This window comes from Maribacter zhoushanensis (genome assembly GCF_029350975.1).
Taxonomy (GTDB): Bacteria; Bacteroidota; Bacteroidia; order Flavobacteriales; family Flavobacteriaceae; genus Maribacter; species Maribacter zhoushanensis.
On the sequence record NZ_JARKMR010000003.1, the window covers coordinates 274,593 to 332,263 of the forward strand.

At 36.2% G+C, this 57,671-nt stretch carries 45 protein-coding genes (2 of these 45 cut by a window edge); 30 read left to right on the plus strand and 15 right to left on the minus strand.

Going from position 1 to position 57,671, the window contains the following annotated elements:
* A protein-coding gene (locus PXD56_RS11675) for a DUF4296 domain-containing protein (RefSeq protein WP_276493524.1) crosses the window boundary here: on the plus strand, positions 1-253 show its 3' portion. Its footprint begins 182 nt before the window's first position; 253 of the gene's 435 nt are visible here — the last part of the coding sequence; the start codon falls outside the window, past its left edge; the stop codon is at positions 251-253.
* Here the strand turns inward: PXD56_RS11675 and PXD56_RS11680 are convergent.
* A complete protein-coding gene (locus PXD56_RS11680) occupies positions 234-1,241 on the minus strand; it encodes an NAD-dependent epimerase/dehydratase family protein (protein WP_276493525.1) in 1,008 nt (335 codons plus the stop codon). The genes PXD56_RS11675 and PXD56_RS11680 overlap by 20 nt on opposite strands.
* A gap of 104 nt (positions 1,242-1,345) precedes the next feature.
* On the opposite strand from PXD56_RS11680, the gene tyrS reads away from it, so the two are divergent.
* The 4 genes from tyrS to PXD56_RS11700 all read left to right on the plus strand — a co-directional run bounded on the left by tyrS (position 1,346) and on the right by PXD56_RS11700 (position 4,171).
* On the plus strand, positions 1,346-2,638 hold the full coding sequence (gene tyrS, locus PXD56_RS11685) for a tyrosine--tRNA ligase (protein WP_276493526.1): 1,293 nt from the start codon (positions 1,346-1,348) through the stop codon (positions 2,636-2,638).
* Positions 2,639-2,667: 29 nt separating this feature from the next.
* Positions 2,668-3,051, plus strand: coding sequence for a hypothetical protein (locus tag PXD56_RS11690; protein ID WP_276493527.1), 384 nt, complete (start codon positions 2,668-2,670; stop codon positions 3,049-3,051).
* Between the two features lie 67 nt (positions 3,052-3,118).
* Positions 3,119-3,652, plus strand: a complete 534-nt coding sequence (locus PXD56_RS11695) for a hypothetical protein (protein ID WP_276493528.1) — start codon at positions 3,119-3,121, stop codon at positions 3,650-3,652.
* A 69-nt stretch (positions 3,653-3,721) separates the two neighbouring features.
* Positions 3,722-4,171, plus strand: a complete 450-nt coding sequence (locus PXD56_RS11700) for a hypothetical protein (protein ID WP_276493529.1) — start codon at positions 3,722-3,724, stop codon at positions 4,169-4,171.
* Here the strand turns inward: PXD56_RS11700 and PXD56_RS11705 are convergent.
* The 5 genes from PXD56_RS11705 to PXD56_RS11725 all read right to left on the minus strand — a co-directional run bounded on the left by PXD56_RS11705 (position 4,168) and on the right by PXD56_RS11725 (position 11,215).
* Positions 4,168-5,145, minus strand: a complete 978-nt coding sequence (locus tag PXD56_RS11705; RefSeq protein ID WP_276493530.1) for a LuxE/PaaK family acyltransferase — start codon at positions 5,143-5,145, stop codon at positions 4,168-4,170. The genes PXD56_RS11700 and PXD56_RS11705 overlap by 4 nt on opposite strands.
* Positions 5,146-5,219: 74 nt before the next feature.
* Entirely contained in the window at positions 5,220-5,543 is a 324-nt protein-coding gene (locus PXD56_RS11710) for a T9SS type A sorting domain-containing protein (protein ID WP_276493531.1), read from the minus strand.
* A 181-nt stretch (positions 5,544-5,724) separates the two neighbouring features.
* The gene (locus tag PXD56_RS11715) at positions 5,725-6,033 is read right to left on the minus strand and encodes a T9SS type A sorting domain-containing protein (protein WP_276493532.1); all 309 of its coding nucleotides are present in this window, start codon (positions 6,031-6,033) and stop codon (positions 5,725-5,727) included.
* Between the two features lie 244 nt (positions 6,034-6,277).
* Positions 6,278-8,332, minus strand: a complete 2,055-nt coding sequence (locus PXD56_RS11720) for a hypothetical protein (RefSeq protein WP_276493533.1) — start codon at positions 8,330-8,332, stop codon at positions 6,278-6,280.
* 54 nt (positions 8,333-8,386) lie between these two features.
* Positions 8,387-11,215 carry a TonB-dependent receptor gene (locus PXD56_RS11725; protein WP_276493534.1) on the minus strand — a complete coding sequence of 943 codons (2,829 nt, stop codon included), beginning with the start codon at positions 11,213-11,215 and terminating at the stop codon, positions 8,387-8,389.
* A 184-nt stretch (positions 11,216-11,399) separates the two neighbouring features.
* Between PXD56_RS11725 and PXD56_RS11730 the strand changes: the two genes are divergently transcribed.
* Genes PXD56_RS11730 through PXD56_RS11750 form a run of 5 tightly spaced genes read left to right on the plus strand, consistent with a single transcriptional unit; the run spans position 11,400 to position 14,867 of the window.
* A complete protein-coding gene (locus tag PXD56_RS11730) occupies positions 11,400-12,086 on the plus strand; it encodes a response regulator transcription factor (RefSeq protein ID WP_276493535.1) in 687 nt (228 codons plus the stop codon).
* A complete protein-coding gene (locus PXD56_RS11735; RefSeq protein ID WP_276493536.1) occupies positions 12,087-13,157 on the plus strand; it encodes a sensor histidine kinase in 1,071 nt (356 codons plus the stop codon).
* Between the two features lie 52 nt (positions 13,158-13,209).
* On the plus strand, positions 13,210-13,878 hold the full coding sequence (trmB, locus tag PXD56_RS11740; RefSeq protein WP_276493537.1) for a tRNA (guanosine(46)-N7)-methyltransferase TrmB: 669 nt from the start codon (positions 13,210-13,212) through the stop codon (positions 13,876-13,878).
* Positions 13,879-13,882: 4 nt separating this feature from the next.
* Complete coding sequence (locus PXD56_RS11745) at positions 13,883-14,509, plus strand: LysE family transporter (RefSeq protein ID WP_276493538.1); 627 nt, start codon at positions 13,883-13,885, stop codon at positions 14,507-14,509.
* Between the two features lie 13 nt (positions 14,510-14,522).
* Positions 14,523-14,867, plus strand: coding sequence for an MGMT family protein (locus PXD56_RS11750; RefSeq protein ID WP_276493539.1), 345 nt, complete (start codon positions 14,523-14,525; stop codon positions 14,865-14,867).
* 2 nt (positions 14,868-14,869) lie between these two features.
* Here PXD56_RS11750 and PXD56_RS11755 read toward each other — a convergent pair whose 3' ends face one another.
* Both PXD56_RS11755 and PXD56_RS11760 read right to left on the minus strand, forming a co-directional pair.
* Complete coding sequence (locus PXD56_RS11755; protein WP_276493540.1) at positions 14,870-16,216, minus strand: sensor histidine kinase; 1,347 nt, start codon at positions 16,214-16,216, stop codon at positions 14,870-14,872.
* Positions 16,216-17,580, minus strand: a complete 1,365-nt coding sequence (locus tag PXD56_RS11760; RefSeq protein ID WP_276493541.1) for a sigma-54-dependent transcriptional regulator — start codon at positions 17,578-17,580, stop codon at positions 16,216-16,218. The genes PXD56_RS11755 and PXD56_RS11760 overlap by 1 nt, the downstream gene beginning before the upstream one ends.
* 201 nt (positions 17,581-17,781) lie before the next feature.
* Between PXD56_RS11760 and PXD56_RS11765 the strand changes: the two genes are divergently transcribed.
* The 12 genes from PXD56_RS11765 to PXD56_RS11820 all read left to right on the plus strand — a co-directional run bounded on the left by PXD56_RS11765 (position 17,782) and on the right by PXD56_RS11820 (position 42,050).
* Complete coding sequence (locus PXD56_RS11765; protein WP_276493542.1) at positions 17,782-19,128, plus strand: TolC family protein; 1,347 nt, start codon at positions 17,782-17,784, stop codon at positions 19,126-19,128.
* Between the two features lie 50 nt (positions 19,129-19,178).
* Positions 19,179-20,429, plus strand: a complete 1,251-nt coding sequence (locus PXD56_RS11770; protein WP_276493543.1) for an efflux RND transporter periplasmic adaptor subunit — start codon at positions 19,179-19,181, stop codon at positions 20,427-20,429.
* Positions 20,430-20,578: 149 nt separating this feature from the next.
* Positions 20,579-21,274: an ABC transporter ATP-binding protein gene (locus PXD56_RS11775; RefSeq protein WP_276493544.1), complete on the plus strand. Its 696-nt coding sequence runs from the start codon at positions 20,579-20,581 to the stop codon at positions 21,272-21,274.
* A gap of 202 nt (positions 21,275-21,476) precedes the next feature.
* Positions 21,477-23,894 (plus strand): ABC transporter permease, encoded by a 2,418-nt coding sequence (locus PXD56_RS11780; RefSeq protein WP_276493545.1) that lies wholly within the window; start codon positions 21,477-21,479, stop codon positions 23,892-23,894.
* A gap of 61 nt (positions 23,895-23,955) precedes the next feature.
* Positions 23,956-26,304, plus strand: coding sequence for an ABC transporter permease (locus PXD56_RS11785; protein WP_276493546.1), 2,349 nt, complete (start codon positions 23,956-23,958; stop codon positions 26,302-26,304).
* A gap of 152 nt (positions 26,305-26,456) precedes the next feature.
* Positions 26,457-28,889: an ABC transporter permease gene (locus PXD56_RS11790; protein WP_276493547.1), complete on the plus strand. Its 2,433-nt coding sequence runs from the start codon at positions 26,457-26,459 to the stop codon at positions 28,887-28,889.
* Positions 28,890-28,925: 36 nt separating this feature from the next.
* Positions 28,926-31,355: an ABC transporter permease gene (locus PXD56_RS11795; protein ID WP_276493548.1), complete on the plus strand. Its 2,430-nt coding sequence runs from the start codon at positions 28,926-28,928 to the stop codon at positions 31,353-31,355.
* 250 nt (positions 31,356-31,605) lie between these two features.
* Positions 31,606-34,005: an ABC transporter permease gene (locus tag PXD56_RS11800; RefSeq protein WP_276493549.1), complete on the plus strand. Its 2,400-nt coding sequence runs from the start codon at positions 31,606-31,608 to the stop codon at positions 34,003-34,005.
* A 9-nt stretch (positions 34,006-34,014) separates the two neighbouring features.
* Positions 34,015-36,399 (plus strand): ABC transporter permease, encoded by a 2,385-nt coding sequence (locus PXD56_RS11805; RefSeq protein ID WP_276493550.1) that lies wholly within the window; start codon positions 34,015-34,017, stop codon positions 36,397-36,399.
* Positions 36,400-36,431: 32 nt separating this feature from the next.
* On the plus strand, positions 36,432-38,849 hold the full coding sequence (locus PXD56_RS11810; RefSeq protein ID WP_276493551.1) for an FtsX-like permease family protein: 2,418 nt from the start codon (positions 36,432-36,434) through the stop codon (positions 38,847-38,849).
* A gap of 15 nt (positions 38,850-38,864) precedes the next feature.
* Positions 38,865-41,318, plus strand: a complete 2,454-nt coding sequence (locus PXD56_RS11815) for an ABC transporter permease (RefSeq protein WP_276493552.1) — start codon at positions 38,865-38,867, stop codon at positions 41,316-41,318.
* A gap of 66 nt (positions 41,319-41,384) precedes the next feature.
* Entirely contained in the window at positions 41,385-42,050 is a 666-nt protein-coding gene (locus PXD56_RS11820) for an ABC transporter ATP-binding protein (RefSeq protein WP_276493553.1), read from the plus strand.
* 162 nt (positions 42,051-42,212) lie between these two features.
* Here PXD56_RS11820 and PXD56_RS11825 read toward each other — a convergent pair whose 3' ends face one another.
* Positions 42,213-43,889 carry an amidase gene (locus PXD56_RS11825; RefSeq protein WP_276493554.1) on the minus strand — a complete coding sequence of 559 codons (1,677 nt, stop codon included), beginning with the start codon at positions 43,887-43,889 and terminating at the stop codon, positions 42,213-42,215.
* A gap of 193 nt (positions 43,890-44,082) precedes the next feature.
* On the opposite strand from PXD56_RS11825, the gene PXD56_RS11830 reads away from it, so the two are divergent.
* The 5 genes from PXD56_RS11830 to PXD56_RS11850 all read left to right on the plus strand — a co-directional run bounded on the left by PXD56_RS11830 (position 44,083) and on the right by PXD56_RS11850 (position 47,421).
* On the plus strand, positions 44,083-45,225 hold the full coding sequence (locus PXD56_RS11830) for an Mrp/NBP35 family ATP-binding protein (RefSeq protein WP_276493555.1): 1,143 nt from the start codon (positions 44,083-44,085) through the stop codon (positions 45,223-45,225).
* 2 nt (positions 45,226-45,227) lie between these two features.
* Complete coding sequence (locus tag PXD56_RS11835) at positions 45,228-45,470, plus strand: NifU family protein (RefSeq protein ID WP_276493556.1); 243 nt, start codon at positions 45,228-45,230, stop codon at positions 45,468-45,470.
* A gap of 72 nt (positions 45,471-45,542) precedes the next feature.
* Positions 45,543-46,601: an NAD(P)/FAD-dependent oxidoreductase gene (locus PXD56_RS11840; protein WP_276493557.1), complete on the plus strand. Its 1,059-nt coding sequence runs from the start codon at positions 45,543-45,545 to the stop codon at positions 46,599-46,601.
* Positions 46,602-46,684: 83 nt separating this feature from the next.
* Positions 46,685-47,032: a four helix bundle protein gene (locus PXD56_RS11845; RefSeq protein ID WP_058104968.1), complete on the plus strand. Its 348-nt coding sequence runs from the start codon at positions 46,685-46,687 to the stop codon at positions 47,030-47,032.
* A gap of 56 nt (positions 47,033-47,088) precedes the next feature.
* Positions 47,089-47,421 (plus strand): 2Fe-2S iron-sulfur cluster-binding family protein, encoded by a 333-nt coding sequence (locus tag PXD56_RS11850; protein ID WP_073240695.1) that lies wholly within the window; start codon positions 47,089-47,091, stop codon positions 47,419-47,421.
* Positions 47,422-47,613: 192 nt separating this feature from the next.
* Here PXD56_RS11850 and PXD56_RS11855 read toward each other — a convergent pair whose 3' ends face one another.
* Entirely contained in the window at positions 47,614-49,353 is a 1,740-nt protein-coding gene (locus PXD56_RS11855; protein WP_276493558.1) for an ABC transporter ATP-binding protein, read from the minus strand.
* 185 nt (positions 49,354-49,538) lie between these two features.
* On the opposite strand from PXD56_RS11855, the gene PXD56_RS11860 reads away from it, so the two are divergent.
* The 3 genes from PXD56_RS11860 to PXD56_RS11870 are packed head-to-tail and all read left to right on the plus strand — an operon-like array spanning position 49,539 to position 53,206.
* Positions 49,539-50,582: a TPM domain-containing protein gene (locus tag PXD56_RS11860; protein WP_276493559.1), complete on the plus strand. Its 1,044-nt coding sequence runs from the start codon at positions 49,539-49,541 to the stop codon at positions 50,580-50,582.
* Positions 50,583-50,630: 48 nt separating this feature from the next.
* Positions 50,631-52,808: an acylase gene (locus PXD56_RS11865; protein ID WP_276493560.1), complete on the plus strand. Its 2,178-nt coding sequence runs from the start codon at positions 50,631-50,633 to the stop codon at positions 52,806-52,808.
* Positions 52,809-52,828: 20 nt separating this feature from the next.
* Positions 52,829-53,206, plus strand: coding sequence for a PH domain-containing protein (locus PXD56_RS11870; RefSeq protein WP_276493561.1), 378 nt, complete (start codon positions 52,829-52,831; stop codon positions 53,204-53,206).
* Between the two features lie 5 nt (positions 53,207-53,211).
* On the opposite strand, the gene PXD56_RS11875 is transcribed toward PXD56_RS11870, so the two are convergent.
* From PXD56_RS11875 to PXD56_RS11895, 5 genes are all read right to left on the minus strand, one after another.
* Complete coding sequence (locus PXD56_RS11875; RefSeq protein WP_276493562.1) at positions 53,212-53,865, minus strand: hypothetical protein; 654 nt, start codon at positions 53,863-53,865, stop codon at positions 53,212-53,214.
* Positions 53,866-53,972: 107 nt separating this feature from the next.
* Positions 53,973-55,037: a dipeptidase gene (locus PXD56_RS11880; RefSeq protein WP_276493563.1), complete on the minus strand. Its 1,065-nt coding sequence runs from the start codon at positions 55,035-55,037 to the stop codon at positions 53,973-53,975.
* A 2-nt stretch (positions 55,038-55,039) separates the two neighbouring features.
* Entirely contained in the window at positions 55,040-56,152 is a 1,113-nt protein-coding gene (locus PXD56_RS11885) for a D-TA family PLP-dependent enzyme (protein WP_276493564.1), read from the minus strand.
* A 5-nt stretch (positions 56,153-56,157) separates the two neighbouring features.
* Positions 56,158-56,625 (minus strand): RidA family protein, encoded by a 468-nt coding sequence (locus PXD56_RS11890; RefSeq protein WP_276493565.1) that lies wholly within the window; start codon positions 56,623-56,625, stop codon positions 56,158-56,160.
* A 12-nt stretch (positions 56,626-56,637) separates the two neighbouring features.
* Positions 56,638-57,671 carry the 3' portion of a gluconate:H+ symporter gene (locus PXD56_RS11895; RefSeq protein WP_276493566.1) on the minus strand. The gene runs 283 nt beyond the window's last position, so only the last 1,034 of its 1,317 coding nucleotides appear in the window; the start codon falls outside the window, past its right edge; its stop codon occupies positions 56,638-56,640.

Below are 57,671 nucleotides of genomic sequence, written 5' to 3' on the forward strand. Positions count from 1 at the left end.
GCCAACAAATTTTATATTCAATAAATTTAAAATAGATAGTGCCCAGTTTGTGGATAGCGACAGGTACTATGCCTCTAAACCTTTACGATATGAGAATATGTACAAAAAAGTTGAGGCTGAGTTAGAGGAGCAACGTTTGGCATTAGAGGCAGAGAAAAAAGTTAGAGATAGCTTAAGTGTAGCTGAGAAATCTAAAAAGGACATTGATATTAAAAAGAAAGATTCTGTAGCCACTAAAAACGTTCAGAAATAAAGAGTTTGGAAGAAAATTTTATTTGATCTTCTAAACTCTCAAACGCCATACCTAAAGCATTTTTGATTTTATCATTGCTAAATGTGGTTGGATGTTTTAGTCCGTAAATGGTATTTTTTGTGATTGTTCTTGGACTACCGGTTATAAGATTTCTTAGTCTGTCTGCAATCTTTCCAATATATAATTGCCAGAATTTCAAAGATTTCGTCGGTGGTTTTTTGTTCATCGACAAAGCTATTTTTTCCAATATTTGTTGGTAGGTTAAATTTTCGGCTACCAGAATAAATCGTTCGTTATAAATATCAGAATTCATAAGGGCGATCATAATGTTGGTAACGTCATTAATGGTAACAAAACCTGATCCGCCTGGTGGGTAGTATTGATATCCTTTTGCCGCGGTTTTGAAAAAAGAGCCACTACCACTATTCCAAAATCCTGGACCAAGAATAACACCAGGGTTTACGATGACCACGTTTAATTCTTCTTGAGTACCACGCCAAACTTCCATTTCGGCAAGTTGTTTTGTAATAGCATAAGGGTTGGCATTTTGGCGTGTCCATTCGGTTTCTTCATCAGCTAATGCACCATTTGTCGTTCTTCCTATAGCACCAATGGTACTTACATGGCACAATTTATCGACTTTATTTGCAATGCAGATATTTACAATATTGGCAGTGCCTTCACGGTTTATGCGTTCAAGCTTTTTAAAATCTGACGGATTAAAAGAAATATAGGCGGCACAATGATAAACATTGGTAATACCTTGGATTGCATTTTCTAAAGAAGGTATATCTAAAATATCACCCTGTACCCAGTCAATCAGGTTAAATAGAGTTTCAGAGTTATCAGAGTAATAAGAAAATATTTTTTTTACCTGAACAAGCTTGTCTTCAGTTCTATACAAAGCCCTGACCTTTGTATTGTTCATTGTTAATTTCAGTAGCAAATGCGACCCCACCAACCCTGTGCCTCCTGTAACTAATACCATAATTCAAATTTAGGGAATACAGGTGGATAAATTCATGCTTTAATCTACTGTGTACTGGCAAGAATTCCATTTATATTTGCAATTCAATTAAAATTCAGGAAGAGATGACAAATTTTGTCAAGGAGTTACAATGGCGAGGAATGTTGCACGATGCAATGCCAGGTACAGAAGAACATTTATTAGAAGGTATGCAGTCTGCTTATGTAGGTATTGATCCAACTGCAGATTCTTTACATATAGGTCATTTGGTAGGGGTAATGATGCTTCGTCATTTTCAATTGGCAGGGCACAAACCATATGCTTTAATAGGTGGTGCTACAGGTATGATCGGTGATCCATCTGGTAAATCTGCAGAGCGTAACTTACTTGATGAAAAAACGCTTCGTCATAATCAAAATGCCCTAAAAGAGCAGTTATCTCGATTTTTAGATTTTTCTGGAAATGAAGAGAATGCGGCGGTTTTGGTCAATAATTATGACTGGATGAAGAATTTCTCTTTCTTGGAATTTATTAGAGATGTAGGTAAGCATATTACAGTGAACTACATGATGTCGAAAGACTCGGTAAAAAAACGTCTTTCATCTGAAGCTAAAGAAGGTATGTCATTTACCGAATTCACCTATCAATTGGTACAAGGTTATGATTTTCTTCACTTATACCGTGAGAACAACTGTAGCCTTCAAATGGGCGGTAGTGATCAGTGGGGTAATATTACTACAGGAACTGAATTGATCAGAAGAATTGCCGGTGGTAAAGGGTATGCATTAACGTGTCCGTTAATTACAAAAGCAGATGGTACTAAATTTGGTAAGACCGAAGGTGGTAATGTTTGGTTAGATGCAGAAAGAACATCACCTTATAAGTTCTACCAATATTGGTTGAATACGTCAGATGAAGATGCAGATAAATACATAAAGATATTTACATTTTTAGGTCAACAAGAAATTGAAGATTTAATAAAAGAGCATAAAGAAGCTCCACATTTAAGGTTGCTACAGAAGAGATTGGCAGACGAGATTACGGTAATGGTGCATTCACAAGAAGATTTGGACAATGCGGTAAAAGCCAGTCAAATTTTATTCGGAAAATCTACGGCTTCAGATTTAAAAGGGTTGAATGAAAAAACCTTTTTAGAAATTTTTGATGGCGTACCACAAGCAGAACTTTCAAAATCTGAATTAACAGATGGTCTTGATATGATTGGTGCATTAGCTGCTAAAACTAACTTTTTAGGCTCTAACGGAGAGGCAAGAAGAGAGTTAAAGCAGAACTCCATTTCAGTAAATAAAGGGAAAGTTAAAGAGGACTTTTTAATTACTGCAGATGATTTGATCAATGATAAATTTGTCTTATTACAAAGAGGTAAGAAAAACTATTTTGTATTGGTATTTAACTAGTTAGATTGTATTTAAAACAGGTTTATTTTATGAAGTTTCAATTTGTAGCAATACTATTTTTGTTATTTATTTCTTGTAGTGATGACGACCGCGTAATAGAGGATCTTGCTTTAGAAGGCGACTGGACACTCTCTAACGTTGCTTGTTATTGTAGTTTTGAGGAAGATGTAGATTTTTCTTTGACTACAATTAATTTTGATTCAAGCAAGAGTATGGTCACAGTTTCCAATAAAAGCGAATATGTTTTTTTTAGAGAAAATGGAGAACATTTTTATGGTGGTCAAGTCAATAGGATTAATTTTTCTGATGGTGCTGTATTTTTTTTCGAGACAAGAGGTGATCAATTGACACTTACGTATGAAGACAACCCTGATATTGCTGATGATGAGGTTACTTTCGTATTTAATAGATAGAATAAATTTCGATTAATTTTAAAAATATTTCTTGCAGAAAGGCGTTTGCTAATTTAAAACCCTAATTATGTTTAAAAAGTATATCGCCATTGCTTGTTTTTTTGCATTGTTTACAGCTTGTGATAAGCTTGATGAGTTGACAAAATTTGATATGGAATATAGCCAACGCGCTACCATACCTTCTTCTGCAGGGATTGATTTGCCTTTTGATGTTTTTACTCCTGAAGTAGAGACAAATTCAGAGTCTACTTTTGAAGTCAACGATACCAGAAAAGATCTTATTGAAGAGATTAAATTGACTGAATTGGAAATGGTCATTATCTCACCAGATGGTGCTGATTTTAGTTTTTTGAATTCGATAGAAGTATATATTTCTGCCGATGATTTAGAAGAAATTAAAATTGCATACTTAGAAGAAGTCCCTGAAGATGCAGGTAATGTAATTACTTTAGATACCTCTGATACTGATTTAAAAGAGTACATTAAAAAAGATGAATTTAGCTTAAGATTGAATACTGTTACCGATGAGTTAATGAGTACGGATCATGAGTTGGAAGTAAATTCTACCTTTTTTGTAGATGCTAAAATCTTAGGATTATAATTTAATATTGACTTAACGCAACTATTTTAGTGGTTGGGTATCTTGTAACTAGTTAAAAGACTTGGTTCTATGAAAAGATATTCTGCGTTGTTCCTATTTTTGGTGTTTCTTGCTTCTTGTGCAAATGATGATGATTACGGATTAGAGTCTACTCAATTCGTGTTCTCCGAACAAAAATGGGAACTAACTCAAATGTCTGGCAATTTTCAGAATTCAGAAACTACGGGTTTAGATATGGAGTGGCAAGAATATTATATCTTCTCTCCAGAAGGTACTTTTGTAAAATCTAGAACTGTTGACGAAGAAGTTACTGAGGCTACCGGTACTTTTGAGGTCGTAGAATATGATAATGACCTCAATCACTATTTAGAACTTACTTTTGAAACCGAAAATGAATTAGCGGGCAACTGTACAGGTGATAGTAAAGAGCTTTTAATCTACAGAAGTTCTACAGTGATGTCAAGTCTATGGATAGCTTGCGATGGTCCTGGATTGGATTATCAACTTACCAAGAATTAAAGCACCATTAAATTACACCCTCTAATATCAGAATTATCGAATCTGCCTATAATTTCAAAAGTGCCATCTTGGTTAATTTTTCCTAAATCTTGAGTGGCGATGAAAGAACAGGAATTTATGTTTGCCAAATCTATAACATTGATTCCGCCAGATTTACCATTGTTTAAATAGCTTAAAGGATCTTCTGTGTCGCGTACTAGAATCTTCATCCAAGTAGGGCAGTCAAAAACTCCGTTGCCTTTAGAATAAGCTTGAGAAAGTAGCTCTGTCATTCCGTATTCTGAATGTATTTTTTGTACACCAAACCCTTTTGATAATAGCTCATGTAATTCTTGACGTACAATTTCTTTTCTTCTTCCTTTCATACCGCCAGTTTCCATAACAATAGCGTTAGGTAAAGACATGTTGTATTTTTCGGTAAACTCTAATAAGGCAAAAGAAACGCCAATGATTAATATTTTGGTATTTGTTCTTTGAAGTTTAAGAAGTAGTTGGTGCAATTGTTCATATTCATTTAAAAAGAAACCACTTTCTGGGTGATTAGATTTTTTAATTAAATCATCTGCCATATAAATCAAAGAAGACCCTGTGCGTTCTAAATAAGAAGGTAAAAGTGCTAATACACAATAATCCTTAATATCACCGTAAAAGTGTTTAAAAGCAGTCAAATAACTCTGTTCATAAAGGCTTAGATCGGTAACAAAATGTTTGCTGGTTTCACTACCTGTGGTTCCACTACTGGTAAATGTTATCTGGGGTGTAGCTATAGTACTAAGAACATCTTTAGATTTAAAGAATTCAATAGGTAAAAAAGGAATTTGTTCTAAGGTATGAACGGTATTTGGGTCAGTATTAAAATAAGAGCAGAAAGATTGGTATACCTGGTTATTATCGTATTGAAATTTAAATATACGCAATGCTTGGGTTAGAAAATCCTCTTCTGTTTGTATATTAAAAATAGCATTTTGCTCCATGTACTTAACCAATTATGGCAAAGGTACTGAACCAAATTATTTTAATGGTTTTGAGAGGAGAATATGTAGGTATTTTATTTAACCACTAACTTACGGGTAATAGATTTTTCATTTTCGGTTACTTGAACCACGTATACTCCGGGAGATAGTCTTGAGATATTCATTGCCTTTGAAGACAGTTTCTCGGTCAAAACCAGTTCTCCAAAAACATCATACACCCTAACTTCTTTGTTATGATTCTTTTGTGTGGTTACATAAACAACATCTGCACTTGCAGGATTTGGATATAATTTAAATCCGCTAATTTCATCGTTACGTAGGTTGTTGATATCTATGGTGTCTTGGGCGTATAGACCGGCGGACACTACCATAAATAGCATTAAGTAGATTTTCTTCATTTGGTTATTGATTTGGGATCAACACCATAAAGGTAGATATAAGTGTAAGCTGAACACTGAAAATGTTGTGAAACTTAAAATTATGTAGGTCAATGAAATACGCGAAGTATTTCGTCGTAAAAACATGTAGTTAACCGATCAAGGTTATTTGAATAATTAGAAGTAAATAAGGATTGTGTGTCTACTTTACAATCAATTTACGTGTACACATCTTGTTTTTTTCAAGAACACGTAAAACGTAAACGCCAGCATCTAAATCAGAAAGATTTAATTCTTTGCCTAAGATTGTAGTCTTTAATAGCAATGTTCCAAAAACATCATATATAAAGATTTCCTTTGGGGCGTTAAGGTTGGTAGAAATATAAACTTTACCTGAAGTAACCGGATTTGGATACATACTAAAACCATCAATGTCTCCATTACTTTGAGCACTTTGCCCATAGCTTAAGGAAATTACAAAAAAGAAGAGGATTAGGTAAAGGTGCTTCATATATAGCTGGTTACAAATGCTATGCCACAAATATAGGAATTTAACACTCCCTTATGTTTTTGTAAGACGAGATATTGTGAAAAGATCGATGAAATGCATAAAGATCGATGAAATGCACTATTTCTAGCCTGAACTACCAGTTTTGTTGCGCTTTATGTAGAAGTGTAGTCCTAAATTATGAAATGATTTTAATCAAAAAAGCCCGCAATTTGCGGGCTTTTTATCTAAAATATGAAACTGTTTATTAGTTGCCAGTTGCCCAAGCAAAAATTGCAACATCAACAGCAGTTCCGTTGAAAACATCATCTTCGGTTGTTGTAAGAGCTGTTTCATCAACAATTACATTTTCTAAAGGACCATTGTCTTTCATGTCTACATTTGTTGCATAACCAACTAAGCTTACATTTGTTAACGTAGCACCAGAAGTGGCTTTAAATTGTAAAGCAGTACCACCAACAGTAGATACAGCGGTAAAGTCAATTAATTTAGGGTTACCGTTTGCTTTGTCAGCTTCAACTGCAGTTGAAAAACCTTCAACACTATGTAGTACGTAAGCAGTAGTTACTGTTCCGTTCCAACCTTCTGTCCAGTCGATAGAGTCATCTTGATTGTTTTCGAAATAAAGGTTAGACGCAGATACAGTTCCGCCAAAGAATTCAACACCATCATCTTCACCATCAATCATAGCAACATTATCAATAGATGTTCCAGAACCTACAGCATAAAGCGTAAGGCCATTGTATTGAGATTCCGCATTGATTTGAGCACCTGCATTTTTAATGATCAAGAAGCTAATAGATCCAGAGTTATCGGTATCATTTGTTCCTCCATATTTGAAATCGCCTACTTCAGCAGTAGCGTCTAGACCTTCGGTAGTAGTAGCATCTCCTAAAACAACTAAACCACCCCAATCTCCAGGGTTGTTATTAGTAGAAGTCATTACCACAGGGTTAGCTTCAGTACCTTCTACAACAATTTTACCTCCTCGCTGAACAACGATATAAGTTTCAGTTTCATCACCAGATTCAACTTGAGCGCTAATGGTAGTTCCTGCAGGAATGGTAAGGGTGGCACCGTCTTCAACACTATAGTTTTTTGAAAGCAAATAGTTGATACTTGCATCTAATGTAAGATCGCTAGTTAAATTACCGGTTAATATGCTGCTACCTACAGCTGCATCAGTATTTACCCAATCAAAAATTGCAACATCTACAGATGCATTTGCATTGTAGCTATTATCTGGATTACCAGCTTCACCTTCAATAATAACGTTAGCCAATGGGCCATCGTCTTTCATGTCAATTGAAGTTTCGTAACCACTTAAGGAAAGACCTGTAATAGTAGCTCCAGAAGTAGCTTTGAACTGTAAAGCCGTACCACCTACTGTTGAAACAGCAGTAAAGTTTATTAAACTAGGGTTTCCGTTTGCCTTATCAGCTTCAACCGCAGTTGAAAAACCTTCTTTTGTGTGAAGAACATATGCATTGGTAACGGTACCGTTCCAACCTTCTGTCCAATCGATAGAATCATCTTGGTTATTTTCGAAATATAAGTTGGTAGCAGATACTGTTCCGCCAAAAAACTCAACGCCGTCATCATCACCATCAATCATAGCAACGTTATCAATACTGGTTTCTGAACCTACTGCGTATAGTGTAAGTCCGTTGTACTGAGATTCAGCATTGATTTGTGCACCGGCATGCTTTATTATCAAGTAGCTAATAGAACCAGAATTGTCAGCATCATTAGAACCGCCATACTTGAAGTTACCAACTTCTGCAGTAGCATCAACGCCTTCTGTAGTAGTGGCGTCACCTAATAAGACCAAACCACCCCATTGACCAGCTTGGCCACCTGTAGATTGCATGATTACTGGTGCGGCAGCTGTACCTTGAATGTCTATTTCACCACCTCTTTGAACAACGATATAAGTTTCGGTTTCATCTCCAGATTCTACTGTAGCATTAATAACAGTACCAGCTGGGATAATCAATTTTGCACCGGCCTCAATACTAAAATTCTTTTCTAATGTATATGTTTGGGAAGCATCAAGTGTTCTTTCTTCAGTTAATGCTCCAGTTAAAGTTGTACTTTCTTCAGGGTTTGTTGCATCGCATGCAGTACAAGAACCGCCGCAATCAACACCTGTTTCATCACCATTTTTTATACCATCGGTACAGGTTGGTGCTACCGCATCAGGTCCATCATCTGGATCATTATCATCACTACTACAGCTGGCAAAGGTAATAGCCGCTGCTAAGGCAAAAACTTTTACAAAATTTCTTGTTTTCAATTTCATAATAAACATTTTAAAAGATTAAAATTAAAGATTAGTGATTATTGAGTGTTCCTATTAAAATTTGTAATTAAGCCCTAAGCTTATTCCCATACCTGTAGAATATGAGCTTACGGTTTGTTCAGTTTCTATTTCTGTTACGGGGTTTCTAATTAACTGAGTTTGTTTTATTTCTGGATTTAATAAATTCTTTCCTGTAAGACTTACTTTAATATGCTCGCCAAATTCTTTACTTATTTGGGCATTTAAAACAACGAAGCCGTTTTCAATGATAGCATCGTCATAAAATATATCTCTATTGGTCTGGTCTGTTGGTACACCTAAAGAGTAGATTTTGTCAGATGCGTAATTAGCATTTAAAGATGCGGCAAAAGGATTGTCGCCGGCAGAGTCAAAATTTAAACTAGTATTGAAAATCCAATCAGAGGCACCTTGTAGATCGGTTTCGGTAATTCCTTTATATTGAAAACTTCGAAGTAAGTTGCCGTTTTCATTATAGATTTCTTTTAAGTCTTGTTGGTGCCACATACGGGTTACATTTAATACCATATTTAAATTGTAACCAGATTCAGAACCATTGTCGTCGTCGTATGCAGGTGTAACTAAATCTATTTTAGTTTCTGCTTCAAGACCGAAAATTTCTGCTTTTTCGCCTGAATTGAAGTAAGAGAATATTCCTGCAGAACCTCTTTCTCTAACTCTGTTGATCGGGTCAGATATATCTTTGTAGAAAGCAGCGACAGAAACTAATTGACCTGCAGATGGAAAATACTCCCACTTTAAGTCCATATTAATATCTTTTGATGCGATCAAATCTGGGTTACCACGACTTATTTGTCCTGTTGGAGATACATAACTGAAAGGTGCAATTTCCTTAAATTCTGGTAATGTAATCGTACGACTAACCGCCAAACGTAATGCATGTAATTCGTTGATGGTATATTTAATATTTAGGCTTGGATAAAAATTACTGTAATCCTGATTGCTTTCTCCTGTTCTAGGTGAAAGGTTACCTATGTCATAGGCAACTTCGATTTCATCTCTTTGAAACCTAAGACCTGCATCAAAGTTCCATTTTTCGAGTCCTACATTAAAAGAAAAGAATGCAGCTTTAGAATCTAATGTACCTAAATAAATATCTTTTCTTTCTCCATTTGCATTTGAACCTAAAAGATTAATTTCTAAAAGTCCCGCATCAAAATAAGACTGACGAAAAATAGCACCAAGATCATCTATAGATGTTGGGTTTACGGCGTTAGTACTTACTTCTTCTACACCAACAAATTCAGAACTAAAATCACGCTCTTTATTTCTGTAAGAAACACCAAAGTTTAATTTGAAGTTTTTAGTCTCTTCATCAATGATTTTTAGCTCGTCTTTCAAATAGGCGCTGAATTCAGTGTCATCTATTTCTTGGCTAGATTTACGTTGTTGAAAACCACCATTTCTACCAAGTTGTACGAGAGTACCGTCTGGGTCAAAGTTTACTTCGTTTCTAATTCTATTTGGCTCATTGGCATTTAATATGTTGTAGCCAGCTGCCCATTGTAATGTATTTTTCTCACCAATTTGGTGTCTACCTATTAATTGAGTAACTAATAGCCTAGTTTGTTTTGTGTTTTGATCTCTAATGAATTGGAACAGACCTTCGCTTGGGCTTGTTTCTTCAAAAATAGTAGCCTCGCCATTACGTCCACCTTCAAACACATTTTCATCTAGTTTGTTTACGAAAAAAGTGCTAGATTTTATTTTATGTTTAGAGTTCGCTAAGTACGTAATATCTAATAATGCCGTGTTAACTATTTTCTTTTGATATGTTGTTGCATCGGTAATGGTGTCATCGATGAAGTTAGAACGGTATTGTCTAAATATACCTTCTCTATGTTCAAAAGATCTTGAATGTGATGCAGTGAAGAAAACAGCAAGTTTATCGGCAATTTTCTTACCTGCAGCTATAGACATTGAATAATCCATAGGATTTTCCTGTCTTAAAGTATTCCACCCTTGGTTGGTGATTAATTGTTGCGTAGAAAGACTTTGATCGTAGAACCCAAATGTAGTATTCTTAGAATTCTGTGATATTCTAAAGTTATCATATACTCCGCTTTTGGCTACATTAGAATTTACACCGCCAGAAACTCCAATAGCAAGTTCACTAGAACCTGATAATTCTCTAGAAGTAATGTTTACATTACCAGAAGCTTGATCGGCGGACCCTTCAACTCCGTAAGTTTTGCTGATACTAACATTTTGTAGAACACGTGTTGGGAACAAAGAAAGGTTTATGTTCTTCTTGTTGATATCATCAGATGGTACAGGTAAACCGTTTAATGTAGAAGATAAATATCTATCTCCCAATCCTCTAACGAAAACATCTCCAGAAGCTTCACTACTTGTTACACCAGATATTTTTGTGGTTGCAGTTGCAGCATCAGATACACCAATTTTAGCAAGTTCTACGGCACCTATACTCTCTTTTATTTCAATAGCTCTCTTCTGGTCTAGCAATAATGCCGTTTCAGAATCTTTACGAGCAACAGTAGTTACAGTTACTTCATCAAGTGATACACCTTGTGATGCACTTAAAGGAACATCTATAGTGGTAACCTTGCCTGCTGTAATCTCTACATTTGGTATTTCAACTGTTTCGTATCCTAAGTAACTAAAGGTTACTGTATATGTACCAGGCTCAATACCTGATATCTCGTATAACCCGTCAAAATCAGAAGTGGTACCCTTTGTTGTACCTTTTAATAATACGTTTGCAAATGGTAATGGTTCGTTGTTTAATTCTTTGTCTGTAAGTGTTCCAACAATGCTTCCTGTGTCTTGAGCACTAGAAATAATAGCGATAAAAAGGAATGTAAAAAATAGTAATTTGTTCATTAGATATATCGATTCTTTAATCAGCGGCAAAGAAAGAGAGAGGTTGTAATGTTCGGGTTAGATCCATGTTAAACATTTATTTTGTTAATGTTATGTAAACGTTACTACATTAAATCAATGTTAAGTGACGTTTCAGTAATAGTATTATCTTTACTTTTGAGCGAATCAATCTAATTTGAAAACCATGAAAAAGAAGGACATTAAGATACTCTTAGTAGATGATGAACCAGATATTTTAGAGATAGTGGCCTATAATTTATCTGCCGAAGGGTATGATGTATATACTGCCAAAAATGGTGCCGATGGTGTCGCTAAGGCAAAAAAGAAAATGCCACATCTTATTATATTAGATGTAATGATGCCTGAGATGGATGGTATTGAGGCATGTGAAATTCTTAGAAGAACTCCAGGTATGGAGAATACCGTAATTACTTTTTTAACGGCAAGAGGTGAAGATTATTCCCAGGTAGCCGGTTTTGATGCGGGTGCAGATGACTATATCACAAAGCCTATTAAGCCAAAAGTTTTGGTAAGTAAGGTAAATGCACTTTTAAGACGTGTTAAAAATGATGAGAATGCTCAAGAAGATATTACCAAGGTAGGAGATATCGTTATTAATAGAGAAGAGTATAAAATCATCAAAAAGGGGAAAGAAATTATTCTGCCAAGAAAAGAATTTGAACTTTTGGCGCTATTGACTTCTAAGCCTAGCAAAGTTTTTAAAAGAGAAGTGATTCTTGATAAGGTTTGGGGTAATGAAGTGGTTGTTGGTGGTCGTACCATAGACGTACATATTAGAAAGCTTCGTGAAAAAATAGGTGAAGACCATTTTAAAACCGTAAAGGGAGTAGGATATAAGTTTGTTCTCTAAATGGCAGCTAAAGTACATTCAAGAAAGTCATATCGTTTTGCATTTCGCTCATCGCTATATATTGTAATCATCGGCATTTCTGTGCTAGCGTTGTTACAATGGCGATTTAGTACCATAAATTGGGGTATTCTGTTATTTGCAGCGTTATTCTTTTTTATCATTTCTTTTATCACCTTACAATTAAGAATAGAAAAATTTATTTACAAGCGAATTAAGAAAATCTACGATGATGTAGAATTGTTAGAATCTAGCACAATACCCTCTTATCCTGTTACTACAGATATGAGGACCTTAACGCAAGAGATAGAAAAATTTGCGAAGGATAAGAAAATAGAAATCGACACCTTAAAAATTCGTGAAGAGTACCGTAAAGATTTTTTAGGTAATGTTTCTCATGAATTAAAGACACCATTATTTACCGTACAGGGTTATATAGAAACTTTGTTAGATGGTGCAATGGAGGATAAGAATATTCGTAAAAAATACCTTACTCGCGCCAACAAAGCGGTAGATCGATTAATCTATATTGTAAAAGATTTAGACTTGATCACAAAACTGGAAGTTGGCGATCTCAACCTTGAAAAGTACTCTTTTGATGTTATTGACTTGATCCAAAGTGTATTTGACCTTTTGGAGATGAAAGCGGCAAAGAAGAACATAACGCTAACTTTTGATATGGAATATGTGGATCCCATATTCGTTTATGCCGATAAAGAAAAGATTCAGCAAGTGCTGACCAATTTGTTGGTCAATTCCATCAAATACGGAAATGACAACGGTACCACAGAAGTAAGTGTAGAAGATTTGGTGAAAAACAAGGTCATTGTCAGGGTCACCGATAACGGCGAGGGTATACCTGCCGTGCACATTCCTAGACTTTTTGAGCGTTTTTACAGGGTAGATCAAAGTGGTAGCCGCCGTGAGGGTGGTTCTGGTTTAGGTCTTGCAATAGTAAAACACGTGATAGAAGCACATGGAGAAAAAATTTATGTAGAAAGTGCAGTAGAGGTAGGATCCGAGTTTTCTTTTACGTTAGAGAAAAGTATCGTTCAAATAGAGGAAGTACAATAATCGCTAACCCTGTCTTTTTTCTTAGATTTGCCGCAGTTTAGATGAGATAATTGTGGGAAGTAAGAATAAATTAAAAAGATTTCAGGAAAACGAGACGTTTTCAAACGTAATTCAACCAACAAGAGAAGAAGTTGTAGGCGGTTTTCCGTTGAAAGGAAAATGGAATACACACTTTAAAAACGATAATCCTATTGTCTTAGAATTAGGTTGTGGTAAAGGAGAATATACCGTTGGATTGGCAAAGAAATTTCCGAATAAGAATTTTATTGGTATAGATATCAAAGGAGCCCGTTTTTGGAAAGGGGCAAAAGAAGCCATTGAAGAAAAATTGCTAAATGTTTGTTTTATACGAACACAAATAGAATTGGTAGATCATCTTTTTGGAAAAGAAGAAGTTTCAGATATTTGGATTACGTTTCCTGATCCACAGATAAAATATAAACGCACCAAACACCGTATGACGAACGCTGTATTTTTAGAACGCTACAAACAGGTGCTAAAACCTGATGGTACCGTAAATCTAAAAACAGATAGCGAGTTTATGCACGGGTATACCTTGGGCTTGTTACACGGTCTTGGTTTAGAAGTACTGTATGCAAATCATGATGTGTACAAAAATGAAGGTAGTCCAGAAGAGGTTTTGGAAATACAGACTTTCTATGAAAATCAGTATCTTGAAAAGGGAAAACCTATTACTTTTATTAGGTTCAAGGTAAACTGATTCAATGCAACAACTGCCAATCTTATTTGTATTTACCTTTGGTGCCGCTTTTTTAGCATCCTTACCGCCAGGACTCCTTAATTTAAATGCTGCGAAAACCAGTGTTGAAAAAGGTAAAACAAACGGTTTGATCTTTGCTTTAGGTGTTGCACTAGCAGTTATGTTGCAAACCTACATTGCTGTACGCATTGCAAAATTAATTTCAAGAAACCAGCATGTAGTTGAAATACTGTTGCAATTGGCATTGGTCATTTTTTTTGTTTTGGCAATCGTATTTTTTTTTAAAGGCAAAAAACAAGAGAACAAGCCATTGGTGCTTGTAGAGACTAAAAAACGAAATAGTTTTTCTAAAGGTATTTTTCTGGCGCTAATCAATTTATTAGCAATTCCATACTATAGTGGTTTAAACACTGTTTTCCATTCTCAGGGCATTATGAGCTATAGAATTATAGATGAGGTGTTATTTATACTTGCAGCCGGCAGTGGTACTTTTCTAGCCATGTATCTTTATGTTATTTATTTTAATAAATGGGAACACAAAACAACATCTTTTTCCAAGAACAGTAACTTTATTTTAAGTGGATTGATGATGTTGTTGTTCGTAATTACCGCTTTTAGATTGTACAATTAAACCAAGGATTAAAATGAAGCCTGAAAATGAAAATTTCTTTGAAAGAGTATATCAGGTAGCACGGTTAATTCCTGAAGGGCGCGTAACTTCTTACGGGGCAATTGCCAAATATTTAGGTGCGGCACGTAGTGCAAGAATGGTTGGCTGGGCAATGAACGCATCACATAATATGGATGATATTCCGGCGCACAGGGTTGTCAATAAAGCCGGATTATTAACCGGTAAACATCATTTTGACGGTACAAACCTAATGCAACAATTATTAGAGGCCGAGGGGGTAATCATAAAAGAACTTCAAATTGTAGATTTTGAAAAATACTTTTGGGATCCTTATACAGAACTTAAAGTAGAATTATAGTACTACTGAAAAGTAAGTGTAAATGTAGTTTTTTCGTTTGATGTTACACGAATAGATCCACCATGCATTCTCATAATTTGCTTGCTTAAACTAAGCCCAATACCAGTACCAGTGCTTTTAGTGGTGAAAAATGGCACAAAAACTTCATCTAGCATTTCAGGAGAAATTCCCGGTCCGTTATCGGTCACCGTAATAAACTTTTTTCCTTGGTTACCTATACCTGCTTTTATGACAATACTACCCTCATCGTGCCCCTCTAACGCCTGTTGGGCATTTTTACCAAGGTTTAAAAGTATTTGTGTAAGTTGTTTTTCATCAATATAAAGCTCCAGATTCTCGGGCTCAGATGCTACTTCTAAAGTGATATTGTGACCATTGGTGTATTCTTGTAATAACAGACGTACTCTTTCTAAAATTTTGGTTGCAGGAATTAATTCCCTGTCTGGCTCTGGTACACTTAAAAAGGTTCTATATGATTGTACAAAACTCATTAAATCATTTCCTTGCTCTTTTATAACTTCTAAACCTTTGGCAGAATTTTTAATCTGCAGTTCACCAAACTCTTCTGGAGTAGAAAGTTCGTCTCCTTTTTTAAAGTATTTTAAAATAGATTCAGATATTGAAGTAATTGGTGTAATGGTATTCATGATTTCGTGGGTAAGTACTCTAATCAACTTTGCCCAAGAATCGGTTTCTCTATCATCTAATTCTTTTTGTATATCATGAATTACAACCAATAACAGTTGTTTTCCCTCAATAGAAATAGGCGTACATTTTAGGGTGAGTTCTTTTTTGCCGCGTTCATTGCCTAAAGAGTAAATGGTGCTTGGAAAAGGTTCAAGAGACTCAAATAAACCATAAAGTTTGGGGTCTATTTGTTTCAATTGCTTTACATGATTTAACGGTCTGTAATTAAGTAAATCTTGTACCGTAGGGTTGGCATATAAAATGTGCCCCTTGTCATTTACGGTGAATATGCCAATATCTGCTTGGCGTAAAATTTCTTGATAGTACTGTTCTTGTGCCTGTTTTTTAAAATGAATATCTTGAATCATGGTATTCAACATATTCAAGCTTTGGTTTAGTTCCTCAATAGATTTTACACTCAGTTTTTCTGGAAAACGCAAAGTGAAATCTTCATTTTTAATGGCATCAAAGAAGTACGCAATTTTTCTATTGGTCTGGTTTACGTAATGTATAAGTCCGTATGTCTGTCCTATAAAAACTAGAGCTAAAATTCCACCAAGTAGATAGTGCTCTTTAGCAAATAAAAAAGCGGTAAGTAGGGCACATATAGCAATTAAAACTATCCTAAAAACCAGTTGGTAATAAATACTTTTGCTGACCATTACTTGCTAGATTTTTTAAGTTTGTTGTATAAAGTCTGTCTAGAGATACCAAGCTGATCTGCTGCCGCACTATAATTACCATCATGGTCGTGTAGTGCTTTGGTAATCATAACCAATTCCATTTCTTCCAATGTTTTTGGTCCACCTTCTATACTAACAGATGTTTTGGTATCTAAAAGAAAATCGGCAGGTTTTAAAACATTTCCTTCAGAAAGTATCACGGCACGTTCCATGGTATGCAGAAGTTCTCTAACATTTCCTGGCCAAGGGTAGTTCATTAATTTATCTTGTGCGGTCTGGTTTATTTTTAAACTTGGCTTACCATATTTATTAGCGAATTTTTTCAAGAAGAAATCAGATAAGATCAAAACGTCATTATCACGGTCGCGTAGTGCAGGAACCTGTACTTGGATGGTGTTGATTCTATACAATAAATCTTCACGAAATAGTCCGTCGGCCACCATTTGTTCTAGATTGCAATTGGTGGCACATACCAATCTAATATCAACGGCAATAGGTTTGTTAGATCCCACACGAACCACCACTCTGTTTTGAATGACAGAAAGTAATTTTGCCTGCATCTGTAGCGAGAGATTTCCTATTTCATCTAAGAATAGCGTTCCTCCGTTCGCAGCTTCAAATTTACCCGCTCTATCATCTTTGGCGTCTGTAAAGGAACCTTTTACGTGTCCAAAAAGTTCACTTTCAAATAAATTCTCAGAGATAGATCCCATATCTACCGAAATAAATACCTCATTATTTCTAGCGGATGATTTATGAAGCTCACGCGCAATGAGTTCTTTACCGGTACCATTTTCGCCGGTAACCAAAATATTAACATCGGTTTTAGCTACTTTTTGTACCAGATTTAAAACGCTGTTCAGTGCTTTAGAATTTCCTATAATGTAATTTGAATTCTGATTGATGACCTGCTTAAGGTTGCTTTCTTTCTGTTTTAAGTGCTGTACCTCTTTCTGCGATTTTCTAAGCTCGTATGCTGATTTTACCGTAGTTAACAATCGCTCGTTGTTCCAGGGTTTCAGAACAAAATCTGTAGCACCTTCCTTTATAGCTTCAACGGCTAGCTCAACGGCACCGTAGGCGGTCATCATGATAACGGATATATGCGATGCTTTTTTCTTAATTTCTCGTAGCCAATACAAACCCTCGTTGCCGGTATTCACTCCGGCAGAGAAATTCATGTCCAATAATATAATGTCGATCTCTTTTAGGTTAGGGAAAGACGTAAGCAGGTTCGGGTTAGAAATGGTTTGAACACTTTTATATTCAAACTGCAACAATATCTCTAAAGCGCTCAATACACTTTTGGTATCATCTACAACAAGTATTTTAGCATCTATCATGGTAACAATCTATTAACTCATTTAAATCTACACATAGCAATTTGTATTTTCATAGTAGTGTAAAAATATTTGACATTATCTGTACAACATTTTTACACTAAAAAAATATTCTATTCTTTTAAATGGATGTAATAAACTGTAAATCAATAAATTAAATTTGTGGCACGCATATAGTATAAAGAATGGCATACCAATTAAGAAATGAACAGAAAATTTAAAATAACGACACTTTTACTACTCTCTATTTGGAGTTCTATAATGGCTCAAGATAGTTGGACTTTAGATGAATGCGTTGCTTTTGCATTAGAACATAATTTGCAGTTAAACGATTTTAAATATACCGACCAAGCTAATAGAGAAACGTACAGACAATCGGTTCGTAATTTATTACCATCGGTAAATGCTTCTTCAAGCTACCTTATTAATTATGGTAGAGCAGAAGATCCAAATACCGGAACATTCGTAAATCAAGATTTCTATTCTAACAATTATTCTTTGGAGTCTTCCATTGATTTATTTCAGGGATTTCAGAAAATCAATGCAATTAAAGCTTCTAAGTTGTTGTACAAAGCAACACAGGAAGAAGTATTGCAGCAAAAATATTTGTTAGCGTTTAGAGTGATGCAAGCCTTTTACGATATTCAGTTTTTTGAAGGATTGGTAGAAATCTCTAAAGAACAACTAACAGTATCACAATCTAATTACAATTTGGTAGCAAAACAGGTAGAATTAGGGTTGAAAGCTGGTGCAGATCTATATGAGGCAGAATCATTACTGTTAACTGATAAGTTGAACGTAACACAAAGTAACAATCAATTGGCTTCGGCAAAGTTGACTTTGATTCAGGAAATGAATTTGGAGAATACCTCAGACATAACTATTCATAAAGACTTAGAAGAAATAGTATCGGAATTTAATAGCCAAGAAATAAAATCTGATTCTGTTTATACTGAAGCCCGGGAATTTTTACCACTAATAAAGGCGCAAGAATTTAGAACCAAGGCAGCTAAAAAACAAGTGGCAATTTCTAGAGGAAGGTTATACCCGTCCCTATCTTTCTTTGCTGGCATTGGTACAGGTTATTTTGAAACTACGAGAGATACTTTAGGCAATACGTTACCATTTAGACAACAGTTTAGAGATAACACATCACAATATTTAGGATTAAATTTAAATGTACCTATTAGTAATGGCTGGTCTGCAAGATCACGTATAAAGCAATCTAAAATTGAAAAGCTACGAGCAGAAAATAATTTAAAGACTCAAGAGCAAGAATTGTTTCAGACCATTCAACAGTTGGTGCAAGAGTATAACTCATTGTTGGTAGAACTGGTACAGAGCAATCAAAAAATGGAAGCTCAGAACTTGGCTTTCACCATTGCACAAAAACGATATGAAAAAGGATTAATAAATGCCTTGGAACTTTTTACTGCCAAGAATTTATATGCCAGTGCACAAAATGAAAACTTACAGGTAAAACTGCGATCAGAAATAAACAAGAGTACATTAGATTTTTACAGAGGCTTGCCAGTTTTCGATATCAATTAGAAATGGAGCTCTGAGATTAACGATTAAAGAACAAAGAATAAACGATTACGATGGATATAAAATTAGAAAAGAAAAAAGGATTGAAGCCAAAACACTTCGGCTACATCGCATTGGGTGTATTACTGTTATTTGTTGGGTATCAACTATTGTTTGCCAATTCAGTATCAACTTTTAGAACAGAAAAAGACAAGCTTTCGGTCGCGGAGGTTACTGCAGGTAAATTTGATGATTACATTACCATAAACGGAAATGTAGCACCAATAGCTACCATTTATATGGATGCCTATGAAGGTGGTCGTGTAAGTGAAAAGTTGATTGAAGAAGGTACCATGGTAAAGAAAGGCGACATTATTTTGAAGCTTGAAAATATGAATTTGTACGAACAAATTTTAGCTAGCGAAAGTAACTTGGCTTTAAAGCAGAACGACTTGCGTTCTACCAAATTAAGTTTTGATTCAAGACAGGTAGAAGGCAGAAGATCGTTGGCTACCGTAAGCACAGATTTACAACGATTAAAAAGAAACTACGAGCAGAACAAAGCTTTGTTCGATGAGGAATTGATATCTAGAGAGGCATATCAATTATCAAAAGAGAACTATGAATTATCTCAAAAGCAACACGAAATTGTGAAGTTACAGACAGAACAAGATGATGAGTTAAGAGAAACTTCATTAAGAGGGCTTGATACTGATTTGGCACGTATGCAAAAAACATTGGGCATGGTGTACCAAAGACTAGACCACCTAAATGTACGAGCGCCTGCAGATGGTCAGTTAGGATTTTTAGATGCGGAAATTGGGCAAAGCATATCGCAAGGGCAACGTATTGGTCAGGTAAATGTGTTGACAGATTATAAGATCGAAGCTGAAATAGATGAACATTATATTGATAGGGTTAAAAGAGATTTAGTAGCGGTTTTAGAGCGTAACGGTACCGAATTTTCATTACGATTAAGAAAAGTATATCCAGAAGTTAGAAACGGTAGGTTTAAAGTAGATTTAGTATTTACAGATAATAAGCCAGAGACCATTCGTTCAGGACAGAGCTACAATATTAAATTACAATTGGGCGAGTCTAACGATGCGCTTTTATTACCAAAAGGAAGCTTTTTTCAAAGTACCGGTGGGCAATGGATATTTGTTGTAAATGCTGATGGAGGTGAAGCTATTAAAAGAAACATTAGAATAGGGAAACAAAATTCAAGATACTATGAAGTATTGGAAGGCTTGGAACCTGGTGAAAAAGTAATAACCAGTAACTATGATAATTTTGGGGAAGCCGAAAGAATAGTGTTGAAATAGCTTCGGCTCCGCTCAGCTACCTATAAAGTTCAGTTTCGAACTCTGAGCGTAGCCGAAGGGTGAAAAGGACGAAAGAATAGTATTAAATAAACAAAACTGTCACATCTGAGAATTCTCGATGTCATTATAACAATCAAAAACAAAGGAAAATGATCACCATTACAGACCTTAAAAAGAGTTTTAGAACAGAAGAAGTAGAAACCTTGGCATTGAACAGTGTCAACCTAAAAGTAGAAGACGGCGAGTTTGTGGCTATAATGGGTCCGTCTGGCTGCGGTAAATCTACTTTATTGAATATTATAGGTATGCTAGACAACCCAACTGATGGTAGTTACAATTTTGCAGGTAACGAAGTTGGTGGTTTAAAAGAAAGCGAAAGAACACAATTACGTAAAGGTAACTTAGGTTTTGTATTTCAAAGTTTTAACCTTATTGATGAGCTTACGGTTTTTGAGAATGTAGAGCTGCCACTTATCTATTTGAAAATGGGTAAGGCAGAGCGCAAGGAAAAAGTTATGAAAGTGCTTGAGCGAATGAAAATAGCGCATAGGGAAAAGCATTTTCCACAACAATTATCAGGTGGTCAACAACAGCGTGTGGCAATATCTAGAGCGGTAGTAACCAACCCAAAATTAATATTAGCCGATGAGCCAACAGGTAACCTAGATTCTAAAAATGGAATAGAGGTAATGAACCTATTGACCGAATTAAACCAAGAAGGTACCACCATAGTTATGGTAACGCACTCTGATAGAGACTCGCATTATGCACATAGAGTAGTTAATCTATTTGATGGTCAAATAGTAACTGAAAGTCAAAACAGGGCAATTGGGGCTATGATGTAGATCCTCCATGCCCTCGAAGGGGTTGAAAAAGAGTTTATTCATCAATCAATTATTAGCTCTTTTAATTAAGAGGAGCTGAGGAATAATCAACCAAAAAAATAAACCTATCCCTTAATCACGGATAATAGAGTACCATCAATCAATCACCAAACCATTCTCCCTCCTCTGGAGGGAGCTACGGGGAGGATTAAATCAAAAAATCATGTTCAGAAACCATCTTAAAATTGCTTGGAGAAGTATAAAAAAAGATAAGTTGTTCGCTGCTATAAAAATTGGTGGTTTTGCCATGGGCATAGCAGCTTGTCTTTTAATAGCATTGTTCATTGGTAGTGAGGTAGGTTATGACCAGCATTATATCAAAAAAGAGCAGTTATATAGGGTTGTGCTGCAAGGTATGTATAAGGGAGAGGTGATGAAAAGCACACATTTTCAATTACCATTTGCCGATGCCCTACAAAATGATTTCCCTGAAATTCTTAAAGCAGGAAAAGTAAATAGTACCGGAATTTTTGGAGCAGGTAAACGTGGTGTTAGATTGGACGGCGCATCAAAAAACAATTTAGAAGATGGCTTTCTGTTGGCGGACCAAGAAGCATTTGATATTCTGGAAGTGGAATTGATACAAGGCAATACGGCAACGGCGTTAGTAAATCCTAAATCCATCGTAATTTCAGAATTAAAGGCGGAAAAATATTTTAAAGGGGCAACCATTTTGGGCGAAACCATTATTTTAGATAATGATGCCAGTGCTCTGTATACCGTAACAGGTGTCATGAAAGATTCACCAAAAAATTCTCATTTATCATATGATTTTCTACTTCCTATAGAAGATACCAATGCCAGTTGGACCAATCAGAATTATTTCACCTATGTTTTAGTAGATCCCAATACCGATATTCAGCAATTGGAGCAAAAGATGGTTTCCATAGTTGAAAAATATATCATTCCGGCACAAAGAGAGCGCGGGCGTGCGCCAGATTTTATAGATGTACTAAGAACCATGGAGTATAAACTTCAGCCCATTACCGATATTCATTTGTATTCTGATCTTAAAATGGCAGACGGACTAAAGCATGGCGATATTCGTTTTGTTTGGCTTTTCGCGTCAATTGCCGGTTTTGTATTGCTGTTGGCGGTAATCAATTTTATAAATCTTTCTACCGCAAAATCTGCCAATAGAGCTAAAGAGGTAGGGTTGAGAAAAACAATTGGGGCTTATAAAGGCAATTTGGTAGCTCAGTTCATGATAGAGTCAATGGTATTCAGTTTTATATCTTTTATTCTTGGTGTTGTATTGGCGTGGGCACTATTACCATCTTTCAACTCCATTGCATCAAAATCTATTGAAATGCCTTGGTCTGCTTGGTGGTTTGCTCCAATAATATTAGTTGCTTCAGTTTTAGTAGGTGCTTTGGCAGGGCTGTATCCAGCATTTTATTTATCGGCTTTTAAACCAGTGAACGTTTTAAAAGGAAGTTTGAGCATTGGTAATAAAAGTGGGAAATTAAGAAGCGGACTCGTTATTTTTCAATTCACCACATCTGTAATTTTAATCATTGCAACATTGATTATTTATCAGCAGATGGACTTTATTCTCCAAAAAGAATTGGGCTATGATAAAGAACAAGTAGTTATCCTTGAAGGAACAGGTGTTTTGGGTACCAGTGCCGAAAATTTTAAAGAACAATTACTGCAGTTACCTCAAGTTAAATCGGCAACAATTACAAATTATGTACCAGTAGATGGCGGTAGTAGAAATGGAAATACCTTTAGAAGAAAAGATGAAGGTAATGAAGGTAGAGGTATACCTGCCCAAATTTGGAGAGTAGATTACGATTATATTGAAACCTTGGGTATTACCTTAAAATCGGGCAGAGATTTCTCTAAGCAATTTGCGTCAGATTCTTTAAGTAGCATTATTATAAATACCAATATGCAAAGAGAGTTGGGCTTGGAGAATGCCGTTGGTAAAGAAATCAATAATAATGGTCAATTATTTACGATAATTGGGGTGGTGGATGATTTTCATTTTAAGTCATTAAAAGAAGATATTTCATCACTGTCATTGGTAATAGGTAAAGATTTAGGCGCTATATCTCTTAAATTGGAGAAGGGTAATGTGAATGAGGCTTTAGCTTCTATAGCATCGGTTTGGGATAGCAATGTTCCTAGTCAGTCTATCAATTACAGCTTTTTGGACCAAGAGTTTAGTAGTATGCATGATGATGTGGAACGTATGGGTAAAATATTCAACAGTTTTGCGCTATTTGCTATACTGGTAGCGTGCTTAGGGTTATTTGCATTGTCCGCTTTTATGGTAGAACAACGCAAAAAGGAAATAAGTATCAGGCTGGTTTTGGGGGCGCCGTTCAAGAGTATTTATCAATTGCTCACATTAGATTTTATGAAGCTTATTTTACTATCGATTGTAATAGCAATTCCTATAGGGGGGTATATGATGAGCCGTTGGTTAGAAGATTTTGCCTACCATATTACCATTGGTTGGAGCATTTTTTTTATGGCGGGTTTAATTGCATTGACCATTGCTATCGTAACCATAAGCTACCAATCTGTGAATGCAGCTTTAATACAGCCTTTAAAAAGCTTACGAAAAGAATAAAAATCACCAAACCATTCCCCTTCTTTTGGAGGGGGCTAGGGGGAGGAAAAAAACGAGAATCATGATTAAGAACTATATAAAAATAGCTTGGAGAAACCTTTGGAAAAATAAGGGGTACAGCATGTTGAATATTTTCGGTCTCGCAATAGGTATTACTTGTGCGGCAATGATTTTGCTTTGGGTAGAAGATGAGGTAGGTTATGATACCAACTTTGAGAAGCAGGATGTTGTGTATTATGTACCAACAAATCAACAATATGAAGGCGAGTGGCGTACATTTTTTCAAGCTACTCCCGGTCCGTTAGCACGGGTTTTAAAAGATGAGGTGCCAGGTATAGTTGGGTCTGCAAGAACAAAAGGTGAAGATTTTTTGTTTCAAGTAGAAGAAACATCTATTAATAAATTTGGACGATACGCGGATCCAGACTTTTTAAGCATGTTTAGTCTCTCATTTGTAGAAGGCAATTTAGAAACCGCTTTTAATGATGTGGATGCCATGGTTATCTCACAAGAAACGGCTACTCAATTATTTGGTAAAAATACTTCTGCTATTAACAAAGTAATTAAAATAAACAACAAAACAAGTTATACTGTTTCAGGAGTTTATGAAGATTTGCCACAAAATGTAACCTATAGTTTTGATTGGGTTGTCCCTTTTGAACGGTTTGCAAAAGATAATGAATGGGTGAAAGAATATGGTGCAAATTTTTCCGACACTTTTGTAGAACTTTCTCCAGAGGCAAATTTTGATGTTGTCAATAATAAGGTAAAGGCAATACTACCTATGAAAACGGAAGATGACGAAACCATAGCCTTTTTGTTTTCTATGAAAGACTGGCATTTAAGGTCGGCTTTTGAAGGAGGTAAAAATATAGGAGGGCAAATAACGTATGTAAGACTGTTCAGCCTAATAGCCATCATTATTTTATTGATTGCCTGTATCAACTTTATGAACTTGGCTACCGCTAGAAGTGAAAAACGGGCGAATGAGGTTGGTGTACGTAAGGTATTGGGCTCAGGAAGAAAAGGTTTAATATCTCAGTTTATGGCAGAAGCTATCATCACGGCAACATTATCTGCTGTACTTAGTGTGCTGTTGTTAAAATTACTGGTGCCACAGTTTAATATGATGATAGATAAACAGCTAGATTTTAGTTTGTTCAACCCTACTCATATGTTGACTTTGGTTGGCATTACATTGCTATGTGGTATTATTGCGGGTTGGTATCCTGCGTTCTATTTGTCTTCTTTTAAACCTGTTGATGTATTAAAAGGGGCAAGAAGGGCAAAAGGTAGCGCATCATTTATTAGAAAAGGATTGGTAGCTACGCAGTTCGTAGTATCTATCGTATTTATCATATGTACCATTATCGTCTACCAACAAGTACAACATGTAAAAGGGCGCGATTTGGGTTACAATAAAGAAAATCTGGTGAAGATTCCCGTTACCGGAGACATGATTAAAAATTTCGCTCCTATAGAGGAAGAAATGAAAGCTTCGGGGATTATAGAAAGCATCGGACTCATAAATTCCGATATTTTATCCGGAGGAAATAATACATCTGGGTTAAGCTGGCAAGGTGGTGTAGATACAGAAGACGTATTGGTTTCAGTAAGAGATATTACGGCAGATTTTTTCAATACCGCTGGTTTGGAGATTATTGAAGGGCGAGGGTTTAGTCACAATCCCGCTCAAGACAGTGTCAACATTATTGTAAGTGAATCGTTCGCAAAATTAATGGGTAGCGGTAGCGCAATTGGTAAAACTATTGAAGAAGATTACCCGGTAATTGGGGTGGTAAAGGATTATGTCTATGGTGATATGTATGGCTCTAGTGATCCGGTCATATTTTTTAATGACCCAAGCCAAGGGCGTTTTATGTATGTAAAAACAAAATCGGGCTTTGCAACAACGGCGGCATTGGCTACTATGGAAACAGCATTGAAAAAATTTAATCCTGCATTTCCTTTTGAATATGAATTTGTAGATGACACTTACGATGCCAAATTTAAAAGTGAGAAGCTGATAGGAAACCTCTCTCAAGTTTTTGCACTGCTTGCCATATTAATTTCTTGTTTAGGGTTGTTCGGATTATCAGCTTTCACTGCCGATCAGCGTAGAAAGGAAATTGGCGTACGAAAGGTTCTAGGTTCAAGTATAGCAGGTATTGTGGGCTTATTATCCAAAGATTTTATGCAATTGGTATTCTTGGCAATAATTATTGCGATACCTATTGCATGGTTGATAATGCAGAATTGGTTAGAAGGTTTTGCATACAGAACTTCAATTAATGCTTGGGCGTTCATAATTGCCGGAGCAGTAGCTATTGTGATAGCCTTATTGACCATTAGTTTTCAGGCTATTAATGCAGCAAGGGTTAACCCAGTAAAAAGTCTAAGAACAGAGTAGTGGCTTTGTAAATATATTGGACATAATCTGTCTAAATATTTGACATTTAGTATTTTGTGTATTTACATAAATAACTGAAAATCAATATTTTATATTTTTGGCATAGAAATAGAATTTGATATTCCGTAATCAAGCATCAAAAAACGAGAACCATGTTTAAAAACTATCTAAAAATCGCCTGGAGGAGTCTAAAAAAGCAAGCCTTTTTCACTTTTCTAAATACCTTCGGTCTAGCTATTGGTATGGCGGGGGCATTAATTATATCACTTTATATCTACGATGAGCTTAGTTATGATAAAATGTTTGCCGATGCGGATAGGATTTATCGTATAGATTCTGATATCAAATTTGGTGGTGCGGAAATTAAGGCAGGGGAAGCTGCCGCACCAATGGCGGAAACCTTAAAAAGGGACTATCCACAGGTAGAAGCTGCAGTGCGTTTTAGAACCATAGGTAGTGCTTATGTAAAGAAGGTTGGGGGAAACAGAAGTGCCAAGGAAAACCATATCACCTATGCCGATTCCACTGTTTTTGAATTTTTTGGGATAGACTTACTTGCGGGTGATGCCAAAACAGCATTAACGGGGACTAATTCATTAGTGCTTACTAAAACTGCCGCAGAAAAACATTTTGGCTCTACAGATGTTATAGGTCAAAATTTATTGTTGGATAATACCGATACCTATACGGTAACTGGAGTCATAGAAGACATGCCCAAAAATTCTTATTTCAATGATTATAGTGTCTTTTTGGCAATGGCGGGCAACGTGGCATCAAGAGAAGATAATTGGGGCGGTAATAACTATTTTACATTTATAAAGTTAATTCCCGGTGCCAAGACCGAAGATTTTCAAGAGCCCTTACAAGGTATGTTAGAGCGTTACATGTTGCCATGGTCACAAAAATATTTTCCAGGTATGACGGCAGAGTCGTTTGCGGCATCCGGTAATTATATTAGGTACCACACCATGCCTTTGACCGATATTCATTTGCATTCAGATAAAAACTCGGAAATGAGTGCAACGAGTAGTATTCAGAATATCTACATTCTTTCTTTTATTGGGCTGTTCTTGATCATATTGGCAAGTGTAAATTTTATGAATTTGTCTACGGCTCATTCGTTAAAGAGGGCTAAAGAAGTAGGGGTGCGAAAAACCTTGGGCTCAAATAAACTGAATTTGGTCTTTCAATTTTTAACCGAATCAGGATTAATTGCATTTGTGTCCTTACTTGCGGCACTATTGATTACACTGGTAGCTTTGCCGTTTTTCAATGGCTTTACAGGAAAATCAATTGAAATTCCGTTTACGCAGCCCTTATTTTGGTTGGCGTTATTGGGGGCAACTATGTTACTTGGGCTGTTGTCAGGAAGTTATCCTGCATTTTTTATGTCGAGGTTTACACCTGTTAAAACGTTAAAAGGTAACAGTTCTGAAAGTGTGGGCAATGGTAGGGTACGTAATGCCTTGGTAATTTTTCAATTTTCAATTTCGGTATTTCTTATCATCAGCACCTTGGTAGTATTTCAGCAATTGAATTATATACAGAATAAAGATTTGGGCTTCTCCAAGGACCAAGTATTGTTAATAAATGAATTGGGTGCATTAGGGTCCAAAACCAAAGCTTTTAAAGAACAGATTGCTAATATGGGTTTTGTAGAGAGTGCTACGTTGAGCAATTATTATCCAACACCATCTTATCGGTCAGATACTTCGTTCTTTGAAGAAGGTTTTAGAGATCAGGAAAGTGCCATACAAATGCAAGAGTGGGATGTAGATACAGATTATCTAAAAACTATGGAAATGGAACTGGTTGCCGGTCGTGATTTTAATCCCGCCTATGCATCAGATTCTACAGCAATTATTGTCAATGAAGCTACGCTGCCTATTTTAAATGTTACGGCAGAAGAAGCTTTAGGAATGCGCATATCTGAGGAAATAGATCAAGAAAATCCTACCTACTATACCATAATTGGGGTAGTCAAAGATTTTCATTATAGAACGTTAAGAACCAATATAGACGCTTTGGGAATGCATTTAAATTCAAATGCACAGAACATGGCGGTAAGAATGACTGGTGGAAATTATGCCGATAATATTGCTGCAATAGAAAATACGTGGAACACTATGGCACCAGGTCAACCTTTTGATTATCGATTTATGGATGAAGCCTTTAATACCACCTACGAAGCCGAACAAAAACTGAGTCAGATATTTTTCATTTTTACTATGCTGTCCATTTTTATTGCTTGTTTGGGATTATTTGGATTAGCTGCCTTTAATGCCGAAAAACGAACAAAAGAAATCGGTGTTAGAAAAGTGTTGGGAGCTACTGTAAGTCAAATTTCTTACCGTCTTACGGTAGATTTCCTAAAATTAGTGGGCGTAGCCATATTGATTTCTTTGCCCATAGGCTGGTTTGTCATGAATAAATGGCTTGAAGATTTCTCATACAGAATTGAGATTGGTGTTGGGGTATTCCTGTTGGCAGCTGTGCTTGCTATTATCGTAGCAATACTAACGGTAAGCTACCAAAGTATAAAAGCGGCAATTGTAAATCCTGTTAAGAGTTTACGGTCAGAATAAGTAAAGCATCAAACTTCATCAATCAAAAAGAACATCATGTTAAAGAATTATATCAAAATAGCTTGGCGTAATTTAATAAAGAACAAGCAGCAAACTATCATCAACTTATTGGGTCTTACGCTGGGTACCGTAAGCTGTTTAGTAATATTGTTATATGTATTTGCGCAGTTGGGTTATGATCAGCACCATAACCAGGCGTCATCAATTTATAGGGTGGAGACAATTATAGATCGTGATGGTCAAGAATCTTTTGATTCCGCCACCTCGTCGCCACCAATAGCATTTGCATTAAAAGAAGATTTTGCCGAGGTAGAAGAAGCAACCAGAGTTGTATTGACCGATGCATTTTACAGTCCACTAATAAGAGCGACAAATAGCAAAGATGCTTACTATGAACCAAGGGTCTATTTGGCAGATTCAACTTTTTTCAAAGTATTCAATTTTAAAATACTTGAAGGTGATGTAAAAACGGCTTTAGATGAACCCAATACCGTAATGCTGTCATCATACCTGTCCGATAAGTTATTCGGCAAAACCAGTCCTTTGGACAAAACTGTAGTTTGGGGCAGTGGAGAAAGTGCATTAACCCTTACCGTAAAAGGAGTTTATGATGAAAAGGCTTATAAAACGCATTTTAATCCTAGTTACATTGTAAGCATGAGTACCCCGGGAATGGGAACTTTTGTGCAGAACTTCCAGAGCTTTGCCACCAATAATTTTGCGTATAGTTATGTAAAATTGACCTCAAATGGTAGTGGCTTAGGTCTTCAACGGAAATTGCCCCAGTTTATGGAAGATAGAGGAGCGCAAGATTTAAAAGATGCCGGTATGAGCAGTAAGACGCTAGAGCTTACAAAGGTTACTGATATTCACTTGTACTCCAACGGTAGAAAAAATCAGCTGGGTCGCGTATCCAATAGTACCTACCTTTATTTTTTACTGAGTTTGGCATTTTTTATACAATTGGTGGCATGTATTAATTTTATAAATCTTAGTACGGCTAGGGCTAGTAAAAGGGCGCGTGAAATTGGGGTTAGAAAAGTAGTTGGCGCAGGTAAAAATGCATTAATGCGGCAATTTTTGGGCGAGTCTTTGTTACTGTCCATATTCGCCATGTTGATCAGTATTCCTATAGTTATATTGCTTTTGCCATTTGTGAATGAAGTAACACAGGAATCATTGACCTATACAAGTTTGTACCAATGGCAGATTTTGGTAATATTATTGGCTATAGGCGTAATTACAGGTTTGGCTTCTGGTGTTTATCCTGCTATTGTCCTATCTTCTATTAAACCGGTGAGAGCATTAAAAAGTTCGGCTATTTTACAATCTGGTAGCGGTACGTTTAGAAAAGCTTTAGTAGTATTTCAATTTGTAATTTCTATATGTTTAATAAGTACGGTAATTATTATAGGCCAACAGTTTAAATATGCCCAAACCAAAGACTTAGGTTATAAAAAAGATAACCTTTTGGCATTGCGGGTAGGGACCGAAGAATCATCTAATAAGTTTGAATCTTTAAAAGCATCATTTTTAAAAGTACCGGGCGTATTACAAGTGTCAAGTGGAAATTATTCGCCGTCGGAAATTATATTGGCAGATAATGGATTTTACTTGCCAGGCGGAAATAAGGAAAATAAAACAGTGGTAAAACGTAACGGCGTTAGCGATGGCTATTTTAACACCATGGGTATAGAATTGTTGAAAGGCAGGGATTTCAATGCTGCCGATACCGTAGACCAGATCATAGTGAACGAGGCTACGTTAAAGGCTTTTAATATTGATATTGAAAACGCGTTAAGTGCTACTTTGATGCAAAGTTATGGCGATGAAATTGACGAATTACGAATTATAGGTGTGGTAAAAAACTATCATTTTGCTTCCTTAAAAGAAGAGATTCAGCCTTTGTTCTTACATAAGGAAACGGAACCTAATTGGCTGTTTATTAAGGTAAACACAGAAAATTATGGTCAGTTGCTACAAGGTTTGGAACAACTATGGAAATCTACATTAAGTAACATTCCTTTTGATTATAGATTTGTAGATAAAGAAGTAGAAAAGTTATACGAAGAAGAAAAGCGTTTAGGGTTTATCTCTGTAGGATTTACCATTTTAGCAATATTCATAAGCTGCTTGGGCTTATTTGGACTTATCTCCTATATAGCGGAGCAAAAGAAAAAAGAAATAGGTGTGCGCAAAGTGTTGGGCGCAAGTGTACAGTCTGTGGTTAAATTACTAACGAAAGACTTTATTAAATTGGTACTCATTGCTTTTGTATTGGCATCACCAATAGCCTATTACTTTATCTCTAGATGGTTAGAGGGTTTTACGTATCGTATAGAAATTAAGTGGTGGGTGTTTTTGGCAAGTGGTGTACTTGTTATGGTAATCACATTTTTGACCGTGGGACTGCAATCATTAAAATCAGCAGCTGCAAATCCCGTAAAAAGCTTGCGTTCAGAGTAATTTTTGAAATGTATGGTCAAAACTTGGTTTTGCATTGATGACAATGGTGTAACATTCTAATTTTTAAGTAGTCATTGTAAATATATTGTACATCTTTTGTCAAAATATTTTACACACGAAAATGTACTTTCATTTTAAGTAATTGATAATTAGATATTTACTATAGTGGCACGGAATTAGTTTCATATTTTATATCATCAATCAATCAATGTTTAGCATCAACTAATCAACAATCAAAAAACGAACGATCATGTTTAAGAACTATTTAAAAGTTGCTTGGCGAAATCTACTTAAGAATAAGGGGTATACTGTTATAAATGTGGGCGGACTTGCCCTTGGTATGGCGGTAACTCTAATTATTGGACTTTGGATCCAAGATGAGCTGTCCTATAATAGCTACTTCAAGAATAAAGAAAGTATAGCCCAAGTTTTTCAATCGCAAACCTTTAATGGCGAAACAGGAACAGGACCTGCCATACCAAGACCTTTGGAGAAAGCCTTAAGAGATGGTTACGGTGATAATTTTAAGCATTTGGTCATGTGTTCTTGGACCAATGACCATTATTTAAAATATGGTGAAAAGAGCATATCTAGACCAGGTAATTACATGCAACAAAATGGACCTGAGCTTTTTGGTCTGGAAATTATTAAGGGAGAGCAAGATGCGCTACGGGAGATCAATTCCATTATGTTATCAGCATCAACGGCAGATGCCTTGTTCGGTAATGAAGACCCCATAGGTAAAACGGTTACCGTAAGTAATGAGCACAAGTTGAATGTAAGCGCGGTGTACAGTGATATACCTGTCAATAATTCATTTAACGATACCGATTATATTATTCCTTGGGAGAAGTATTTGGCAGTGAACGAATGGATAAAAAATGCCGAAGATCAATGGGGCAACAATTCATTTCAAATGTTCGTACAATTGGCAGATAATACAACCATTGAGCAGGTAACCAATAATATTAAAAACGTAAAGAAAGATTTAAACGAAGATACAGCTCAGTTTAATCCGCAGATCTTTTTGTTCCCAATGAAAGATTGGTATTTGCGTAGCAGTTTTGAAAATGGAAAACAAGAAGGTGGGCGCATAAAGTACGTGTGGTTATTTGGTGTCATTGGAGCTTTTGTATTACTGTTGGCATGCATCAATTTCATGAATTTGAGTACCGCCCGTTCAGAGAAAAGGGGCAAGGAAGTTGGCATACGTAAATCTATTGGTTCTCAAAGAGGGCAATTGATTTATCAATTTTTGAGCGAATCGTTTCTTGTGGTTGTTTTTGCATTTGTAGTAGCCATATTGTTGGTATTACTTTCCTTGAACGGATTTAATGAGCTATCTAGAAAAGAAATATCCTTTCCGTGGGATAATGGTATGTTTTGGATGGTGTCATTGGTGTTTATAGTGTTCACTTCCTTGTTGGCAGGTAGCTATCCGGCGTTATACCTATCATCTTTTAGACCGGTAGATGTGCTTAAGGGTACGTTCAAGACCGGAAAGTACGCAGGGTTGCCAAGAAAGGTATTGGTAGTAGTTCAGTTTACGGTCTCGGTAGCTTTTATTATAGGTACGGTGATTGTAATGCAGCAAATTAATTTTGCAAAAAATAGACCTGTTGGGTATGATAAGGAAGGATTGATCCAAATACCGACGTTCAGTCAAGATTTTGTGGGGAAATATGATTTAATGCGAACCGAATTCATAGGGTCCGGAGCGGTAGTGGAAATGTCCACTTCCAGTAGTCCAACTACCCAAATATGGTCTAATAGAGGCGGATTTACATGGGAAGGCAAACCAGAAGGTTTTCAAGAAGATTTAGCGTGGACAGAAGTTTCACCGGAGTACGCAAAATCATTGAATCTTAAAATTTTAGAAGGGCGCGATTTTTCAAGAGATTTTGCAACCGATTCATTAGGGGTGTTGATCAATGAAACTGCAAAGAAATATCTGGGTATGGAGAATCCTGTAGGGCAGTTATTACGAGACGATGATGAAGAAGACCCTAATCCGCCATTAAAAATTATAGGTGTTGTTCAAGACATGATCACCCAATCACCTTATGAACCGGTAAAACAAGGTGTTTATGTGTATGATAGGTTCAATAATGCCAGTTACTATAACCTAAGGTTGAATCCTAATAACAATGCATCGCAGAGTATTGCCACCGTAAAGAATGTGTTTAAGGAGCATTTTCCGGATATTCCTTTTGAATATGAATTTATAGATAGTGAATATGGTCAAAAGTTTGCATCGGAAGAACGTATTGGTACACTCTCGGGAGTATTTACGGCACTGGCAATTTTAATTAGTTGTTTAGGGTTATTTGGGTTGACATCATTTGTAGCCGAGCAAAGAAAGAAAGAAATAGGGGTGCGTAAGGTATTGGGAGCTTCTATTTTCAATGTATGGAATATGTTGTCCAAAGACTTTTTAAAACTGGTGGTTATCTCTTGTTTTATTGCCGTACCTATAGCTTATTTCATTATGAACGGATGGTTGCAGGAGTATCCGTATAGAGTAGTACTCAAATGGTGGATTTTTGCGGTAGCCATGTTGGGCGCAATGTTAGTGACCATTGCCACGGTTAGTTTTCAAGCTATTAAGGCAGCAAGGGCAAACCCGGTGAAAAGTTTACGAACGGAATAATTTTAAAAAATGTTAAGAAATCATCTAAAACTATCCTTTAGGAATCTTTGGAAAAATAGATTGCTATCCTCATTAAATCTTTTAGGTTTAAGTATAGGTATTGGTGGTGTGTTAACACTTATGTTTTCAGTGTACGCTTATTACGTGGCGGATAATATGATACCGGATCAGGAACATATTTATTATCTAAAGACACATTTGGCAGACGGCAATGATTATAATGAAGCGGTATATCCGTTATTGGATAAAATAAAAAGCACTTCCCCAGAAGTAGTTGCCGGCACACATTTACACGGTTGGGGCAATATTTGGTTAGAGGTAGGAGATAATGAGTTTCAGAAAACAACTACCTATGCCGATCCTGAATTTTTTAATGTTTTTGCCTTGCCATTAAAATATGGTAATCATAATTCTGCCCTAAATGAAAAGTATTCTATTGTTTTGACCGACAAGGTAAGTAAGCAATTATTTGGGGAAGAGAATCCTGTAGGGAAAAGTTTAATAGCGGCAGACACCTTAAATCTTACTGTAACTGGTGTGTTAGAGCCCATAAGTCCTTATTCTTCATTTCGTTTAGATGTTTTAATGCCGAATACGATATTAAAAGATAACATAGCATTTAAAAATCAAAACAATTGGGATAGTAGTTTTTCTCCGGTGTTTATGAAACTTCGTCCAGATGCCAACATTCAGCAATTTGAGAACCGTGTAGGTCAATTGGTGAAAGAAAATTATGAAGACCCAACTGTTATTTCAAGAATGGAAGTGATACCACATAATAATGTGCGTATTGATTCGATACCCGTAGTAGAAATAATTATAGCGGGTAATATTGCTACATCAATTTTTGTACTGCTTCTTGTACTTGTGAATCTTTTAAATTTAAATACCTCTACCATGTACCGTAGAACAAAAGATATTGCTGTACGTAAAATTTTAGGAGGTGGTAAAAAGGGAGTAATTACTCAGTTTTGCCTGGAAAACGGAATTTTGGTGTTACTCTCTATATTGATTTCCGGCGGACTTTTCTTTGGCTTTTTATTGCCGAAATTGAACGATATTTTTGGTGCTGAATTTGGTGAGATAAATTTTAGTCTGGCAAATGATTATCCAGTAGTAATAGGTGCTATTTTATTAGGTGTTTTGGTGACTTTAATAGTTGGTATTTTGCCAACATTAAGATTTATTTCTTTACCAGTTTCTCAAGGCATTAAAGGAAAAATAGATAGCACAAAAGGCAGTTTTATATTGCGAAATACATTTATAATTATTCAGTTTTCCATAGCTATTCTATTTATTTGTGTTGCCGTTATTCTGAACAGTCAAATCAGTTTTATGAAAAAGGCTGATTTAGGTTTTGAAAGAGAACACGTAATAGTGGGCAATATTGATCTTGATTATAAAAATTTAGACGCTGCTACTTCTAGTTTCAAGGCGCTTTTAAATGACCTAGAGGCAAATCCATATGTCACAAATGTTGCTACAAGTCAGGCAATACCATCAGATTACTACTTTAATTATACCCGATTTTATGATGCAAATACCGATAGGGATGTGCGTTTGCGTCGTTCATTTACTGATGCGGGTTATTTAAGCACATTAAAAATTCCAATAGTAAAAGGTAGAAATTTCAGTAAAGAAATGGATGGTGTAGAGGAAAGACCAGTAATAATTAATAGAACTGCTATGTCCGCTTTTGGCTGGACAACAATAGAAGGTAAGCGATTAAAATTTAAAAACGACGATTTTATCGGCAATCCTGTGGTTGGTGTCATGGAAGATTTTCATTATCAAGACTTGCAAAATGCTGTTGAGCCCTTGGTACATTATTATAGAAGTGAAGATGATTTGGATAAACATCGATATTTAACTGTTAGGGTAGTAGACAGTAAGGAAAAAGAGGTTAAGGATATGATAGCTTCCGCATTCTCTAAAATAGATTCTAGAAAAAACTATTCTCAAAGTGATCTTAGCGAAAAAGTAAGTGGACAATATCGTTTAATGGACGGTATGTTGAAAACGGTAAACGTCGTAGCCTTATTGACCATATTTATTTCATGTTTAGGTATGTTCGGTCTTATTTCTTTTATGGCAAAAAGAAGAATAAAAGAAATTGGTATTCGTAAAGTTCTAGGTGCAAGTGTGCTGAAAATTGTGGTATTGCTTTCCAAGGATTATATGATTTTAGTGGGCATTGCGGCTTTTGTTGCATTCCCTGTAGCTTGGTATATGATGAGGGCTTGGCTGGGCGGTTTTGCCTATAGTATTTCAATACAATTTTGGATGTTTGCCTTAGCCGGTTGTATTGCATTTTGCATAACGGCATTTACATTAGGTATTCAAGCTATTAAAGCAGCAAAAGCAAACCCGGTTAAAAGTTTACGAACAGAGTAGTTTAAAATTCATCAATCAATCAAAATAAAATCATGTTTAAGAATTATCTAAAAGTAGCTTGGCGAAATTTAATAAAGAACAAAGTGTTTACCGCTGCAAATATTGTGGGGTTGACTTTGGCTTTTGCTATTGCATTGTTGTTGACAATGACAGCTTTGTTTGAGTTGTCATACGACCAATTTCATGAAAATAAGAGTGCTGTTTTTCAAGTGTATTATACAAATCAAACACCTAAAGGTTCAGAAATTTCTACAGCTAATCCTGTTCCATTTGCTCCGGCTTTGAAAGAAGAAGTGCCAGGCGTAAAACATATTGCAAGGGCATTAAGTGAAAACGCACTAGTGTCTTATGGAGATAACGATTTTAATTTAGATGCAGAGTTTGTAGATGTAGACTATTTTTCCATTTTTAGTTTTCCTACACTTATAGGGGATACCAATAAACCAATGCCCGACCAAAACTCAGTGACCATTACCGAAAAGGCATCTGAAAAGCTTTTTGGTTCTACGGATGGTATTGGGAAAACAGTAAGAATTCTTATAGGTAAAGAAGAAAAACCCTTTACGGTTACTAGTATTCTAAAAAACATACCAGAAAATAGCAGTGTAAGTTTTGATATTGCTATTCCATTTGAAAGCCATTGGGATTATATGGAATATGTTGATGTTTGGGATTCGCAAAACCACCCAGTGTATCTTCAGTTAGAAGACGGAGTTTCTAAATCTCAGTTTGAAGAAAGTACCATAGAGTTTACACTTTTGCATAAAGGGGAGCAAATGGATAATATGAAGCGTGATGGTGCGCAGCCAGATGCAAACGGAAATTACAGTCAGCTCAACTTATTGCCATTTACGGACAAACGCTTTGCAAATTTTAATACGGGTGTACTTCAAATAAAAAGAACATTTCCTTATATGATTTTAGGCATAGCCTTTTTAATCATTTTTATTGCCTGTGCCAATTTTGTGAACATGAATATTGCCTTGGGTGAAAAACGCCTAAAGGAAATAGGTATGAGAAAAACCCTTGGTGCAGTAAAAGGGCAATTATTTGGACAGTTTTGGTTAGAAAGTCTAATGGTGTTTACTATAGCCATTGTGTTTGCATTAGTTCTTTCTAATGTATTAATTGATTCGTATAAAACGCTCTTTAATACAGATGCGACTTTTGCTAATTTAATGACGCCAACAATTCTTGGTAGCTTTTTGTTAGGCATATTATTGGTGACCTTGGTTACAGGCGGATACCCAGCACTACTTTTAAGTAAACTTAATACCTTAAAAGCTTTGAAAGGTAAATGGGAATTGGGTAAAAACGGAGTAAGAAATGCATTGATAGTCGTTCAGTTTGTAATTGCGATTGTGTTGATAACCGGTACTTTGGTCTTTCAAGGGCAGTTGCAGTTCATGCGCAGTAAAAATCTTGGTTTTAATAAAGAACAAGTGGTTTCCATTCCATTAAATGGAAAGAAAGATAGTTATCGTGTGGTAGAGCTTATGAGAAATGAGCTTAGCGGCAATAGCAATATTTTAAGTGTAACAGGTTCTGATAATAACCTTGGTAGGGGAAAAGATGGTAGCATGTCCATCAGTAAGTTTGGGTTTGAATATAAAGGTCGGGTAGTAAATAGTAATGTGCTAAATGTAGATTACGATTATGCTAAAACTTTAGATATTCAATTGTTAGAAGGGCGCATGTTTAGTAGAGAATATAGTGCAGATAGTTTAAGCATGGTTATTAATGAGGCTATGGTAAAAGAACTGAACGAAGAAGATAATCCGTTGGCAACAAGAATATATTTTGATGAAGATTCCGTAGCTTATAATGTGATAGGAGTGTTAAAAGATTACAACCATCAAAATATCAGTAAAAGCATAGAGCCGCTTACCTTTTTTCTTGATAAGAATTTTGATTTGTATTATGCTTACGTAAAAGTGGCACCTACAGATATGGCTAATTCTTTTGACGCCATTAAGAATGCTTGGCAAAAAGTAGAACCTAATGCAGAGTTCTTAGGTTCGTTTTTAGATGAAAATATTGATAGAACTTTTAGACGAGAGAAATCTATGGCAACAATTATTACCGCTGGTTCTGTTTTAGGTATTGTATTAAGCTGTTTAGGTTTGTTTGCTATGTCATTATTAGTGGTTGCCCAACGAACAAAAGAAATAGGAGTAAGAAAAGTAATTGGAGCAAGCACAGCTTCTATAACCATATTACTGACCAAAGACTTTTTAAAACTGGTTGGCATAGCGTTCATCATAGGAGCTCCAATAGCATATTTTGCTTTGGATAAATGGTTGCAGGACTATGCTTTTAGAGTGCCTCTGAGCATCTGGTTTTTTATTGGTGCAGGTGTATTGGCAGCACTAATTGCGTTGTTGACGGTAGGAGCTAGAACCATGAAAGCTGCCGCTGCAAACCCAGTAAAAAGTCTAAGAACAGAATAGTCAATAGCAGAAACTATGTTACGAAATTACATCAAGATTGCTTTTAGAAACATTTGGAAGAACAAGGTGTTTTCTTTGATTAATATATTGGGGCTTTCCATTGGTTTAAGTGCTTCATTCGTAATTGGTGCAATGGTTTTTTACGACCTTACTTTTGATAAATTTCATCCTGATGGTGATAGAATTTATAGAGTAACATCTTCGTTTCAAGGTACGTCGGGTGTGTTTTATAATTCGGGAGTAACGGTTCCTTTGGCACAAGAGTTAAAAGATTTGAGAATTGAAGAGATTGAAACGGTCGCTCCATTCTTTACTACGTATCCCTCACATGTAGAAAATCAACAAACGGGAAATAAATTCAAAGACCCTGATTTTGTGATTTATACAGAACCTTCATATTTTAAAATATTTGAATATGATTGGTTGGCGGGCAATTCACATAGTGCTTTGGTAGAGCCAAATATGGTGGTATTGACTAAAGAACGAGCCATAAAATATTTTCCAAATCAAGAACCAAGAAACGTTGTAGGAAAGTTGCTTGTATATAATGATAGTATACATGCTACTGTTTCGGGTGTAGTTGCTGGTTTTGATGGCCGTACCGATATTGTTTTTGAAGAATTTATTTCTTTGAAAACAGCGGCTACGCAAGATATGACCAATGCAATAAATGAATCAGGTTGGGACAATACAAATTCTGCCTCTCAATTATTTCTTAAGCTAACGGAAAATGCTACTGCTAGTAATATTCAAAAAACGCTGACAAATATTGCAGAAATACATGATGAATCAGAAGATTCGCATACAGGTGCTAGTAAAACTAAGTTCATGTTACAGTCTTTAAGCGATATTCATCTAAACCCTAATTATGGAACCTTTGATTTCAATGATAGCCGAACAACTATGGAAGCGCTGAAAAGCCTTCTTTTGCTAGCATTCATTCTATTAATATTAGGCTGTATTAACTTCATTAATTTAAATACGGCTCAAGCAATAAAAAGAGCTAAAGAAATTGGGATAAGAAAAACCTTAGGAAGTTCTAGATTGCAATTGGTTTATCAATATTTAGGGGAAACATTTCTATTGACCTTATCAGCAGCAGTAGTATCTATTTTTCTATCGAAATGGTTGCTACTTTTGTTTTCAGATTTTGTTCCTGCCGGATTAAGTTTTGACATTTTTTTAAATCCATGGGTATTGCTAGGGGTTTTTCTATTGCTTTGTTTGGTTACTATTTTATCTGGTTTTTATCCAGCGATAGTATTATCGAAATATAAACCTGTTGCCGTTTTAAAACAACAAATTACTCCTAGTTCAGATAAAGGTCTATTAAGAAAGTATTTGACCGTATTTCAATTTGTAATTGCACAAATTTTTATCATAGCCACATTAATGGTAGGAAAACAGTTGAACTATATCATGAAAAAGGATATGGGTTTCAATACAGAAGCAATTGCATATTTTAAAACTCCGTGGCAAGATACATCTGCAGTCAAACGAACAAGGTTTGTAAAAAGAATACAAGATTTACCAGGTATACCAAATACGGTCTTAGCAGGTAATCCTCCAGCTTCATTTACTACTATGACCATGGGTGTGAAGTTTATAAAAGATAGCACAGAAGTAAATTCATATTTACAACTTATGTATGGCACTGCTAATTATTTTGATTTATATAATTTAAAACTATTGGCTGGTAGAATTCCTTTAAATGATTCTATTAGGGAATATGTGGTAAATAAATCCTATTTGAAAGAAGTAGGTATAGAAAATCCAGCAGAAATAGTTGGTAAGAATTTAAAAGTAGATGATGAAAACCTACCTATTGTTGGGGTGATGGAAGATTTTAATCAGCATTCGCTAAAATATGGAGTATCTCCTATGGCATTTACTGGAAGTTCATATACAGGCAAGTGGACACAATTTAAAACAATTCATTTTAAGTTGAATCCAAGTGAAGTTTCTAGTTGGTCCGCAACTTTATCTGAAGTAGAAAGTATATGGAAAGATACCTATCCGGATTCTGATTTTAAATATGCTTTTATGGATGATACTGTAAAACGATTTTATGAAAGCGAACAAAAGACATCGACATTATTACAATGGGCAACGGGATTGGCAATTTTAATCAGTTGTTTGGGATTATTTGGTTTGGTTATTAATACCACGGAACGTAGAACAAAAGAGATAGGTATTCGCAAAATACTAGGAGCCAATATTTTTCAACTTAATATACTTTTGTCCAAAGACTTTTTAAAACTGGTATTGATCGCTTTTGTTATTGCTACGCCAATTGCATGGTATGGATTACATAGTTGGTTGGAGGAATTTGCCAACAAAACCGAATTGAGCTGGTGGGTTTTTGCTTTAAGCGGTATTCTTATGGTGGTAATATCATTATTGATTATGACAATTAAAACTCTGAATTCAGCGAATACCAATCCCATAAAAAGCCTGAGAACGGAATAATAAATAAGATTTAACCATTAACCACTAACTGACTATTTCACTAATCAACTAATTCACTACATAAAGATGTTATTACAATTAAGAAATATTTTCAAATGGGTACAGCAAGGCGGTCAACGCGTATTTTTGCTAAAGGATATTAATTTAGAAGTACAGGAAGGCGAATTCATTTCAATTATGGGTCCGTCCGGTTCAGGGAAATCCACATTATTAAATGTTATAGGCATGCTAGATACGTTTGATGAAGGTGAGTATGATTTTTTGGAGGAATCTGTACATACTTTAAAGGAAAAATACCGCTCTAATCTGTATAAAGAATATATAGGTTTTGTGTTTCAGTCGTATCATTTATTAGATGATTTAACGGTAGAGGAAAATTTGGAAATGCCTTTGTTGTACAAGAAAATAAAAGGCTCTGAACGTAAAGCGTTGGTGGCAGATATGTTGGATAGATTCAATATTGTAGGTAAAAAAGATTTGTTCCCAACACAGTTAAGTGGTGGTCAGCAACAATTGGTTGGTGTGGCACGAGCTTTAATTGCAAACCCAAAGTTGATATTGGCAGATGAGCCAACAGGGAACCTAAACTCTCAACAAAGCGAAGAGATCATGCAGTTGTTTAAGAAATTGAACGAAGAAGAAGGTGTAACAATTATACAAGTAACACACTCAGAAAAGAATGCGGAGTATGGTTCAAGAATCATCAATCTTTTAGATGGCAGACAGATTTAGTTTTTGAAATATATAAAAAAGACATTTCAAGCGCGCATCATTCAATTTTTTCGTTGAATAATGGGTGTATCGAGAACCTTTTGAAAACAGATAGTTCTCTAAGTTAATTGAAAAGTATAGTTTTCTAACAACTAACAACTAACAACCAACAACCAACAGCTACTAATCCGTATACCCTTCAGGATGCATCTCATCAAAATCAGTACGGTCTTGAAAAGCCTTTGCCAATAAAAGTATACTGGCTTCATCGTATAAATTACCAACTAAAGTTACACTTGTAGGATGTTTTTCTTTATCCAATCCCGTAGGTATCGCAATTACTGGATGACCGGTAAGGTTGGTAATGATTAACTGTCTGTTACCAAAAGTAGGGGAGATCAGAACATCGTAGTCTTTCATTATAGATTCCATTTTTTCAATCAAGATCTGACGTTGTCTATTGGCTTGAATATACTCTACCGCTGGTATAAATCTTGCTTGTCTTAAAGAGTTTGCTCTAGAGCGCTGGTGTTGTTCTACCATTTTGTCAACATCTTTGGCACGAACCATATCATCAAAGAAAGCACCTGCCTCTGCTCTTAAGATAACATCAAAACTATTATAGGGAACATCTTTTGGTAATTCTACTTCGTTAAGTGTTAAACCCATTTCCCTAAAAGTTTTCAATGCCTTTTCTAAATTGTCTTTACTAAGAGAAGAATCTTTATCAATGTCTTTTTTTAGATAACCTATACGTAGGGATTTATAATCTTTTACAGGTTCAAATCCGTCAGGGTAATCGGTAGTCATGCCGTCTTTAGGATCTTTACCTGCAATAACACTGTATACAATGGCACAATCTTCGGCACTTCTGGCCATAGGTCCTACCTTGTCCATGGACCAACTTAAACTCATTACTCCGTGTCTACTTACCCTACCGTAAGTTGGGCGTAGACCGGTAATTCCGTTTCTATTACTGGGCGATGTTATAGATCCCAGTGTTTCGGTACCTAAGGCAAAAGGTACTAATCCTGCTGAGGTAGCAGAACCAGAACCTGCAGATGATCCTGTAGCGCCTTGTTTGGTATCCCACGGATTTTTTGTTTTTCCATCGAACCAAACATCGCCACGTGCCAAAGAGCCAGATACTAGTTTGGCAACTAGAACACCACCGGCATCCTGTAATTTTTCAACTACCGTTGCGGTCATCTCAATTTGTTGGTCACGGTATGGTTCTGCTCCCCAAGTTGTTTTGTATCCTTTAACGGCCATCAAGTCTTTTACTCCGTAAGGAATACCATGCAGAATACCACGGTAATTACCTGCCGCCAGTTCTTCGTCCAATACTTTGGCTTGTTTCAATGCCATTTCTTCCGTAACGGTAATAGTACATTGTAAAATGTCGTTGTACTTTTTTAATCTATCAATAAAGAACTTAGTTAATTCAACAGAACTTATTTTTTTGCTCTTGATCAATGAGGCAAGTTGCGGAATGGTGTAGAAAGCAAGGTCTGCTTTTTTATTTGGTAGTTGAACGTCATTTGGAATAGTCCAATCTGGAAAACCGTTTTGTGCTTTGGGTTTAAAATTGAGTGGCAAGGGATCAAAACGAACCGCAGGGATGACATCGTTGTCTAAAGTGTATTTACGTAGCGAGTCAAATCCTTCTTTGTTCCTTTTTAAATATGGATAAAGCGTATCAATATATTTTTTGTCAAAATCTAACCCAATCAACTTTTGCGAACGTTTTACATCTTTTTTAGAAAATTCATTTTTAGAGCTAGAACAAGATGTAATGATTGATATAGTAAGTAGACTAAAAAATAAAAAGAAAGGTATTCTTTTTGTAGGTTGGTACATGTTGTTGGTTTTTAAGAAGATTCTAAAGTACGTCTTTTAGAAAATTTATGTTATTTGGTAAATCATAAAAAAATGTGAATTGAATTTCTAATAAAAAGAGGTTCTGTTTATAATGACATATTCATTTTCAATACGCTAGCTTCATAATCTAACAACTAAGGATTATCTTTGTTGTTTAGAATGAATTTATATAATGAAGATAGATAAAAAGGACGTCTTAAAAGCTTTAGAGAACATTACCGTACCTGGTGAAGGGCAAAATATGGTAGAGAGTGGTGCCGTAACCAATATTCAAATTTTTGGCGATGAGGTAGAGGTAGATATTACCATAGCTAACCCAAGTTTACAAGCACGTAAAAAGACTGAAGTAGAGATTTTAAAAATCATACATAAAGAGGTTTACGAAAAGGCTAAAATTAAAATTAATATAAAGGTAGATGCACCTGCTGCTAAACCAAAGACGAATGAAATAAAGGGGAGACCTATTCCTGGTATAACCAATGTTATCGCGGTAGCATCTGGTAAAGGTGGTGTAGGGAAATCTACCGTTACGGCAAACCTAGCGGTTACTTTGGCAAAAATGGGCTTTAAAGTAGGTTTGTTAGATGCCGATATCTACGGACCATCTATGCCAATAATGTTCGATGTCGCAAATGATAAACCACTTGCTGTAAATGTAGACGGTAAGTCTAAAATGAAGCCAGTAGAAAGTTATGGTGTAAAACTATTGTCAATTGGTTTTTTTACACAAAGAGATCAAGCGGTTATTTGGAGAGGGCCAATGGCATCTAAAGCATTGAACCAGATGATTTTTGATGCACACTGGGGCGAGTTGGATTTCATGTTGATAGATTTGCCACCAGGTACCGGAGATATTCATTTAAGTATCATGCAGTCCTTGCCAATAACTGGAGCAGTTGTAGTAAGTACTCCGCAAGAAGTTGCCTTGGCAGATGCCAGAAAAGGTGTGGCAATGTTTCAGCAAGACAGCATAAACGTTCCTGTTTTGGGAATTGTTGAGAATATGGCCTACTTTACGCCTGCAGAATTACCTGAAAACAAGTATTACATTTTTGGTAAAGAGGGCGCTAAACACCTTTCAGAAGATTTACAGGTTCCTTTTTTAGGAGAAATGCCATTGGTACAAAGTATACGTGAAGCAGGTGATGTTGGTAGACCGGCAGCCCTGCAAGAAGGTACACCTGTAGAAAAAGCTTTTGAAGAATTGACAAAGAAGGTTGTGAGTGAAGTTGTTTCTAGAAATAAGACAATGCCACCTACAGAGGCTATAAAAATTACAACAATGGCGGGTTGTTCGCCGGTTAATAAAAAATAGATATGACATCAGCAGAACTAAAATTGAATGTTGAAAAAGCATTAGAGGAAATAAGACCTTTTTTACAAAGTGATGGTGGTGATATTTCATTGATATCTATTGATGGGGATTCTTCTGTTAAAGTAAGGTTAGAAGGGGCATGTGTTGGTTGCAGTGTTAACCAAATGACTTTAAAAAGTGGTGTAGAAATGACTATCAAAAAATACGCGCCACAAATACAGGAAGTCATTAATATAGAAGCTTAAATTCTGACAATTATCATGATTTTAAAGACTATAGATTGATAATTTTGAAGCACCTTTTAAATAATTTCTTTAATGATTAAGACCGATATATTAATAATTGGCGCAGGACCTACGGGTCTTTTTGCCGTTTTTGAAGCCGGACTATTAAAACTTAAATGCCATTTGATCGATGCCTTGCCACAAGCTGGTGGGCAGTGTTCAGAAATTTATCCTAAAAAGCCCATTTACGATATTCCTGGTTTTCCAGAAGTATTGGCTGGTGACCTTGTTGATAATTTAATGGAGCAGATCAAATCTTTTCAACCAGGTTTTACTTTAGGAGAGCGTGCTGAGACTATTGACAAATTAGAAGATGGTACATTTGTGGTGACCACAAATAAAGGGACCAAACATCATGCGCCGGTAGTTGCCATTGCAGGTGGTTTAGGTAGTTTTGAACCACGTAAGCCATTGCTGGATAACTTATCCAAATTTGAGGACAGCGGTGTTGCTTACATGATTAAAGATCCTGAAGTGTATCGTGATAAAAAAGTGGTCATAGCCGGAGGTGGTGATTCAGCTTTGGACTGGAGTATTTTCTTGGCAGATGTGGCATCACAAGTAACCTTGGTACATAGACGAAATGAGTTTAGAGGAGCTTTGGATTCTGTAGAGAAGGTTCAAGAACTAAAAAATCAAGGAAAGCTAAATTTAATAACACCAGCAGAAATTATCGCGCTTAACGGTGATGATAAATTAGAATCTGTTTTGATCATAAAAATATCTGATGCTAAGGAAGAGATTCTTTTAGATGTGGATAATTTTATTCCCTTATTCGGACTTTCTCCAAAATTAGGACCTATTGGCGATTGGGGGCTGGAGATTGAAAAAAATGCCATTAAAGTAGATACGTTCGATTACCAAACAAATATACCTGGTATTTATGCTATAGGTGATGTAAATACCTATCCAGGAAAATTAAAGTTGATTCTTTGTGGTTTTCATGAAGCAACGTTAATGTGCCAAAGCGCCTTTCAAAAAATTCATCCCGATAAAAAATACGTTATGAAATATACCACTGTAGGTGGTGTAAGCGGTTTTGATGGAACAAAAAAAGAAGCTCCAAAAGCAGTGGTGAAGAAGATTGAGTAAAGTAAGTGAATTAGTTCATTAGTGAAATAGTGAAATAGTGAAATAGTGTGTTGGTGAAATAGTGAATTAGTGAATTAGTAAAGATGACTATACAACGATTTGAAGACCTAAAGGTTTGGCAGAAATCTCAGGATTTAGCGGTTCTTATCTATAAACAATTTAGAGATTTAAAAGACTTTGGATTTCGGGATCAGATTACTAGAGCTTCAGTATCTATTTCTAATAACATAGCAGAAGGTTTTGAAAGAAGTTCTAATGCGGATTTTAAACGCTTTTTATATTTTTCTTTAGCTTCCAACAGTGAACTAAGATCCATGCTTTATCTTGCGCAAAGATTAGCATATGTAGAAAAAGAAATGGCACTAGAATTGATAAATGAAACTAATCAAGTATCAAAAATGTTATATGCCTTTATTAAATCAATGAAGTAATATTTTTCACTAACCCACTAACCCACTAACCCACTAACCCACTAACCCACTGATTTATGACCGATATAAAAATTACAATAATTGACCGTGACGGAGTATCTCATGAAATTGATGCCCCAACAGACATGAATATGAATCTTATGGAAGTGGTTCGTTCTTACGAATTGGCGCCAGAAGGTACAATAGGTATTTGTGGCGGTATGGCTATGTGTGCTTCTTGTCAATGTTATGTATTGTCAGATACGGAGTTACCAGAAATGGGAGATGATGAAGAGGCTATGTTATCTGAAGCTTTCAATGTAAAAGATAATTCACGTTTAGGTTGTCAATTACATATCACGGAAGATATGGACGGACTAGAAGTAGAGCTAGCTCCAGAAGAACTTTAAACGTCATTACGAGAAAACAAGAGGTAATCAAGATTGACGAAGTAATCTGCTTAACTGATTTTAAAAGCTGGTAATAGCCTTATAATGGAAAATAAATTTTTATTTTCCAACAGCCAACAGCCAACAGCCAACAGCCAACAGCCAACAGCCAACAGCCAACAGCCAACAGCCAACAGCCAACAGCCAAAAAACTTATATCCTAGCCTGATACGTAAACAGATTATGGTACCTACCTTCTTTTGCAATTAACTCTTCATGAGTTCCTTGCTCGGCAATGCGTCCGTTTTCAATCACTAATATTTGGTTTGCTTTTCTAATAGTACTTAAGCGGTGTGCTATAACAAAAGTGGTTCTACCCTTCGTTAGTTCAGCCAAACTCTTTTGAATTAATGCTTCGCTTTCAGTATCAAGATTAGAGGTAGCCTCATCGAGAATTAAAATTCTAGGGTTTGCCAATACAGCCCTTGCAATAGCAATACGTTGTCGTTGTCCGCCAGATAGTTTTACGCCACGTTCTCCAATTACAGTATTTAATCCCTCTTCAAATCTGTCGGTAAATTCATCAACATATGCGGCTTTAATCGCTGATTGTAATTCCTCTTCAGAAGCATCGGGTCTTGGAAAAAGTATATTCTCTCTAATAGTACCTTCAAAAAGGAAATCATCTTGTAGAACAACACCTAAATACTGTCTAAAACTGGTAAGGTCAACTTTTGATAAATCTGTACCATCTATGGTAATCTCTCCAGAATCAGGATTCAAGAAACTGGCCGCTAAACCTGCAATGGTAGATTTTCCGGATCCAGAACTTCCCACAAGGGCAATGACATCACCGGATTTGGCTTCAAAACTAATATTGTGCAATACATCTTTATCCTCTTCATAGGCAAACGATACATCTTTAAAGATCATATCCCCTTTAATGTTAGAAAGTGTAATGGTTCTATCCTTTTCATCAGACTCGGCCACCTTGTTCATCAACTCCTCGGTACGGTCTAAACCAGCTAAAGCTTCTGTCAATTGGCTACCAATATTGCTCATTTGTACAATGGGTGCTACCATTAATGCTAATAGAAAAGTAAACTCAAAATATTCACCTGTCGTTAGTTCGCCTTGCATCATTTTATATCCTCCAAAGCCCATCATAATTCCGGTAGTTGCCAATCCTAACAGAAAAGTGGATGCACTGGTCATGAAAGCTGTTGCTGTTAAGCTCTTTTTTACATTTTGATATAATCTATCTACCCCTTCTTCAAAAACCTTACTTTCTTGTTCTTCGGCATTAAAACCTTTAATAACACGTATACCGCCAAGAGTTTCCGTTAACCTACCTTTAACCTCTGCATTAATTTTACCACGTTCCCTAAAAACTGGTCTAATGATTTTAAAAGCTTTCAGAGCAATAAAAGCAAAAAGGATTAAGGGTATGAAAGTCAAAAGGGTCATGGTAGGGCTTATTCTAAGTAAAAGCACAAGAGACACTACGGCAGTAATGGTACCACCAACCAATTGAACGAGTCCGGTACCAATTAAGTTTCTAACACCCTCCACATCGCTCATAATTCTAGAAACTAACGAACCTGACTTGGTGTTGTCAAAAAAGCGAATAGGTAGTGATAGCACTTGTTTTTGAACCTGTGCACGTAACTCAGAAATCATATATTGCGCCTGTATACTTAGAACTTTGGTGAGCAAGAATGACATTACGGCTTGTACCAAAAACGCCAATATTACTACAGCGACCAATATTTTTAATAGATCATAATTTTTATTAGGGATAATATCATCTAAAAAATAACGTAGAGATACCGGCGCAACAAAACTTGCCGCCTTACTGATAACAATAAGTAATAAGCCCAATAAAACCAGTTTTCTACGTGGCCATATAATTGTTTTAAAAGCGGTTAGTATACTTACTTTTTTCTCTGCCATAGGTGTTTAATCTAACTAATTACTGTTTAATTATTCTATTGTCCGGTTGAGCGCAGTCGAGAGCAATCGGCAATTAGTTGCAAGTTACTTCAATTCTAAAGTTTTACCGAATCTAGAATAGGTTTTGATATTGGCTAAGAGTATCGATAAAGGTTTTTATATTTGAGTATCCTGATTGCCGACCAATGCTTAGAAAAATCATTTTTCTTTTTTTATTAATCACGTTTTACACAAATGCGCAAGAACAATACTATGAGCTGCGAGATTTTGTAACGGATAGTGCTGGTATTTTCACTGCAACACAAATCACAGAGTTAAATCAGCAATTAGTAGCATTAGAAAAAAATACAACCAATCAACTAGTTATAGTAACCATTGAAGAGTTAGGTTTTGATACTATTGAGTCTTATGCAAACGGACTCTTTAACCAAAACGAAATTGGACAAAAAGAAAAGGATAACGGGTTACTTATTTTGTTTTCAAAATTAGATAGAGAAGTCAGAATTGAGGTGGGTTACGGGTTGGAACCTTATATTACAGATGCCGTTGCTTCAAGAATTATAAGAAATACAATGATTCCTAATTTTAAAGAGGAAATGTATTTTGAGGGAATTGGTAATGCTACAAATCAGCTCATTGAATTTTTAAATAACCCAGAGGTATTAGAAGAGTTTAAAAAAGAAATTGAAGACGAAGAAAGTAATAACCAGTTGATAGGGTATATATTTCTTGGTTTCTTTCTTTTAATTTTTGTTACCGTTGGCGGATTTTACTTTTACAAAAGTTACAAGAACGTAATTGAAGTTTTCCGTGGCGTATTCATTGGTAAGTTAGGGGTATTACCAGGTTTTTTTATGCTGGTTGCTGGTCTATTATCATCATTATTTGGTCTACTTTTCATGCTAGGACCGCTAACTGTTGTTTTCAGCATACTTACATCCAGCGAATCTATAATGCAGAAAATTGCAGAAGAACCAAAAATATTATTATTGGCATTACCTCTGTTTTTCGGTGTTGCCGCAATCATTGCATTGATAAAAGTAAAATTAAAGGGAGAGGAAGATTTAAATATTTCTTGGATTAAAAATGACAAGACCTATTACAGAAAAACATTTTCTTCTTCAGGTACACATTCCTTTGGTTCTGGCGGTAGCTCTTCAGGGGGTGGTAGCTCTTTTTCTGGTGGCGGAGGAAGTTCTGGCGGTGGAGGAGCAAGTGGAAGTTGGTAAAATTCAAGTACTTTTATATATCTCAAATATTCAAAAAAATAAGCATTCATGAACAGAATAATTTACTTGTTGGCATTTGTATTGGTTTTATCATGTAAGACTAATAAGCCAGAGAAGGGAGAAATAGAAAAATGGGAAGCCCAAGCTGCGAATGTTGAAATTATAAGAGATGATTTTGGAGTTCCCCATATTTATGGTAAAACAGATGCCGATGCAGTGTTCGGATTGTTATTTGCGCAGTGCGAAGATGATTTTAATAGAGTAGAGCAAAACTATATTTGGGCAACAGGTAGGTTGGCAGAAGTAGATGGGGAAGAGGCGTTGTATAGCGATTTGCGTGCAAAACTGTTCATGACGGAAGAAGAGGCAAAAGCGAATTATGAAAACAGTCCCGCTTGGTTAAAAGAGTTGTGTGATGCCTTTGCTGACGGGGTCAATTACTATTTATATACACACCCAAAGGTAAAACCTAGACTATTAACACATTTTGAACCGTGGATGCCAATGTACTTCAGTGAGGGGTCAATTGGGGGCGATATTGAGCGAATTTCAACAAAGAAAATTGCTGCTTTTTATGAAAGTGATATGGAATTGCCAAAAATGGAAGCCCTAGAGTTAAAAAAACAGAAAGAAGCTGAAGAGCCGCAAGGTTCTAATGGAATTGCTATTTCAGGTAAATTAACCCAATCAGGTAATCCGTTGTTATTGATAAATCCGCATACCTCATTTTATTTTAGGGGAGAAGTTCATGTGGTTTCAGAGGAAGGATTAAATGCCTACGGTGCGGTAACTTGGGGTCAGTTTTTCGTTTATCAAGGTTTCAATGAAAAAACCGGATGGATGCATACATCTACTTATACTGATGTTATGGATGAATTTAAAGAAAGCATAGTTAAGAACGATGATAATTTATTCTATCAATATGGTGAAGAGCTACGACCTGTGGAATCTTCTGAGATTACATTGAAATACCTTGATGGGAAAAAGCTGAAAGAGAAAAAATATCCGGCATATAGAACGCATCATGGTCCAATAACTCATGTTGCAGAAGGGCAGAGGACAGCATCGGCAATGATGTGGGAGCCGGTAAAGGCGTTAGAGCAGTCATTCATCCGTACAAAACAAAACGGTTACAAAGGATTTCGTGAAATGATGGACATCCGTACCAATTCTAGTAACAATACTGTCTATGCAGATGCGGAAGGCAACATCGCTTATTTTCATGGAAATTACGTTCCAAAAAGAGATGTTCAATTTGATTATACAGAACCGGTAGACGGCAGTAACCCTAAAACAGATTGGCAAGGCTTGCACTCGGTCGATGAAAACATTTTGGTATTAAATCCAGAAAACGGATGGATACAAAACTGTAATTCCACCCCGTATACATCAGCCTTAGAATTTAGCCCTAAGAAAAAAGACTACCCAAATTACATGTCTAAAGATCAAGAGAATTTTAGAGGAGTACATGCTATAGAATTATTGAAAGATAGAAAAGGATATACGGTAGATAGCTTAATTCAATTAGCACATGATCCATATTTACCGGCGTTCAAAGCATTGATTCCTGGTTTGGTAAAAGCTTATTATGCTAATGATGATCAAAACCCTAAGTTAAGAGAGCCCATAAAGATTCTAGAAGATTGGGATTACACAACAGGTGAAAATCAGGTAGCCATGACTTTGGCGCATTTTTATGGTACTGCCATGGGTAAAAAAGCCAAGCATCCAAAAAATATAAGTGACATGGAGCGCATGACTTATTTTGGTACACATACGAAAGAATCCTTAAAAATATTTGAAGAGGTAATTGATCAATTAACGGCAGACTTTGTTACATGGAATATGCCTTGGGGAGAAGTCAATAGATATCAACGTATAACCGGAGACATTAAACAAGAATTCGATGATGCTAAACCTAGTATCCCTATTGGGTTTGCTTCTGGTAGATGGGGAGCGTTAGCTGCTTATGGTGCTCGTTATACTACCGAAGGGGCAAAGAAAATATACGGTACAAGAGGTAATAGTTTTGTGGCAGTTGTAGAATTTGGTGATAAGGTACAAGCTAAGAGTATGTTAGCTGGCGGACAAAGTGGAGACCCGTCTTCACCACATTTTGATGATCAAATTATTAAATATAAGAATGTAGATTGGAAAGTGGTTCCTTATTATCGAGAAGATGTTTTGAAAAGAGCGGAAGAAACATATGCGCCTGGGAAAAGATAAATTGATATAAAAAATACACGATGGGATTATTGAATAAAATATTAGTTAATGCAAGTGAAGTTTCCGCGGAACAATTGTTGAATAAATATGGTCGATTATTGGTAGATGGCGAGCAGATTGAGTTGGGTTTTTCTTTATTACGTGATGTTTTTATGTTTACCAATAAACGTTTGATTCTTATTGATATACAGGGAATAACAGGTAGTAAAGTTGAATACAAATCTTTGCCTTACAAAAATATCTCTAGATTTTCTTTAGAGACTTCTGGAACTTTTGACTTGGATGCGGAATTAAAAATCTGGATATCTAGTGAAAATGTCCCTAGCGTAAGTAAAAAATTTAATAAGAGTATTGATGTTTATGAAGTACAGCGCTATTTGGCAAGTAAGGTAATGTAGAAGTGCTACATTGATTCTTTGGTAACAATCAATGTTGCCTTAGAGCCCGCGGATAAAAGCCATTTATTAGAATAGATTAGTTCCCCTTTGTCATTATAAACATCAACCTGTGCAGTGTTAGGTGCAGATGATCCGTGATTAAGCGCTTCAAAATCTAAACGGTTAAATCCGTCTTGTAGGTCGACATTGATTCCTTTAAATGCTCCTGTTAGTAAAAGGTTTTGTTCTACGACCATATCGTTCATGTATATTTTTACACGATCACCATCAACGTATTCATGATCTCTACAAACAATACCTATAAATTTTCCACTACTCTTTACATCACCTAGATATTGATCTGCAAAATATTGACCTGATCCGCCTAAGCGTTCACCTGGTGCAATACGCGGGTCTATTTTCATGCCTGCGCCTGCTTGAACAAGTTCCTCATCTCGTAACATTTTCACCGGGTTAGGGGCGGTCATGTCTACACTAGGCTGTTCTTTAATTAGATTAGGCATATTTAGAACAGATCCTTTATTTGGAGTACCACTAGAATTAATAGGGTTAACTTTATCGATTTTAAGCGGTTTTGACGTTGGCAGGTCCGTTTGCGCAGAAACCTTTACCGCAGAAAAGCAGAACAAGACAATAAAAAGAAATAAAAGGTTTCTCATCGAATTTCAAATATTGATGAAATAAAGATAACAAATACCCTGCCATGCGTACTTAAGGCTTCGTTAAAATAAGTATAGGATATTGTTTTTTCGATGAACGAGCTATTCTATTTTAAATTTCGTCTTAGAAAGTCAATGAAATTTCCGTTCATAATTTTCTCAATATCTAGTTTAGAGTATCCTCTATCTTCCAATAATCCGGTCATTTTTTGTAGATCTGCAATGGTATCTACATCGGCCGGACCTTGTTCCGTTCCAAAGCCGCCATCAAGATCAGAACCAATACCCACATGGTTGGCGTTACCCGCTAATTGACATATATGGTCTATGTTGTCTATGATTTGTTGTAGACTTACGTTTGCAGATAGCGGGGTAGAAACACCTCTTTCCCAAGTGGGTGTCATCATCCAAGCATCTAGAACAACGCCTATAACACCTTGCCTAGCTATAATTTCTTTCAATTGCTCATTAGTAAATTGTCTATGGTGATTTACTAAAGCTCTACAATTATTATGGCTTGCCCAAAGAGGACCGTCATAATTCACCATCGTCTCCCAAAAGCTTAAATCACAAAGATGAGTCACGTCAAGAATAAGTCCTAGTCGTTCTATTTCTTTTAGAAGTTCTCTTCCTTTGGTTCCAATACCGCCAACTGAATTTGTTCCGTGAGCATAAGTACCCGGACCATAATGTGCCGGACCTATAGCTCTAAGTCCAGAATCATATGCTTTCTGTAGGTATGAGATGTCAACGATAGAATCTGCTCCTTCCAGGCTTAGTAAATAACCAATAGGCTTTTTTTCTTCGTCCGTTTTCCAAAGTGCTAGGTGGGCATCAAGTTGGGTTTTGTTGGTGATCTGAACCATTTCATCAGCCTCTTCCATACTTTTGTACCATGCAAGTTGTCCTTGTGTATGTGCCCATGCCTGTTGCGGCGATTTCCATCCCGGTAGGGAATTGTCTTTATGCACATATCTAGCAATTTGAGTTGCCATACAGAGTCCTACATTTCCTTTGCGCATGGCTTCTAAAGAAACGGTATTGTTACCACGGCCAGGCTTGTCGGTTAAACCTTGTTCACTTTGTCTAATTTCTTCAATAGACCAGGTAAGGTCTCTATTCCAGTCCATCGCATTCATGGAAAGGTCTAAATGGGCATCAAATATAAACATGTTTAAATAGTAGATTTTTGAGTTCTGGCAGTTACCGGCCAATGATCAACAACGGTGTTGTTTTCTATCACGGTTAGTGTATCGTATTTCGCCACGGTTGGGCAAATATGCTTTGGTACGGCATAATGGACATCACCAACTTCAGGAATGGTAAGATCATCATACTCTACTACCAAATGCTCTTCAGACTGACTTATTTGTTTGCTGTGTTTTAAGTCTAAAAACTCAATTCTAGGAAAAGGCATTTCTGGAGCAATAGATTTATGACCAAGATCAAAACACAGAATGCCTGTTGTCGGTTTGCTTAATATTCGTGTGAATAATACAGCTGCAGGTAGAAATTTCATTTCAGGGAAAAGGTTTCCATATCCAGAATCCCAAAGCAGCGTAGTTCCAGGGCTAGCGTCTATATCTGTACGTTTACAATGAAATGGAAACGTTGGCGACCCACCAGCTACTATTTTTGGGCTAGGTATGTTTTTGTCTTCAATACTTTTCTTTAAGTTGATAACCGCTTCAAAAGCTGTATTGCAATTTTGCTCTCGTATTATGGGGTCTGAATTACGTAAATGACCATCGTAAACGTGAAGTCCTTCTGCAATTAAGTATTTAATTTCATGTAATTGATTATATAATTCTAAGGCGCTTTGATTGGGAGCAATTCCGGTACGGTTCATACCATTATTAATATCTATCCAAATCGGAATTTTAATGTTGTTGGATGCAGCTATGTCACTAAGAATAGTAAGCGTTTTAGAATTATCTATAAGGGTTGAGAACTTGGTATTCGGGTATTTTTTAATCAATTCAATAAAACGTTGTGCATTGGCACCAACAGGCTGCATGGCCAGTAATACGTCTTTCGCTTTGCAATCTCCAAGTAATTCTGCCTCGGCAATGGTAGCACATTTGAATTTATGAATTCCTGCTGCCATTTGCATCTTAATGATATTGGCGTTTTTGTATGTTTTAACATGCGGACGTAGTCTGTTTACGTCGCCGATCATAGAAATCATTAAATTAATATTGTGTTGAATTCTATCAGGATATACTAATAAAGAAGGGGAAATTACGCCATCAGGATTGTGAATAGAATACCAATTTTCGTTTGCCATAATTGTTAATGATGTAGTTCAAAATGAGCTTCGATCTCTACGGGAATTCCTCCTGGTAAAATCATTCCTACGGCACTACGAACACCTACGCCGTTATCAGGTCCAAAAATATCAGCCATAAGTTCACTGAATCCATTAATGACCAAAGGCTGTTGACCAAAATCTGGAGTAGAATTTACCATTCCCAATGTTTTTACGATTCTTTTGATTTTATCGATATCACCAAAATGGGTTTGTATGGTAGAAAACATAGTCAAGGCAACTTGTCTTGCGGCAACTTTAGCCTCTTCCATTGTCATATCATGACCGGCTCTGCCTACAATCAACGACCCGTCATTTTGCATAGGTCCCTGACCGGAAATATATAAAAAATGGTCAACGACTAAAACAGGCTTGTATAGCCCTGCGGGAGGTGGGGCAGGAGGTAAAATTAACCCTAGTTCCTTAATTCTTTCAGATGGCTTTTTTTGCATTTTTATAATTTTTTAGATGAAGGCGTTAATAGCCAAAACACCGATTAAGCCCATAATACCAACAGTAGTTTCCATTACTGTCCAGCTTTTTAATGTGTCTTTAACCGATAGATTAAAGTACTCTTTAAATAACCAAAATCCGCTATCGTTTACATGAGATAGCATTAAACTCCCTGATCCAATTGCCAGTACCATTAATTCTGGACTAGCACCCGTACCTTGAACAAGAGGCAGTACAATGCCAGCAGCTGTTAAACCTGCAACGGTTGCGGAACCAACACAAACGCGAATTACTGTAGCGATCAGCCATGCTAAAATTAAAGGAGAAATAGAAGATTGCTCTAAAATACCACCAATATATTCACTGACCCCGCTATCAATAAGAACTTGTTTTAAGGCACCCGATCCAGCAATAATCAAGAGTACCATGGTAATACCGGTAATAGCGCTACCAACAGAATCCATAACCTCTTTCATACTTTTACCGCGACCTAAGCCTAGCGTGTAAATAGCGACTAATACTGCTATGAGCATGGCAATAGCAGGGTTGCCCATAAAAACTAAAATTTTGGTAAGAAAAAAATCCGCAGGTAATAAGAGCTTGGCCAATGCCGAAATGGCAATAAGGATTACAGGTAAAAGTGCACTTATAATACTGTTTGCCATGCTGGGCATTTCCTCTTCTTTGAGAATTACAGGGTTTAGAAATTCTTTCAGGGGTGTAGCATTAATACCTTTTAGGGTTCTTGAAAGTAACGGTCCGGCAACGATAATTGCGGGTATGGCTACTATGATGCCGTATAACAAAGTTTTACCGATATCTGCGTTGAACATGGTTGCAAGAGCAGTTGGTGCAGGGTGTGGAGGTAGATAACCGTGTGTTACCGATAAAGACGCTAGCATGGGTAAACCTACATATAAAAGAGGTAAACCGGTTGCAGCTGCAATAGTAAAAACCAGAGGAACTAAAATGACAAAACCTACGGAGTAAAACATAGGTATACCAACAATGAAGCCTGTTAGTACTACTGCCCATTGTATGTTCT

Excerpts from the sequence above, each read along its gene's own strand:
- PXD56_RS11680 (WP_276493525.1), bottom strand. The coding sequence starts at position 1,241 with ATGGTATTAGTTACAGGAGGCACAGGGTTGGTGGGGTCGCATTTGCTA.
- tyrS (WP_276493526.1), top strand. The coding sequence starts at position 1,346 with ATGACAAATTTTGTCAAGGAGTTACAATGGCGAGGAATGTTGCACGAT.
- PXD56_RS11690 (WP_276493527.1), top strand. The coding sequence starts at position 2,668 with ATGAAGTTTCAATTTGTAGCAATACTATTTTTGTTATTTATTTCTTGT.
- PXD56_RS11695 (WP_276493528.1), top strand. The coding sequence starts at position 3,119 with ATGTTTAAAAAGTATATCGCCATTGCTTGTTTTTTTGCATTGTTTACA.
- PXD56_RS11700 (WP_276493529.1), top strand. The coding sequence starts at position 3,722 with ATGAAAAGATATTCTGCGTTGTTCCTATTTTTGGTGTTTCTTGCTTCT.
- PXD56_RS11705 (WP_276493530.1), bottom strand. The coding sequence starts at position 5,145 with ATGGAGCAAAATGCTATTTTTAATATACAAACAGAAGAGGATTTTCTA.
- PXD56_RS11710 (WP_276493531.1), bottom strand. The coding sequence starts at position 5,543 with ATGAAGAAAATCTACTTAATGCTATTTATGGTAGTGTCCGCCGGTCTA.
- PXD56_RS11715 (WP_276493532.1), bottom strand. The coding sequence starts at position 6,033 with ATGAAGCACCTTTACCTAATCCTCTTCTTTTTTGTAATTTCCTTAAGC.
- PXD56_RS11720 (WP_276493533.1), bottom strand. The coding sequence starts at position 8,332 with ATGAAATTGAAAACAAGAAATTTTGTAAAAGTTTTTGCCTTAGCAGCG.
- PXD56_RS11725 (WP_276493534.1), bottom strand. The coding sequence starts at position 11,215 with ATGAACAAATTACTATTTTTTACATTCCTTTTTATCGCTATTATTTCT.
- PXD56_RS11730 (WP_276493535.1), top strand. The coding sequence starts at position 11,400 with ATGAAAAAGAAGGACATTAAGATACTCTTAGTAGATGATGAACCAGAT.
- PXD56_RS11735 (WP_276493536.1), top strand. The coding sequence starts at position 12,087 with ATGGCAGCTAAAGTACATTCAAGAAAGTCATATCGTTTTGCATTTCGC.
- PXD56_RS11745 (WP_276493538.1), top strand. The coding sequence starts at position 13,883 with ATGCAACAACTGCCAATCTTATTTGTATTTACCTTTGGTGCCGCTTTT.
- PXD56_RS11750 (WP_276493539.1), top strand. The coding sequence starts at position 14,523 with ATGAAGCCTGAAAATGAAAATTTCTTTGAAAGAGTATATCAGGTAGCA.
- PXD56_RS11755 (WP_276493540.1), bottom strand. The coding sequence starts at position 16,216 with ATGGTCAGCAAAAGTATTTATTACCAACTGGTTTTTAGGATAGTTTTA.
- PXD56_RS11760 (WP_276493541.1), bottom strand. The coding sequence starts at position 17,580 with ATGATAGATGCTAAAATACTTGTTGTAGATGATACCAAAAGTGTATTG.
- PXD56_RS11765 (WP_276493542.1), top strand. The coding sequence starts at position 17,782 with ATGAACAGAAAATTTAAAATAACGACACTTTTACTACTCTCTATTTGG.
- PXD56_RS11770 (WP_276493543.1), top strand. The coding sequence starts at position 19,179 with ATGGATATAAAATTAGAAAAGAAAAAAGGATTGAAGCCAAAACACTTC.
- PXD56_RS11775 (WP_276493544.1), top strand. The coding sequence starts at position 20,579 with ATGATCACCATTACAGACCTTAAAAAGAGTTTTAGAACAGAAGAAGTA.
- PXD56_RS11780 (WP_276493545.1), top strand. The coding sequence starts at position 21,477 with ATGTTCAGAAACCATCTTAAAATTGCTTGGAGAAGTATAAAAAAAGAT.
- PXD56_RS11785 (WP_276493546.1), top strand. The coding sequence starts at position 23,956 with ATGATTAAGAACTATATAAAAATAGCTTGGAGAAACCTTTGGAAAAAT.
- PXD56_RS11790 (WP_276493547.1), top strand. The coding sequence starts at position 26,457 with ATGTTTAAAAACTATCTAAAAATCGCCTGGAGGAGTCTAAAAAAGCAA.
- PXD56_RS11795 (WP_276493548.1), top strand. The coding sequence starts at position 28,926 with ATGTTAAAGAATTATATCAAAATAGCTTGGCGTAATTTAATAAAGAAC.
- PXD56_RS11800 (WP_276493549.1), top strand. The coding sequence starts at position 31,606 with ATGTTTAAGAACTATTTAAAAGTTGCTTGGCGAAATCTACTTAAGAAT.
- PXD56_RS11805 (WP_276493550.1), top strand. The coding sequence starts at position 34,015 with ATGTTAAGAAATCATCTAAAACTATCCTTTAGGAATCTTTGGAAAAAT.
- PXD56_RS11810 (WP_276493551.1), top strand. The coding sequence starts at position 36,432 with ATGTTTAAGAATTATCTAAAAGTAGCTTGGCGAAATTTAATAAAGAAC.
- PXD56_RS11815 (WP_276493552.1), top strand. The coding sequence starts at position 38,865 with ATGTTACGAAATTACATCAAGATTGCTTTTAGAAACATTTGGAAGAAC.
- PXD56_RS11820 (WP_276493553.1), top strand. The coding sequence starts at position 41,385 with ATGTTATTACAATTAAGAAATATTTTCAAATGGGTACAGCAAGGCGGT.
- PXD56_RS11825 (WP_276493554.1), bottom strand. The coding sequence starts at position 43,889 with ATGTACCAACCTACAAAAAGAATACCTTTCTTTTTATTTTTTAGTCTA.
- PXD56_RS11830 (WP_276493555.1), top strand. The coding sequence starts at position 44,083 with ATGAAGATAGATAAAAAGGACGTCTTAAAAGCTTTAGAGAACATTACC.
- PXD56_RS11835 (WP_276493556.1), top strand. The coding sequence starts at position 45,228 with ATGACATCAGCAGAACTAAAATTGAATGTTGAAAAAGCATTAGAGGAA.
- PXD56_RS11840 (WP_276493557.1), top strand. The coding sequence starts at position 45,543 with ATGATTAAGACCGATATATTAATAATTGGCGCAGGACCTACGGGTCTT.
- PXD56_RS11845 (WP_058104968.1), top strand. The coding sequence starts at position 46,685 with ATGACTATACAACGATTTGAAGACCTAAAGGTTTGGCAGAAATCTCAG.
- PXD56_RS11850 (WP_073240695.1), top strand. The coding sequence starts at position 47,089 with ATGACCGATATAAAAATTACAATAATTGACCGTGACGGAGTATCTCAT.
- PXD56_RS11855 (WP_276493558.1), bottom strand. The coding sequence starts at position 49,353 with ATGGCAGAGAAAAAAGTAAGTATACTAACCGCTTTTAAAACAATTATA.
- PXD56_RS11860 (WP_276493559.1), top strand. The coding sequence starts at position 49,539 with ATGCTTAGAAAAATCATTTTTCTTTTTTTATTAATCACGTTTTACACA.
- PXD56_RS11865 (WP_276493560.1), top strand. The coding sequence starts at position 50,631 with ATGAACAGAATAATTTACTTGTTGGCATTTGTATTGGTTTTATCATGT.
- PXD56_RS11870 (WP_276493561.1), top strand. The coding sequence starts at position 52,829 with ATGGGATTATTGAATAAAATATTAGTTAATGCAAGTGAAGTTTCCGCG.
- PXD56_RS11875 (WP_276493562.1), bottom strand. The coding sequence starts at position 53,865 with ATGAGAAACCTTTTATTTCTTTTTATTGTCTTGTTCTGCTTTTCTGCG.
- PXD56_RS11880 (WP_276493563.1), bottom strand. The coding sequence starts at position 55,037 with ATGTTTATATTTGATGCCCATTTAGACCTTTCCATGAATGCGATGGAC.
- PXD56_RS11885 (WP_276493564.1), bottom strand. The coding sequence starts at position 56,152 with ATGGCAAACGAAAATTGGTATTCTATTCACAATCCTGATGGCGTAATT.
- PXD56_RS11890 (WP_276493565.1), bottom strand. The coding sequence starts at position 56,625 with ATGCAAAAAAAGCCATCTGAAAGAATTAAGGAACTAGGGTTAATTTTA.